Origin of the sequence: Mycobacterium angelicum, assembly GCF_002086155.1 — a bacterium.
Classification (GTDB): domain Bacteria; phylum Actinomycetota; class Actinomycetes; order Mycobacteriales; family Mycobacteriaceae; genus Mycobacterium; species Mycobacterium angelicum.
This window is the reverse complement of the sequence record NZ_MVHE01000044.1, coordinates 1-44,777: the sequence shown is the minus strand read 5'-3', so window position 1 is coordinate 44,777 and position 44,777 is coordinate 1. Positions and strand designations below refer to the sequence as shown.

Sequence of the window (44,777 nt, the reverse complement as noted above, 5' to 3'; positions counted from 1 at the left end):
CGTGCCGGCATTGCCGCCGTCACCGGCCGTGCCGCCGGTGCCCGCGGTGCCCGCGTTGCCGCCATTACCGCCGTCGCCGCCGGCGCCGTTGTTCGTCGTCGAGATTCCGTTGGCGCCGTTGCCGCCATTGCCGCCGGCCCCGGAGTTGCCGCCGGTAAGCCCATGAATTCCGGCGTTGCCGCCATTGCCGCCATTGCCGCCGTTGCTGCCGGTACCGCCGGCGGCGGTAGCGTTGGCGCCGTTTCCACCGGCACCGCCCGCACCGCCGTTGCCGACGGATCCGCCGTTGCCGCCGTTGCCGCCGTTGCCGCCGACCGTGGCGGCGGTGGGGGCGCTGAAGCCGTTGCCGCCACTGCCGCCGGTACCGACGTTGGTGGGCAGCACACCGTTTGCGCCGCCGGTGCCGCCGGTCCCGCCGTTGCCGCCACTGCCCGGACCGCCGCCGTGACCCCCGGTACCGAAGGCGCCGGGATTGCCGCCGTTGCCGCCGGCCCCGCCGTCGATGTGGACGGCGTCACCGGACGCGCCGGCCCCCCCGTCACCCGGGGTGCCGGCGTTACCGCCGGCCCCGCCGGCCCCACCATTGCCGTTGGCGCCGACTAGGCCTAGCCCGCGGGCGTGGCCGGCGTTGCCGCCGACGCCGCCGTTACCGCCGACCCCGCCGTCGCCGCCGTTGCCGCCGTCGCCGCCGGTGCCGTTACCGGTGGCGTAGCTACCGGCGGCGCCGTGTCCACCGTGCCCACCCACACCGCCGGCACCACCGGTACCGCCGACCCCACCGGCGCCGCCGTTACCGGCGATGACACCGCCCGCGCCGCCCGCGCCGCCGTTGCCAGCAAGGCCGCCCGCGCCGCCGTTTCCGCCGGTTCCGGTGAGACCGCTGTCGCCGATGAGGCCGGGGGCGCCAGCGCCGCCGGCACCGCCGGTACCACCGGTCCCGAACCAGCCGGCGTCGCCGCCGGGACCACCATTCCCACCGGGGATGGCGGGGTTCAACGAGGGCGCGCCAGGCGCGCCGGGACCGCCGTCGCCCAACAGCAAGCCGCCATGCCCGCCGGCGCCACCGGCGCCCCCGCTGTTGGCCAGGGCGAACCCGCCCGCCCCGCCGTTGCCGATTAACCCGGCATCCCCACCGGGACCGGCGGCGGAGGCGGCGGTGGCGGCCGCTCCCGGGCCGCCGTTGCCGAATAACCAACCGCCATTTCCGCCGGCACCGCCATTGATTCCGGCCGTCCCGGCGGCACCGTTGCCGATCAGGCCGCGCCCGGTCAGTGCGACGAAAGGTGCATTGATCACCGGATCGACGATGGCACCCAGTGGACTGCCGATCCACGCCTGGCCGATTTGCTGAACCGGCTCGACCAGCAGCGACTGCGAGCCGGCAGCAGCCAGCGACTGGAGGCCCCCTAGCGGTTGCAGCGTTGCGACGTTGGTGGCCTCGGCGCTGCCGAACATCCTGCCCGCGGAGGTCAGGGTCTGGACAAAACTGTCATAGAACGCGGCCGTCTGCGCGCCCACTGCCTGGTACTGCTGGGCGTGCGACCCGAAAAGCGTGGCAATGGCCACCGACACCTCATCGCCGGCGGCGGCCAACAGCGAGCCGGTGGGAATCGCCGCCGCGGCGTTGGCGGCCCCAATAGCCGAACCAATGCCCGCCAAATCCGAAGCCGCGGCCAACAACATCTCCGGCGTAGCCACCACAAACGACACCTGCACACCTCGCTTATCGATTCATGGCAGCCGCACAGACCGCGCCATTTGGCGATCCATTTCGACGCTAGAAGACGCTAGAAGACGCTACCGCTATCCGACGTACAAATCCGGCGTTCGGCCGAACCGAAAAACAATCGATGACTGGGGGTGCGGCGACGGCGGCTGCTAGCCCAGTTATGTTGTGCCGGTGCGGATTTCGCGGCCAGAAGGCCTGATTAGCCGTTCAGCGCCGCCCGGCGATCGCTTTTCCGCCACTGGAGGCTGGCCGCGCCGTAGTATTCCGGAAGGAACCGGGTACTCGGGCCTTACATGTGATCGTGAGCAAGGAGACGGCGATGACACAGCAGACGCAGGTCACCGAGGAGCAAGCGAGGGCCGTAGCCGAGGAATCGCGCGAAAGCGGTTGGGATAAACCGTCATTCGCCAAGGAGCTGTTCCTCGGTCGTTTCCCGTTGGACCTCATACATCCCTTTCCCCGGCCAACCGACGCCGAGGAAGAGCGCACCGCGGCGTTTCTGGCCAAGCTGCGGGAGTTTCTGGGCGGTGTCGACGGCAGCGTCATCGAGCGCGACGCCACCATTCCCGATGAATACGTGAAGGGGTTGGCGGAACTCGGCTGCTTCGGGATGAAGATTCCGTCGGAGTACGGCGGGCTGAACATGTCGCAGGTGGCTTACAACCGCGCTCTGATGATGGTGTCGACAATTCATCCCAGTATCGGTGCATTGTTGTCGGCCCATCAGTCGATCGGCGTTCCGGAACCGCTCAAGCTTGCCGGGACCCCCGAGCAGAAGCGAAAGTTCTTGCCGCGCTGCGCCGCCGGTGCCGTTTCGGCGTTTCTGCTCACCGAACCCGATGTGGGATCCGACCCGGCGCGGCTGGGCTCCACGGCGACACCGGTCGACGACGGTAAGGCCTACGAACTCGAGGGCGTGAAGCTGTGGACGACCAACGGCGTGGTCGCCGAACTGTTGGTCGTGATGGCGCGGGTACCGAAGAGCGAAGGGCACCGCGGCGGCATCAGCGCGTTCGTGGTGGAAGCCGATTCGCCCGGGATCACCGTGGAGCGGCGCAACAAGTTCATGGGTCTGCGCGGCATCGAAAACGGTCTGACGAGGATGCACCGGGTTCGGGTCCCCGCGGAAAATTTGATCGGCCGCGAAGGCGACGGTTTGCGGATCGCGCTCACCACACTCAACGTCGGGCGGTTGGCGCTACCGGCGATGGCTACCGGGGCGGCGAAGTGGTCGCTGAAGATCGCGCGCGAATGGTCGTGCGAGCGGGTGCAGTGGGGCAAACCGATCGGCAAACACGAAGCCGTCGCCCGCCAAATCGCATTCATGGCCGCGACCAACTATGCACTTGATGCGGTGGTCGAGTTGTCCGGACAGATGGCCGACGAGGGCCGCAATGACATCCGGATCGAGGCCGCGCTGGCCAAACTGTGGTCCAGCGAGATGGCCTGCATCATTGCCGACGACCTGCTGCAAATCCGCGGCGGCCGTGGATATGAGACGGCGGAGTCACTCGCCGCGCGCGGTGAGCGCGCGGCGCCGGTTGAGCAGTCGCTGCGGGATCTGCGGATCAACCGCATCTTCGAGGGATCCAGCGAAATCATGCGGCTGCTCATCGCCCGCGAGGCCGTCGACGCTCATCTGACGGCTGCCGGCGACCTCGCCAAGGCGGACGCCGCCTTGCGGGACAAGGCGGCGGCCGCGGTGGGGGCGAGCGGCTTTTACGCAAAGTGGTTGCCGAAACTGGTATTTGGTGAAGGGCAGCGTCCGACGGCTTACAGCGAGTTCGGGTCGCTGGCATCGCACCTGCGGTTCGTCGAACGCTCCAGTCGCAAGCTGGCCCGCAACACTTTCTACGGCATGGCGCGCTGGCAGGCCAAGCTGGAGCAAAAGCAGGGGTTCTTGGGACGGATCGTCGACATCGGTGCCGAACTGTTCGCCATGTCGGCGGCCTGCGTGCGGGCCGAGGCGCAGCGCGCCGCCGATCCCGCCATTGGCAAGCAGGCATACGAGCTGGCCGAATTGTTCTGTCAGCAAGCAACTTTGCGGGTCGAGGCGCTGTTCCACGCATTGTGGACCAACACCGACAGCGATGATGTCCGGGTGACGAACGATGTGCTCGACGGTCGTTACACCTGGCTGGAGAGCGGCATCATCGACCCGTCCGAGGGCACCGGACCGTGGATCGCGCCGTGGGAGCCGGCGCCGTCCACCGAGGAGAATCTGGCCCGCCGGTTTCTGACGGTATTGGACGAAGAGCCGTCGAGCCGGGCGAAGCTGTAGGCCTGTGCACTGAAGTTGCGGCCTGGCTGATTCGGCTGTGCGCGTAGGGCTTTGAGTGTGCGTCTATGGTGCAATCGTTGCGATTTCGCCGCCCAGGGCGCACACCGAATAGCCCGTGATCAGGAGCCGACCGACCCCTTGGTGCCCGTCGTGCCCTCCTGGCCGTTCGCACCGCCCACACCGGAGAGTCCCGACAACCCCGGGTTGCCGGTGACGCTGGCGCCGCCCTGCCCGCCAGTGCCGCCGTGGCCGCCGACGCCGGCGCTACCGCCTTTGCCGCCGTCGCCGCCTTGGCCGGGCAGGACGCCGAAGTCAGCGCGGCCGCCGTCCCCGCCGGTACCGCCGGTTCCGCCGTTGGCGCCGGCGCCCGCGTTGCCACCGGCACCACCTATTCCGCCGGTGCCGTTCGTCGCAGTCCCGCCTGCGCCGCCCGCGCCGCCCGCTCCGCCTGCGCCGCCGATTCCGCCGGTGCCCCCGACGCCGCCATTGCCTGACTTGCCGTTGACGCGGCCATCGCCACCGGTGCCGCCGTGACCGCCGGTGGCTCCGGCGCCACCGGCACCGCCTGCGCCGCCCGCTCCGCCCGCGCCACCGTTTCCGGAGACGGTCCCGCCCGCGCCACCGGCGCCGCCGCTGCCACCGGCGCTACCGTCGCTACCGGTCGTGCCCTCACCGCCCTGGCCGCCGACGCCGCCCGTTAAGCCGGAGCCGCCGTGGCCACCGGATCCACCGCCAGAGCCGCCGGTGCCGCCGGTGCCGCCGGTTATTGCGCCGGCACCCGGGGCGGCGCCGCCGTTTCCGCCGGCGCCGCCGCCGACGCCACCCGTTCCGCCGGTTCCGCCATTGCCGCCTGTACCGGTGATGCCGCCGAGTCCGCCCGTGCCGCCGTTACCCCCGGTACCGCCGCCGCTGCCACCGGTTCCGCCTCTACCGCCATCGCCGCCGGTGCCGCCGAAGTGGCCGTCGCCGCCGCCACCGCCGTTGCCGCCGGCTGCCGCGACGGAACCGTTCGTGGCCCCACCGTCGCCTCCCGAGCCGCCCTTGCCGCCGTCGGAAGTCTGAAGAATTTGACCGCTGCCTCCGCCACCGCCGTCGCCGCCGGGCTGAGCGGTGACGCCCATCGCGCCGGGTCCGCCGTTGCCGCCCTCGCCGTTGGGACCGACGCCGTTGTCGCCCTGCTGGCCGGTCGCTGCGGCCGGGTTGGTTGAGGCGGGTAGTGGCTGCGGGTTTTGCCCAGCCGCGCCGATCAGACCTTTGCCGCCGGCGCCGCCGGCCCCGCCGTTGCCGTTGGTGCCGGCGTTACCGCCCGCGCCGCCGGCCCCGCCCACTCCGTTGTTGAAACCCCGCGAACCGCTGCCGCCGGCCCCGCCGTTTCCGCCGTCACCGTGGGAGGCACCGTTTCCGCCGTCGCCGCCGTTGCCCCCATTGCCGCCGAATGAGCCGCCGGCGCCACCATTGCCACCTTTACCGGCGATGCCGCCGTTGGCGGCCTCGCCGCCGTGCCCGCCGTTGCCGCCGGCGCCGTTGCCGAGCCCGTCTCCACCGTTGCCGCCGTCGCCGGCGGTAGCGGGGGTGCCGATCGTGCCGGTGTTCCCGCCGTCGCCGCCGTCGCCGCCTGACCCGCCGGCTCCGCCGTTGCCGCCGCTGCCGGCTTGGCCCAGCGCGGACGTGGCGTTGCCGCCGTTGCCGCCGGTCCCACCGGCTCCAGTCGCGGTGCCTTTGCCGCCGCTGCCGCCGTTGCCGCCGTTGCCGGCAGCGCCGATGGTCCCGGCGTTCCCGCCGGCTCCGCCATTGCCGCCGCTTCTGTCGCCGGACTGATTGTTGTCGCCGCCGTTGCCACCGTTGCCGCCGCTGCCGGCGGTGCCGCCGGAGGCGTTGCCGCCGTCGCCGCCGGCTCCACCGTTGCCGCCGCCGTTGCCGTTGCCGCCGTTGCCACCGGCGCCGCCCACGCCGCCGCTGCTGCCGTTGCCGCCGTGGCCGCCATCCCCGCCAGCTGCCGGTGACCCGCTCGTGGAGCCGGTGCCGCCGTCGCCGCCCCGGCCGCCGTGGCCGCCGGTGCCGATGCTGCCGGCGTCGCCGCCGTCACCGCCGCGGCCCCCGGGTGCCGTCATTCCCGCGGTGGTGGAGCCGTTGCCGCCGTTGCCGCCGTTGCCGGCATTGCCGACCGTGCCCGCTTGGGTACCGCCGTGTCCCACGGCGCCGGCATTTCCGCCGTGGCCGCCCGCACCACCGGCACCCGCATTGACGCTCAAGGTGCCCTTGCCCCCGTTGCCGCCGTTGCCACCACTGCCGGAGTCGCCGGCGGCCAGGCCGTGGACGCCCGCATTACCGCCGTTGCCGCCATGGCCGCCGTCCGCTCCGGCCGCGCCTCCGGTACTGGCGTTGGCTCCGTTGCCGCCGGCACCGCCGGCGCCGCCGCTTCCGACCGATCCGCCGTTGCCGCCGTTGCCGCCGTTGCCGCCGAATGCGCCGGGGGTGACAGCGCTGAATCCGGCGCCGCCATCGCCGCCGTGACCACCACTGGTCACGACGGCGCCGCTGAGGCCGGTCGCGCCGATGGTGCCGCCGGTTCCGCCGACGCCCGCGTTGCCGCCGAGGCCACCGGCGCCGACGGCTCCGGGGTCGCCCCCATGGCCACCGGCCGCGCCGTCGATGTGTACAGCGGTGCCTGCTGCGCCGACTCCGCCGTCACCGGGTAACCCGGCGTTGCCGCCGGCCCCGCCCGCGCCGCCGCTGCCGTTGATGCCGGCCTCGCCCAGGCCTCTGGCCGCGCCGGCGTTACCGCCGGCTCCACCCGCCCCGCCGGTCCCGCCGTCGGTACCGTTGGTGCCGTTGCCGCCAGTGCCGTTACCGGTGCTGAAGTTGCCCGCCGCGCCGTCGCTGCCGTTGCTGCCATGGCCGCCATGCCCGCCGGCGCCGCCTACGCCGCCGTCGCCGCCGTTGCCCCAGAGCGTGCCGCCCAAACCGCCGGCCCCGCCGTTGCCGCCCACACCGCCCGTCCCGCCTGCCAGGCCCGGTGCGCCGAGCCCGCCGGCCCCGCCCATGCCGCCTTTGCCGTACCACCCGGCGTTGCCGCCAGGCCCGCCGTTACCGCCGGGGATCAGGGGGTTGAGGGACGCCGCACCGGGTGCCCCGGCCCCGCCGTCGCCGAAGTAGAGGCCGCCGTTGCCGCCGGCCCCGCCATTGCCACCGGAGTTGGGAAGCGCCGCACCGCCTACGCCGCCGTCGCCGAACAGGCCGGCGTCACCACCGCGACCGGCGGCCGTGGTGGCCGTGGCGGCCGCGCCGGCGCCGCCATGGCCGTAGAGCCAGCCGCCGTTGCCGCCATTGCCGCCATTGACGCCGGACGTTCCGGCCGCGCCGTTGCCGACCAGTGCGCGGCCGGTCAGGGCGGTGAACGGCATGTTCAGCACCGGGTCGACGACCGAGCCCAGCGGACTGGTGAGCCACGCTTGACCGACGGCATCGATCGGTTCGATGAGCAGCATCTCGGGTGCCTCGGTGAGGGCGGCTCGCAGGCCGGCCAGCGGAGCCGTATCGGCCGCGGCGGCGCCCAACCGCAGGGCGTTTCCGGCCTCGGCGCCGGCGAACATCATCCCGGTGTTGTTCAGGGTCTCGACGAACTGGGCGTGCCAACTCGTCATCTGTCTTCCGAGCGCCTGGTATTCGGCGCCGTGCTGGCCGAAGAGCGAGGCGATGGCCACCGAAACTTCGTCGCCGGCGGCGGCAAACAGGTTCGTTGTCGAGGCCGCGGCTGAATTGGCCGCCTCGATAGTCGACCCGATACCCGCGAGTTGCGAGGCCGCGCGAACGATTGCTTCCGGCGAAGTGCTGACGAACGACAACGTGTGGCCTCTATTCATTTCACGGCAGCCTGGTGCCCGATCGAGCAGACCCGGTCGGCGAAAACTATATGCCTGCGGTCCAATAATTAATCGCTTGTTCGTAAAACTGGATCGGTCCCAGATGGTCGGCTCGCACTGGGGTGCGCGGGCAATATTGTCGGTATGGGTTCCTACGTCGCCGGGACCGGCGAATTCAACCGCGATACCAACTACATCACCACTCGCATCACCGCCGACGGGCGTGATGGTTACCCGGTAGAGCCGGGTCGCTATCGGCTTGTTGTCGCCCGGGCATGCCCATGGGCCAACCGCACCATCATCGTGCGGCGGTTGCTGGGGCTGGAAGATGTTCTCTCCATTGGCTTTTGCGGCCCCACTCACGATGAGCGCAGTTGGACCTTCGATCTGGATCCGGGCGGTCTCGACCCGGTGCTGAAGATCCCTCGCCTGCAGGACGCCTACTTCAACCGGTTCCCCGAGTACCCCAAAGGCATTACCGTTCCGGCGATCGTCGACGTCCCAACCGGAGCCGTGGTCACCAACGACTTCGCCCAGATAACGCTGGACTTCTCCACCGAGTGGACGGCATACCACCGCGACGGCGCGCCGCAGCTGTACCCCGAGGGGTTGCGGGACGAGATCGACGAGGTGAGCACGCGAATCTACACCGAGATCAACAATGGCGTGTACCGGTGTGGGTTTGCCGGTTCACAGGAGGCCTACGAGGCCGGCTACGACCGGCTGTTCACGGCGCTCGACTGGGTCAACGATCGGCTGGCGACGCAGCGATATCTGGTGGGCGACACCATCACCGAAGCCGATGTGCGGCTGTTCACCACGCTGGCACGCTTCGACCCGGTGTATCACGGGCACTTCAAATGCAATCGGTCCAAGCTTTCCGAGTTGCCGGTGTTATGGGCCTACGCGCGAGACCTGTTCCAAACGCCGGGTTTTGGCGACACCATCGATTTCGTGCAGATCAAGCAGCACTACTACATCGTGCACGCTGACATCAACCCCACCCGCATCGTGCCCAAGGGGCCGGACCTGTCCGACTGGTTGACGCCACATGGTCGAGAAGCGTTGGGCGGCAGGCCTTTCGGAGACGGCACACCGCCCGGTCCACCGGTTGCGGGTGAGCGGGTGCCAGCCGGCCACGCGGCGTCGTAGGCCCAATCGAGTGTGCACCGTTGGATTTGAGTGTGTATACAAGGCGGCAACTTCGCGATCTGCCCACCCACGATGCACACTCGACGCCCAGCAGACTCAATACGTCAGGCGCACAGACCATTCCGCGTGTGGTGCTTCGCGTAACTCCCCGGCAGGGTCGACCACCAGCGTCAGCAATTGCACGACAATGCCGGTCAACCGGCCGCGGTGCGGGTCGACGGTGGGGATGGTGACCGCCAGCCGGCTGTTCGGCCGAAACAGCGTGGTGGTCGTGTTGGTCGGGTCTTCATACACCTGCAGCAATCGCCACGGTGCACGCGAAATCGCCTCGGGTACCGACAGTTGGACCGGATAACGTTCGGTTACCGGCAGTGCGCCCTGTGTCTGCGGCGTCTGGCAGTCGTCGAGGTTGAGCACGTTGCAATACATGTACGGCCCGACGCGGGTCAGGTGGCCGTGCGAGTAGGCGCTGATTTCGGGTGGTTGCGGACCCGGCTCGCGTACCAGCAGCCACGCGCCCACTCCCGCGCCGATGGACAGCACGACGACGACCGCGATCAACACGGCGCGTTTCACCGGGGCACCACTCCCGTTGCCGAAGCGCCGACGGGACGGCCCTCCTGTTCGACCATGACGGGCCGGTTGCCACCTAGGCCTGGGATCAGCGAGTCGCCGCGGAAGCTCACGATCGTCTGTGCCAGGCCCGGGATCAGCAGTGCCGTCACCGCGGTGAAGCCGACCCACAACTCCGTGTAGACCAAAACCCCTACCGCGCCGCCGAGCACCCAGGCCAGCTGCAGTGTCGACTCGGAGCGCCCGAACGCCGACGCGCGCGATTCCTCGGGCAGGTCGTCTTGCAATGAGGCGTCCAGTGAGGCTTTCGCTATGGCACTGGACCCCGAGGTGATCAGGGTGGCGATAGCCGCGGCAATCAAGTTGCCGGCCACCGCTGCCGCCACCGCGAACACGGTGACCACCACGGTGCAGCGCACCACCAAAACCGCGGGCCGGCCCAGTTTCAGCCGCGCGCTGGTGAAGTTGCCGGCGAAATTGCCCACTGCGGCCGCCGCACCGATCAGTCCCAGCATGGCCAACTGAACCCAGCCGTCAGCGTCATGGGCCTTGGCCACAAACGCCGGATACAGAAAAAGGAAGCCGACCATCACCTTGATGGTGCAGTTACCCCACAGCGAGGTAATGATGTTACGGCCCAACGGTTGTCGCAGCGTGGCGCCGACCTTCTTGACCCCTTTGACGCCCTCCGGGTTCCTGTCCGGGTGCCCTCGGCGCAGCGGGCCGCTGTCGCGGTGATAGCTCAACGTGGTCGGAACCTCGCCCGCGGTCACCTCAACCCACCGGGGAATCCGCATCGACAGCGACGCGCCGACGATCGTGATCGCGACGACGACGAACAACGCGCCCGGCATCTTGAACAAGTGTGTGCAGGCGAATTCGACACCGGCCGCCACGGCGCCGCCCGCGATGGTGCCACCAAGCAGCCCGAATACCGTGAGCCGGGAGTTGACCCGTACCAAGTCGATCGTCGGCGGCATCACCCGCGGCGTCACGGCGCTGCGCAGCACGCTGAACGACTTGGAAAACACCATCATCGCCAACGCACACGGATAGAGCACCCAGGACGGGAAACTGCCAGTGGCGCCGTCGTAATTGATGATCAGCAACAGTGCCAGTGCCGTGCGCAGCGCGAACGACATCGCCAGCGCTACCCGGCGGCCGTGCTGCAGCTTGTCCAGTGCGGGACCGATCAGCGGTGCGATCACGGCGAACGGCGCGATCGTAATCAATAGGTAGAGAGCCACTTTGGATTTGCTCTCACCACTGGCCGCCGCGAAGAACAGGGTATTCGCCAATGCGACGGCCATTGCGGAGTCCACCGCGAAGTTCGCCATCACCGGCCAGGTCAGCGCGGTCAGGCCGGATTTGTCGGCGCCGTCGGCGGTAGCGGCCCGCTGAACCATCCAGTACATGCGGGAGCCCATTTCGCGGCTGCGCATGGCCGCTGCGCGGGTGACGGTGATCCGTTCGCCGTTGTTGAAACCGCGCGGAGGTGTCGGCGGTGTGCTGTCGCGTTCGGGTTCGGATTGGCGTCCCAGCGGCGGCAGGTAGCGGTTGGCGCTGGGCATCGGCGGCGGACGGCGGCCGCGGCGATAGTCGGAGTCGTCGGCGGGGTAATTGGCCATGCCGGGGTGCTCATTGACACGCCGCCGTTCGGACACGGTTCAATTCTGTCCTATGCCGCGTTTCTGCGGAGCCAACCGGGTGTGGCTCGTCCGCCGTGTCTTCCGGCAGTATGGGATACGCATCGCAGAGAAGGGGAGAGCGTGACCGGACCCACCGAAGAACCCGCAGCAACCATGGTGGCCGAGTGGCCCGAAGGGTTGGCCGCGGTGCTGACGGGCGCCGCCGACCAGGCCAAAGCGGCCGTTGCGGAGTTCAGTGGCGAGGAGACGGTCGGTGACTATCTGGGCGTCAGCTACGAAGATCCGAACGCCGCGACGCATCGGTTCCTGGCGCATTTGCCCGGCTATCAAGGCTGGCAGTGGGCCGTTGTCGTGGCCACTTATGCAGGTTCGGACCACGCCACGATCAGCGAAGTGGTGCTGATCCCCGGGCCGACCGCGCTGCTCGCCCCGGAGTGGGTGCCCTGGGACCAGCGGATAAAGCCGGGGGACCTGAGCCCGGGCGATCTGCTCGCGCCGGCTAAAGACGATCCGCGGCTGGTTCCGGGCTACGCGGGCAGCGGGGATGCGCAGGTCGATGAGACGGCGGCCGAAGTCGGACTGGGCCGGCGCTGGGTAATGAGCGCCTGGGGCCGTTCTCACGCGGCCGAACGTTGGCACGAGGGCGACTACGGTCCCGACTCGGCGATGTCGCGGTCGACCAAGCGAGTCTGCCGCGACTGTGGTTTCTTCCTGCCGCTCGCCGGCTCGCTGGGAGCGATGTTCGGTGTCTGCGGCAATGAGCTTTCCGCCGACGGCCATGTCGTCGACAAGCAGTATGGCTGCGGGGCCCATTCCGACACACCGGCTCCTGCGGGTAGTGGCTCACCCACGTATGAGCCGTACGACGACGGCGTGCTCGACGTCACGGAGAGACCGGCTCCGCCGGAACCGCCCGCGGAGCCTCCTGCCTAAGCCTTTTCGGCGGCTGCCTTGATTTTGGCCAGCGACGTGTTCATGCCCTCGACGAGTTCACGTTCGAAGTTCGTGGTGCCGCCCATGAGTGCGTTCACCGACAGGTTGGAGAACGCGCTGACGCCGTTTTCGGCGTGGCGGCTCTCGATCACCCGGGTGCCCTGGCCGTTGGGTTCCAGCTCGTAGCTCCATACGCTGCCGTTGGTGTTGACCCGAAACGCGAGCTTCTGCTCCGGGATCACCTCGGTGACGGTGCACGTGGTGGGCCAGAACAGTCGGTTGCGACGGTTGAGGTTGAACGTGCGGGTGCCCTGGCGCAGCGGACCGAAGGACTTCATCCAGCGGCACTGCGGGCTCCACTCGGGCATTCGCCGAAAATCAGATATCAGTGTCCAAACTTTTGACACGGGGGCATTGATATCAACTTCCGCTTGCAATAGCGGGGCAACCATTCGTCCTCCCATATGCGAATTTTTTGCATTTATTTAGGGTCGACATAGTTTTCGAGTCCGGCTTGCGCGCCGCGTGCGCCGCGGCGCGCCGCGGCCACTTGCCAGACGAAGATGCACGTGCCGAGGGCCCCCGTCCCGAGCCCGGCGACGGTCACCGGGCGCCAGCTTTCGAGGCTGGGTATGAAGAACGCCGCTGCGGTGGCATTCAGCCAGGCCAACGCCCCGACCGTGATGACCGGCCATACCTCCAGCAGGGCGGCGGGGAGTGCGGGCAACTTGGCGCCTTCGGCGGGTTCGGTGCTCATCGTTGTTTCACCATAACGCGGGCCGTGCAGCGGCGCCGACAACGATCGTCACACCAGTCACTCCAACACCCATTCGGGTCTGCATAGTCAACCCGCAAACCGGATATCGCCCGGGGATATCACTTTTACGTCCGCGGAAATTGCACCCGCTGCAAAAAAGGACGAAAGTCCATCGTTTCCAGGTTCTCATAACGAACACACAGGTTTCGTTGTAACCTCGCGCTGTGCCTGACAGCGACGCGCGATTAGCCAGCGACTTGTCGTTGGCGGTCATGCGGCTGGCCCGGCAACTGCGGTTCCGCAACCCGTCGTCGCCGGTGTCGCTGTCCCAGCTGTCGGCGTTGACCACTCTGGCCAACGAGGGTGCGATGACGCCCGGGGCGCTGGCAATCCGGGAGCGGGTCCGGCCGCCGTCGATGACGCGGGTGATCGCCTCGTTGGCCGACATGGGCTTCGTGGATCGCGTCCCGCACCCCGTCGACGGTCGGCAGGTGCTGGTCTCGGTGTCCGAATCCGGCGCCGAGCTGGTCCGGGCGGCCCGTCGGGCGCGGCAGGAGTGGCTGGCCGAGCGCCTGGCGACGCTGGACAGCGAAAAACGCGACGTCCTGCGCAACGCCGCAGATCTGATCTCGGCCTTGGTCGACGAAAGCCCGTGAGTGTCCAGGATGTCAGCGATCCCGACGACCCGCGGCTGGATAGTTTCCGCGACCTGAACAGCATCGACCGGCGTCCGGACCTGCCGGCCGGCAAGGGACTGGTGATCGCCGAGGGTGTCCTGGTTGTGCAGCGCATGCTGGCCTCCCGCTTCAGCCCGCTGGCTTTGCTGGGCACCGACCGCAGGCTCACCGAGCTCGAGGACGACCTGGACGGTGTCCAGGCGCCGTATTACCGGGTCCCTGCCGAGGTGATGGCGCAGGTGGTCGGCTTCCATCTGAATCGCGGGGTGCTGGCCGCCGCGCGTCGGGTGCCGGAACCAAGCGTGGCCCAGGTGGTCGACGGTGCCCGCACCGTCGCGGTGCTCGAAGGTGTGAACGACCACGAGAACCTCGGGTCGATCTTCCGCAACGCGGCGGGCCTGGGTGTGGACGCGGTGGTGTTCGGCAGCGGCTGCGCGGATCCGCTCTACCGGCGCGCGGTGCGGGTCTCCATGGGTCACGCGTTACTCGTCCCGTATGCGAGGGCCACCGACTGGCCCGCAGATCTGGTGAAGCTCAAGGAAAGTGGCTTCCGGCTATTGGCGTTGAGCCCGCAAGGTGCAGACCCGCTGCCCGCGGCGATGGACGCGGTGCGCGACGACCGGGTGGCGTTGCTGGTGGGTGCCGAGGGTCCGGGGCTGACCGCAGCCGCGCTGCGGATCAGCGATATGCGAGTGCGCATCCCGATGTCGCGTGGCACCGACTCGCTCAACGTCGCGACGGCGGCGGCGCTGGCCTTCTACGAGCGGAATAGGCTTGCCTGGTGAACGACGAGTCCGTCCCTTGGGCAACGGGTTTGGCGGTGGCCGGTTTCGTCGCCGCGGTGACCGGGGCCGCGATTGTTGTCCTGAGTCTGGGCCTGATCCGCGTGCACCCGCTATTGGCCGTCGGGCTCAACATCGTGGCGGTCGGCGGGCTGGCGCCCACGCTGTGGGGCTGGCGTCGGACCCTGGTGCTGCGCTGGTTTGTGCTGGGCGCCGGCGTAGGTGTGGCAGCCGCGTGGCTGGTATTGCTAGCGCTGGCCGCCTGAGCGAACCCCGAGCAGCACGTCCTCCCAAGCCGGAATGGCCGGCTTGCCCCGTCGGTTGCTGACCGGCGGGCCGGCCGGTGCCTGGGGTTCGGGCTTGGCGGGTTCGGGGACGGGATCGAACGCGAGATGTGCCACCGGCGCGAGCGGCCGCAGCGGAGTCTTGAAGTCGGGGTCGATCAGCTCACTGGCCGCGTCGTCGATCGCGGTGGCCGTGCCGCCGTGCGCGCCCGGAGTGAAGCGGAAATGCGCGACGTTGTCACTGCGGCCGGCCTTCCAGGCCAGCTGTACCGTCCAGCGGCTGTCCTCGTTGCGCCACGCGTCCCAGCTGAGCATCTCGGTGCTCAGGCCGCGCTTCACCAGCGCCGCGGTAACGGTCTCCAACAACGTCAGGACCGCGGGGCCGTCGGCCAGCAACGGGTGCGCTGCGGTTGCCAGCTCCGCGGCACGCAACCGCTCCAGCAGCACCGGGTGGGCGAACCGCTTGATTCGCGAGGTGTCGGAACCCGACGCGGCGGCCACCTGCTCGACGGACGCGCCGGCCCGAATACGCGCCTGAATTTCCTTGGGGCTCAACAGGTTAGTGATCTGGATATCGAGATGCGGTTGCTCGGGCGGGTCTGCATCCTGCTTCAGTGCGTCCCGCAGCAGATCGTCGACCGGCAGTTTGAACTTCTCGGCTGAGTGGGCCCCCTCGCAGATGAGGTATTTGCCGTCGGCATCGAGCCCAACCACTCTGAGTTCCCGCATGGTTTCTCCTCGCAGGCTCCGTGCAGGCCAGCACTGGACCTGATACGTGCGCACTCTAGACCGACAAACGCCGTTAACCTCGTTGACACGCGGAGGCGGCCGGCGGGTTCGTCAGAGCCGCACTAAAGCCGTTCGACGACCCAGTCGATGCATTCGATCAGCGCGCTGACGTCGTCGGGCTCGACGGCGGGGAACATCGCGATGCGCAGCTGGTTGCGGCCCAGCTTGCGGTACGGCTCGGTGTCGACGATGCCGTTAGCGCGCAACGTCTTGGCCACCGCCGCGGCATCGACGTCGTCCACGAAGTCGATCGTGCCGACCACTTGCGAGCGCAGCGCCGGATCGGCGACGAACGGCGTGGTGTAGGGCCGCTCCTGCGCCCACGAATACAGCCGCTGCGACGAGTCCGCGGTGCGCTTGACGGCCCAATCCAGGCCGCCGTTGCCCAGCAGCCAGTCGATCTGCTCGGCCAGCAGGATCAGTGTGCCGATCGCCGGGGTGTTGTAGGTCTGGTCCTTCACGCTGTTCTCGATCGCGATCGGCAGCGACAGGAACTCGGGCACCCAGCGGCCGGAGGCGGTGATGGCCTCGACGCGGGCCAGCGCGGCCGGGCTCATGATGGCCAGCCACAGGCCACCGTCGCTGGCGAAGTTCTTCTGCGGCGCGAAGTAGTAGGCGTCGACGTCGGTTATGTCGACCGGCAGGCCGCCGGCTCCGGAGGTGGCGTCGATGAGAACCAGCGCGTCGCCCGAGTCGGCCGGCCGGCGCACCGGCACCGCGACGCCGGTCGAGGTCTCGTTGTGCGCCCACGCGATCGCGTCGACGGACGGATCCGACTGCGGCTCGGGCGCGCTGCCGGCTTCGGCCTTGATGACGATCGGGTCGCCGACGAACGGGTTCTTGGCGACGCCCGAGGCGAACTTCGAGCTGAACTCGCCGTACGTCAGGTGCAGCGAGCGCTTGTCGATCAGCCCGAAAGCCGCGGCATCCCAAAAGGCTGTCGTGCCACCGTTGCCGAGGATGACCTCGTAGCCGTCGGGCACCGAAAACAGCTCGGCCAGTCCCTTGCGAACCCGGCCGACCAGATTCTTGACCGGCGCTTGGCGGTGCGAGGTCCCGAACAAGGCCTTTCCGCCAGGGGTGGTCAGGGCCTGTAGTTGCTCCGGACGGACCTTTGACGGTCCGCAGCCGAAGCGGCCGTCGCCGGGTTTGAGGTGAGCGGGAATCTCGAGCTGGTCAGCCATGGCCATCAGGGTAGTGAGCCACTCTGCGACCTAGCTGGACGGCCCTGTAGAGGTGGCTGACGTGTGATCTGAAACACAGGAAAGTGTTCATTTCCCGGTACCAGCGGTACCGTGTTCTGTAACCGTCCGAGACGAACCTCATTGAGGAGGCTGCTCATGGCTGCTGTCAAGGCTAGGACGCGCATGGTTCGACGTTGGCGCCGCAATATGGAAGTGCGGGACGACGCCGAGTATGTGGAAATGCTCGCCACACTGTCCGAGGGGTCTGTGCGGCGAAACTTCAACCCGTACACCGATATCGATTGGGAGTCACCGGAGTTCGCTGTCACCGACAACGATCCCCGGTGGATTCTCCCGGCGACCGACCCGCTGGGCCGCCACCCCTGGTATCAGGCGCAGTCGGAGGAACGCAAGATCAAGATCGGGATGTGGCGGCAGGCCAACGTGGCCAAGGTCGGACTGCACTTCGAGTCGATTCTGATCCGCGGGCTGATGAACTACACGTTCTGGGTGCCCAACGGATCGCCGGAATACCGCTACTGCCTGCACGAATCGGTTGAAGAGTGCAACCACACGATGATGTTTCAGGAGATGGTCAACCGCGTTGGCGCCGACGTTCCCGGAATGCCCCGGCGGCTGCGCTGGATTTCACCGGTGATTCCACTGGTGGCCGGGCCGCTGCCGGTGGCGTTCTTCATCGGCGTCCTTGCCGGCGAGGAGCCCATCGACCACACCCAGAAGCAGGTGTTGCGCGAAGGCAAGTCACTGCACCCGATCATGGAGCGGGTGATGGCCATTCACGTGGCCGAGGAGGCCCGCCACATCTCGTTCGCCCACGAGTTCCTGCGCAAGCGCCTGCCGAAATTGACTCGCCGGCAACGATTCTGGGTTTCACTCTACTTCCCGCTGACCATGCGGATGCTGTGCAATGCGATCCTGATTCCGCCCAAGGCGTTCTGGCGGGAATTCGACATCCCGCGAGAGGTCAAGAAGGAGCTGTTCTTCCGGTCGCCGGAGTCGCGAAAGTGGTTGCGCGACATGTTCTCCGACGTCCGGATGCTGGCCTATGACACCGGCCTGATGGAAAACCGCTCCGCACGTCTGATGTGGCGAATCTGCAAGATCAACGGCAAGCCGTCGCGCTACCGTAGTGAGCCGCAGCGCCAGCACCTGGCCGCCCCTCCTGCCGCGTAAGTCTTTATGCCACACGTCATTACGCAGTCGTGCTGCAATGACGGGTCCTGCGTTTTCGCGTGCCCGGTCAATTGCATCCACCCGACCCCGGACGAACCGGGGTTCGCGACGTCGGAGATGCTCTACATCGATCCGGTGGCCTGTGTGGATTGCGGTGCCTGCGTCAGTGCCTGTCCGGTGGGCGCCATCGCACCCGACAGCCGACTGGATGCCAAACAGCTGCCGTTTGTTGAGATCAACGCGTCGTACTATCCCGACCGCCCACCCGGGGTGAAGCTGCCTCCCACCTCGAAGCTGGCGCCGGTGATTCCGGCCGCCGAGGTGCGCAAGCGCGGCGAGCCGCTGACGGTGGCCATTGTCGGGTCCGGCCCCGCGGCGATGTATGCCGCCGACGAGTTGCTGGTCCAGCATGGCGTGCGGGTCAACGTCTTTGAGAAGCTGCCCACGCCCTACGGGTTGGTGCGTGCCGGGGTGGCGCCGGATCACCCCAACACCAAGCAGGTGACGCGGCTGTTCGATCGCATTGCCGGCCATCGTCGGTTCCGGTTCTACCTCAACGTCGAGATCGGCAAGCATCTGAGCCACGCCGAATTGCTGGCGCACCATCATGCCGTCGTGTACGCGGTTGGCGCCCCCGACGACCGCCGGCTCGATATCGAGGGCATGGGTCTGCCCGGTACCGGGACCGCCACGGAGCTGGTGGCGTGGATCAACGGCCATCCTGAGTTCGCCGATCTGCCAGTCGATCTCGGTCATGAGCGGGTGGTGGTGATCGGTAACGGCAACGTCGCCCTCGACGTGGCGCGGGTGCTGACCGCGGACCCGAATGCGTTGGGCCGCACCGACGTCGCCACGCACGCGCTGCGCGCATTGCGCGCCTCGGCGGTTCGAGAGGTGGTTGTCGCCGCGCGCCGTGGCCCGGCGCACTCGGCGTTCACCCTGCCCGAACTGGTCGGACTGACCGAGGCGTCGCACGTTGTGCTCGATGCGGCCGACCACCAGCGGGTGCTCGACGACCTGGCGACCACGTCTGATCCACTGACCAGGAACAAACTGGAAATCCTGCGCACCCTGGCCGACGCCGGTGACGCGTCTTCGCCTGACTTGCGCCCGCGCGTCCGGCTGGCGTATCAGCTCACTCCGCACAGCGTTTTCGGCCCCGAGCGGGCCAGCGGGGTCGAGTTCTCGGTCACCGGTACCGAGGAGAGGCGCCGGCTCGACGCCGGCCTGGTGCTGACGTCGATCGGCTACCGCGGCAAACCGATCCGCGGCCTGCCCTTCGACGAGGTTGCGGCGGTGGTTCCCAACGACGGGGGCCGGGTCGTCGACCCGGCCACCGGCCGTCCGGTACCCGCGACCTATGTCGCGGGCTGGATCAAACGCGGACCGACCGGCTTCATCGGCACCAATAAGTCGTGTTCGCTGCAAACGGTCCAGGCGCTGGTCGCCGACTTCAACGCCGGCAGACTGGCCGATCCGGTGGGCAGGCCGCGGGCACTGGCCGAGCTGGTCCACGCTCGGCAACCCGACGCAGTCGACTCCGCGGGCTGGCGCGCCATCGACGCCGCCGAGATCGCGCGCGGCGGCGAAGGGGGCGAAGGGGGCCGCCCCCGCGACAAATTCACCGTTGTTGCGGACATGCTGGCGGCCGCCGCCCAGCAGACGCCGCCGCGGCGGCGGCGTCTGCTGGCACGACTGCGCTGACGTGGGCCGCCGCTAGCTGCCAACGAGATTCGAATCCCAGGTGGCCGGCAGCATCGGCACTCGGGGGCCGCCGCTCAGTTCGGCATCCACCGTCGTCAACCCGGCGGCCTGCACGACGGGCCCCTTTGCCGCGGCGCCGGTAAACCCCCACGCGCTGGCGCTGGAGCCAGCCACCGTCACAGCATTGACGGCCACAGCGGGTACAGCCGGTACGGCCGGTACAGCAGCCGCACCGGCCAAGCCGGCCGAGCCGGCCAAGCCGGCCAAGGCGCCGGCGTTGGACAAACCCGAAACTGCGGACAGAGTCGAAATAAACGCAATATTCAGGTCCATGATCCATTGAATGACGAGATTTCCGATCTCATAGCCCACGATGAAGGGGAGAAGCATAATAGCGGCAGCTTCCACACCGATTGTCAACCAAGCCAGCCCCAAGTATTGCAAAACTTCTGCGGCCAGATCTGATTCGCCCGTCAAATATGCCAATAAGGCGCCGATGAGCATGAATGGTGATAAGAGAATTACCGCCATCAAATACAAATTGAACGCTGGTATGGCGAGAATCTCGGTGCCGGCGAATTTGATCAAGTCCCACAGGATCTGCATCAGCGGAAACGGGTGGTAGCCGATGGCATGGACCGCCGCGGCGGCGATGCTGCCGGCCTGACCGACCCCGGGTTTGACGATCACCGGTGCCGGGGTGGTATGTGGGGCGCAGCCTGACGCGGTGGCGCAGACCGTCTGGTAGCCGCCCATCGTGGTGGCCGCCTGAATCCACATCCGCACATAGTCGGACTCGTTGAGCGCGATCGGAATCGTATTGATGCCAAAGAAATTCGTTGCCAACAGCACGGCATGAGTGGTGTGGTTGGCGGCCAGCTCACCCAGTGTCGGCATTGCCGCCAACGCCGCGGTGTAGGCCGCCGCCGCAGTCTCATGCGCCGCCGCGACCGTCGCGGTATCGGCACTGGCCTGCGTCAGCCACGCCACATACGGCACATAGCCACCCACGCAGCACTGCGCGCTGGGACCCTGCCATGCCCCCGCCTGCATCTCACCCAACACCGCAGTGAGTTCGTCGGCCACTGCCGCATAATCAGCACTCAGCGACGACCATGCCCCGGCAGCCGCGAGCAGCGACGCAGGTCCCGGGCCGGCGCTCAACAATCCCGAATACACCTCCGGCGGGGCGGCCATCCACACGGGCGTGGTCATGCCGAAAGCTTCTTCCAGCTCATTTCACGCAATCTGCACCACCAAGCTTTTACCGAGACAGCGGCATTTATCTAGCCAAAGTGATAAACGAGGGCAAGCTTGGCTGTCCAATAACGATCAATTACCACTCAGTAGACGAAAGCTATCGAGCCGTCGCGGAGGTGGTGGCCGTCGAGACGCCGCAGGCGCCGCGTCACGCGGCGCCTGCGGGCCCGGCTAGCCGCTCGCCTGCGCAGACATAGCCGCCTGGATTTCCTCCATGCTGACCTCCCGCATCGGCTGCCCCAGCGACCAGTTGTGCCCGAACGGGTCAGCGACTGCGCCGTACCGATCGCCCCAGAACTGGTCGCCCAACGGCATCACCACCGTGGCGCCGGCATCCAAGGCCCGCTGGAACTTGGCGTCGACGTCGGTGACGGTCAGATGGATCGTGACCGGGGTTCCGCCCAGCGACTTCGGCGTCATCGACTTGCCGCCGCACATCTCGGGGAAGTCGTCGTTGAGCATCACGGTGGAGCCGTTGATGCGTACCGCGGCGTGGATCAGCCGGCCGTCGGGGCCGGGCACCCGGCCCAGCTCCTCGGCGCCGAACGCCTTGACGTAGAAGTCGATCGCCGCTGCCGCGTCGTCGACGACGAGATGGGGGACGACTGCGGGTTCGACGTTGATAGGCATGACGGTCTCCTTACTATCGGTGTCCCAGTTGGGCTTCTCGGATACTGACTCCGGCCGCGACGCAAACTCATCGCTGCGGAGCCCATTCAATCGCGGGGCACCGACAAGTTTCTGCCGAGCCGGGATCGACGTCTCGGAATCGGTACGGTTGCGCATCGACACGCGCACGGTTGTGTCACGGTACGGATGCCGTTCTGTCCGCGCGTGGGCCGCCTGTACCCGAGGTGGCAGCACAGGCAGCAACGTTGCGGGCTGACACGGTCGGCGGCCGGCCCAGGCAATCCCCGCGAGGCTCGAACACGTTGTAAGACAGCGATTTTGGGCGCACTGCGTGCGCGACCGCCGGGTCGTGGCTACCTGTGCGCGGCTTAGCGGCGCGGTTGCGCTCGGCACCGACAGCAGGGGTCCGCCGGCGGTGCAGACCCTTATTGACAATCGCCGGCAGGGTACTCAGACTTCGCTTCACGTCAGGGACGGCTCGGTTGTAGTTCGCGTCATGAACCAGGTGGACGCTTAGGGAGAACCGATGGATTTTGCCAACCGTATCGGGGTGTTAGCGGTTGTGCTGGGGCTGGGCGCGGCGATGTCGTTGGCCGAAGCGATCGGCTATGCCGAGCCCTCGGATTCCGGCTCTGCGTCGGGCGAACCGCGGGCCGGCGTGTCGTCACCGCCGGCTGGATCGGGCGCAGGTGCCGCCGCGGGACAGCTCAATCCCGGCGACATCCCCAATGACCTGCTCAATGCCGTGATGGACTTTCTGGCCGCGGTGCGCAACGGGGCCACGCCGCTGATCTTCAACCGCACTCCGGTCGCCACGCCGCAACAAATCAGCGTCCCCTCGGGCGGCACCGTCGGCCCCATCCCGTTCACCGCCTACGACCCGGACGGCAACCGGATGACCTTCAAGGTGAATCCGCGCAATACACCGGGCGGGCCCCAGCACGGCGTCGTGGCCGTCGACCAAAGAGCCGCCAGCTTCACCTACACCGCCGACCCGGCTTTCGTTGGCAGCGATACCTTTACCGTCGCCGTCAGCGACGACACCAGCCTGCACGTGCACGGCCTGGCCGGATACCTGGGTCCCTTCCACGGGCACGACGACGTGGCTACCGTGACCGCCTTCGTCGGCCCCACCCCGACCACGACGATAACCGGGGATTTCAGCATGTTGACGTACAACATTGCGGGCCTGCCCTTTCCGCTGTCCAGCGCAATTCTGCCGCGGTTCTTGTACACGAAACAGATTGGCGAGCGGCTCAGTAACTACTACGTGGCCAATGTCCAGGAGGACTTCGCGTACCACGATTTCCTGGTCAAGAAATCCCGAATGCCCAGTCAGACACCGCCGGAGCCGCCGTCCTTGCTGTGGCCGATCGGCGTCCCGTTCTCCGACGGGCTCAACACGCTGGCGCAGTTCAAGGTGAAGCGGCTGGACCGGCAGACGTGGTGGCAATGCAATCGCGACAACTGCCTCACCCTGAAGGGCTTTACCTACAGCCAGTTACAACTTCCAGGCGGCTTGACGATCGACCTCTACAACCTGCACGCCAACACCGGGGGCGGCGTGTTGACCAACGCCAACCTGGCCCAGCTCACTACCTACATCCAGCAGAACTCCGCGGGGCGTGCGGTCATTGTCACGGGCGACTTCAACTCGCTGTACTCCGACAACCAGAACGCCCTTTTGCAATTCGCCTCGAACAACTCACTCACCGACGCCTGGGTCGAGGTGCAGCACGGACCAACCTCGCCGCCCTTTGCGCCCGAGTGCCATATCGGCAACGAATGCGAGCTGCTCGACAAATTCTTCTATCGAAGTGGGCAGGGGGTCACGCTGACCGCCACCGGCTACAGCAACGAGGCGCCGAAATTCCTCAATTCCAAGGGCGAACCGCTGTCAGACCACAGCCCGCCGATGGTCACCTTCAAATACACCGCCGACAACAAGGAGCATTAGGCAGTGGTGCGGACCCGGTCCCAGCCCTCGACGGATTCCGGGTGGCGCGGGCCGGGGCCGACGTAGATGGCCGACGGGCGGACCAGCTTGCCGAGCCGCTTCTGCTCGAGAATGTGGGCGCACCAGCCCGCGGTGCGGCCACAGGTGAACATGGCCGGCATCATCCGGGCCGGCACTCGGGCGAAGTCCAGGATCACCGCCGCCCAGAACTCGACGTTGGTCTCGATCGCGCGGTCCGGGCGGCGCTCGCGCAGCTCGGCCAGCGCGGCCTGCTCGACGGCCACCGCGACCTCGTACCGCGGGGCCTTGAGCCGCTCCGCGGTAGCCCGCAACACCCGTGCCCGCGGGTCCTCCGCGCGGTAGACCCGGTGGCCGAAGCCCATCAACTTCTCGCCGCGGTCCAGGATTCCCTTGACCAGACCACGCGCGTCGCCGGTCTGCTCGACCTCTTCGAGCATCGGCAGCACCCGCGCCGGGGCACCACCGTGCAGCGGCCCGCTCATCGCCCCGATCGCGCCGGACAGCGATGCCGCCACGTCCGCGCCGGTGGAGGCGATCACCCGGGCGGTGAATGTGGAGGCGTTCATGCCGTGCTCGGCGGCCGATACCCAGTAGGCGTCGATGGCCTCGACGTGCCGCGGATCCGGCTCGCCCTGCCAGCGGGTCATGAAACGTGCTGTGACAGTTGGGCATTCGTCGATGATGCGCTGCGGCACCGCCGGCTGATAAATGCCGCGGGCGGACTGCGCGACATAGGACAACGCCATGACGGATGCCCGCGCAAGCTGGTTGCGGGCGGTTTCGTCGTCGGTGTCCAGCAGCGGTTGGTAGCCCCAGATGGGCGCCAGCATCGCCAGGCCGGCCTGGACGTCGACCCGGACGTCACCGGTGTGGATGGGCAGCGGGAACGGCTCGGCGGGCGGCAGCCCGTGGCCGAACTTGCCGTCGACCAGCAGTGCCCACACGTCGCCGAAGGTGACCCGCTGGCCCACCAGATCCTCGATGTCGACGCCGCGGTAGCGCAGCGCGCCGCCGTCTTTGTCCGGTTCGGCGATTTCGGTGGTGAAGGCAACGACGCCTTCGAGGCCGGCGACAAAATTTTCCGGGACGACAGTCATGGGCGAAATTCTCGCACCCCACCCTGGGCCCGACGCTACCGGCCGGTAGCAACTCCCGGTGGCCCCCAGTAACGTGGTCCGGATGGCACGACCAGATCCCCAGCACGAGAAAGACGGCACCTCCGACCTCGATGTGGAGTGGCTGCGCGACGGCTGGCTTGCGTTGTTCCGCAAGTGGTTTGACGACGCCGCACGCGCCGGCGTCGCCGAGCCGACCGCGATGGTGCTGGCTACCGTCCTGGACGGCAGGCCGGTCAGCCGATCGGTGTTGTGCAAGGGCTTCGATGAGACCGGAATCACCTTTTTTACCAACTATGACTCGGCCAAGGGGGCCGAACTGGCGGTTACGCCGTATGCATCGGTGACCTTTCCCTGGTACCAGCTGGGGCGACAGGTGCACATCCGCGGTCCGGTGAGCCGGGTCGAGCGTCAGGCGACCGAGGATTACTGGTCCAAGCGTCCCCGCGGCTCGCAGCTGGGCGCCTGGGCGTCGCGCCAGTCGCAGCCGATCGCGTCGCGTGCGGCGCTGCTCGAACAGCTGGCGCAGGTGACCGCACGCTTCGCCGACACAGAGCAGATACCGGCCCCGCCGAACTGGGGCGGCTACCTGCTGTCACCCGAGGTGGTGGAATTCTGGCAGGGCCGAGAAGACCGGCTACACAACAGGATTCGCGTCGTTGGCGGTTTGGTTGAGCGCTTGCAACCGTGACGGTGCGGCTGTTCGCGGATACCACTCCGTTGCGGATACCCGACTTTCGCAGGCTGTGGATCGCCGGCATTCCGACGGTCATCGGTGCCAATCTGACCGTCTTCGCCGTGCCGGTACAGATCTACGCGCTGACCCAGAACTCTGCGTATGTGGGCCTGGCCGGCTTGTTCGCGCTGCTGCCGCTGCTGGTGTTCGGCCTGCTGGGCGGGGCGTGGGCCGACGCCATGGATCGGCGCCTGCTGTTGATCATCTCGTCGTGCGGGCTGGCGGTGGCGGCGCTGCTGCTGTGGCTGCAGGCGGCGCTGGTGCTGAACGACGTGTGGGTGGTGCTGTGTCTGCTCGCGCTGCAGCAGGTGTTTTTCGCCGTTAACTTCCCGGCCCGGGCGGCCGCCATCCCGAGGATGGTGCCCGCGGACCAACTGGCGGCCGCCAATGCGCTGGGTATGACCGTCAACCAGTTCGGGGCGATCGTGGGCCCGTTGCTGGCCGGCCTGCTGCTGAACTGGTTCGACCTGTCCACGTTGTATTTGATCGACGCGTTGACTTGCCTGGTGCCGATCTGGGCGACGTTGCGGCTGGCGCCCATGCCGGCGGGCGGCCCGGCGCGGTGGGGTCCGGGCGCGGTGCTGGAGGGCTTTCGATACCTGGCCGGCAACACCGTGGTGCTGATGTCGTTCATGGTCGACCTGATCGCGATGATCCTGGGCATGCCGCGGGCACTGTTCCCGCAGATCGCCCATCAAAGCTTCGGCGGCCCCATCCAGGGCGGCTCGGCGATCGCATTGTTGTCCGCGGCGATGTCGGTCGGAGCTGTGGCCGGCGGGGTGTTCTCCGGCTGGTTGCCCAAGGTCGGGCGGCAGGGCCTGGCGGTGGTGGTCGCCATCATGGCGTGGGGGTTGTCGATGGTGGGTTTCGGATTGGTCACCGGGCTGGCCGACGGCCGGACCGGCCCGCTGCTGTGGGCGGCGTTGGCGTTCCTGGCTTTCGGCGGCGCGGCCGACATGGTGTCGGCCGCGTTCCGGCAGACCATCCTGCAGCAGGCCGCTTCCGACGACCTGGTCGGGCGGCTGCAGGGGGTATTCACCGTCGTGGTCGCCGGCGGACCGCGGTTAGCAGATGTGCTGCACGGGGCCGCGGCAGCGGTGATCGGGACGACGGCCACCGCCGCCGGGGGCGGGGCACTTGTCGTGCTCGGAATCGCGTTAGCCCTGCTTGCAGCGCCGGCGTTCGTCCGTTACCGGACGCCGGGCGCCCGCTGGACCCCGCAAGAGCGGCAGACCTGACCCCGGGCAGGCGGCCCCGCGTGTCAGCGACTACCTTCACCTATACGTATCCATAACGCACTTAGTGCGGCAGCCACAGTCAGCAAAGCGCAAAGGGGTTCTCGTGTCCGAAACCGACGACACCGCAACGCTGAAGTACCCGGGGGGCGAGATCGACCTGGAGGTCGTCCACGCCACCGAAGGTTCCGACGGTATTGCGCTCGGTCCGCTGTTGTCGAAGACCGGGCACACCACCTTCGACAACGGCTTCGTCAACACCGCTGCCTGCAAGAGCGCCATCACCTACATCGACGGCGACGCCGGCATCCTGCGCTACCGCGGTTACCCCATTGACCAACTGGCGGAGAAGTCGACCTTCATCGAGGTCAGCTACCTGCTGATTTACGGCGAGCTGCCGACCACGGACCAGCTGGCCGAGTTCACCCACCGGATCCAGCGGCACACCATGCTGCACGAGGACCTCAAGCGGTTCTTCGACGGCTTCCCGCGCAACGCCCACCCGATGCCGGTGCTGTCCAGCGTGGTCAACGCGCTCAGCGCCTACTACCAGGACGCCCTGGACCCGATGGACAACGCGCAGGTGGAGCTGTCGACCATCCGGCTGCTGGCCAAGCTGCCCACCATCGCCGCCTACGCCTACAAGAAGTCGGTCGGCCAGCCGTTCCTCTACCCGGACAACTCGCTGACCCTGGTGGAGAACTTCCTGCGGATGACGTTCGGCTTCCCGGCCGAGCCTTACCAGGCCGACCCTGAGGTGGTCCGGGCGCTGGACATGCTGTTCATCTTGCACGCCGACCACGAGCAGAACTGTTCGACGTCGACGGTGCGGCTGGTCGGCTCATCCCGGGCCAACCTGTTCACCTCGATCTCGGGTGGCATCAACGCGCTGTGGGGGCCGTTGCACGGCGGCGCCAACCAGGCGGTGCTCGAGATGCTGGAGCAGATCCGGGACAGCGGCGACGACGTCGGCGAGTTCGTCCGCAAGGTGAAGAACCGCGAGGCCGGCGTCAAGCTGATGGGCTTCGGCCACCGCGTCTACAAGAACTACGACCCGCGCGCGCGGATCGTCAAGGAGCAGGCCGACAAGATCCTGGCCAAGCTGGGCGGCGACCCGCTGCTGGACATCGCCAAGGAACTCGAAGAGGCGGCGCTGACCGACGATTACTTCGTCGAGCGCAAGCTCTACCCGAATGTGGACTTCTACACCGGGTTGATCTACCGGGCGCTGGGCTTCCCCGTGCGGATGTTCACCGTGCTGTTCGCCCTGGGCCGGCTGCCCGGCTGGATCGCGCACTGGCGCGAGATGCACGACGAGGGCGACAGCAAGATCGGCCGTCCGCGCCAGATCTACACCGGCTACACCGAGCGCGACTACCTCACCATCGACGGCCGCTAACCTCCCCTTTGCCGCGAGCGTGCATGTCTGTACGGCGACACGCCGCTCACGGCGTACAAGTGCGCACGCTCGCGGCACCCTAAAGCGCGGCCAGGACAGCCATGGCGGCGTTGTGGCCGCCGATGCCCGACACCGCCCCGCCGCGGCGGGCGCCCGAGCCGCACAACAGGATCCGCGGGTGGCCGGTGGCTACCCCCCACTGCCGCGCCGGGTTATCCAGCGGGTCGTCGTCGTCGGCGAAGGGCCAGGACAGCTCGCCGTGAAAGATGTTGCCGGCGGTCATGTTCAGCGTGCGCTGCAGGTCGCCGGTGGTGGTCGTCTCGATGCACGGCCGGCCCTGCGCGTCGGTCATCAGCACATCCTGAATGGGTTCGGCCAGAACGGAATTCAGCGACGCCAGTACCGCCTCGGTGAGTTGAGCCGACGAGGTCTCGCCGAAGACCGAATGTGGGGTGTGCAACCCGAACACCGTCATCGTCTGAGCGCCCGCAGCGCGCAGCGCCGGCGACAGGATGCTCGGGTCGGCCAGCGAATGGCAATACGCCTCGCACGGCAGCGGATCCGGTAACCGGCTGCCGGCCGCGCGCCAGTAGGCCCGGTCCAGTTGCGTCCAGGTCTCGTTGACGTGGAACGTTCCGGCAAAGGCCTGTTCAGCCGTGACGGCCTCGTCGCGCAACCTGGGTAGCCGGCGCAGCACCATGTTGACCTTGACCTGCGACCCAGGGGCCGGTGTCGGCGGCACTTCGCCCAGCAGGCCGGCCAGTACCGCGGGAGTGACCCCGGCCAGCACGAACTCGCCTCGGACCACATGCTCGGCCTCCGCGGCACGGTAGCGCACCTCGCCGTCGGGGGAGACGGCGAAAACGTCGGCATCCGTGGTGATTTCGGCGCCAAAGCCGGCCGCCGCGGCCGCCAGTCCCGAGGTCACCGAGCCCATGCCGCCGACGGGAACATCCCAGTCGCCGCCGAGCACGTGGTACAGGAAACAGATGTTCTGCCGTAAAGACTCGTCATCGAGACGGGCGAACGTGCCGATCAGCGCATCGGTGGCGACCACGCCGCGAACCAGGTCATTGCCCACCGCGGCAGTGATGGCCCGCCCGATCGGCTCCTCGACCACGGCCCGCCACACGGCCGCCGCCTCCGTTGGCGCACCGTCGAGGACATGGCGGCGGGCCTGCTCGCGGGTGCGCAGCGGCTCCAGCAGCGTCGGCCACAGCCGTTCGGTCAGCAGCCGGCTGCGTCGGTAGAAGGCATTGAACCCCTGTTCGTCGCCGGCGGCACCGATCGCGGCGAAGGTGGACGGCGGGCCGATCAGTAGGCCGGAGCGACCGGATGTCGCCGGATCGGGGGTGTAGGAGGAGAACCGGCGCCGGGCCAGCCGCACCTGGGCGCCCAGCTCGTCGACGATGCGCGGCGGCAGCAGGCTGACCAGGTAGGAATACCGGGACACCCGTACCTCGACGCCGTCGAACGCCTGCGCCGATATCGCGGCCCCGCCGATATGTGACAGCCGCTCGAGCAACCGCACCCGAAGACCCGCCCGGGCCAGGTAACCGGCCGCGACCAGGCCGTTGTGGCCGCCGCCGACGATGACGACGTGGTAATCGCCAGCCACCTGCGAAGCCTGGCGCTAGCTCAGGTAGCCCTCGACTTCGCCGGGCGGGCGAATGGTGGCCTCGCGCGGATCGCCCCCGGTCTCGCGCAGCGCGCGCCGCTGCCGCAACAGGTCCCAGCACTGATCGAGTTGGGTCTCGATGCGGCGCAGCTCGTCATGCTCCTCGGACTCGGTGATGTCGCCGTGCTGCAGCTGAGCTCGCAGGGCTTTCTCCTGGGCAACCAGATCACGGATGTGTGCCAGGGTGTCGCGGTCCGTCGGTTTCCTCCCATTACCCATCGCTCCAGTGTGCCCGACATTCCCCGGTGTTCGGGTGTCGACTCGGTAGGCTGCATATTTGGTTCAAACGACTAGTTCAAACGACTAGGAGAAGTAATGGTGGGTACCGAGGTGGGTGTAGGCGAAACGCAGTCGCCGCCCACCGACGTGCGGACTCCGAAATATCAGCGGCACCCGCTGGGCCGTTCCTGGCTCATTGCGGTGGCGGTCATTCCGTTGCTGTTGGCGGCAATCGGTTACGGCGCCTACGAGCGCCCCCAGGGCGTCAACGGGCCTACCGGTGCGCTTCCGACCCTGACCAATACCGTTGGCGCGTCGGCCGGTGCGGGACTGTCGCTGTCATTGCTGTCAATTAGCCGCAACGGCAACACCATTACGCTTATCGGCGACTTTCCCGACGATGCGTCCAAGGCCGCGATGATGACGGCGCTGCAAAGCTCCCTGCCGCCGGGCGTGAACATAATCGACCAAGTCCATATCGATCCCATTGTCCGGGCACTCGATTTCTCAAATGCCGCACAGGTTTTCGTTGCCAGCGCGCAGATTCCCGATTTCACGCTCAAGGTGGAAAGGAGAACCGTCACCTTGTCCGGGACCGCGGTATCCGGCGACCAGAGGGATGCCATTGAGCGGGCGGCCGTAAGTGCTTGGCCGGGTGTGGATATCGCCAACCGGATCGAGGCCAAACCCCCGCCCCCCGCGCCCGGGCAGTGTAACGAGTTGCAAGCGGCCATCAATGCGGTCACGGGCGGGCCGATCTTCTTCGGCAGCGACGGGGTCTCGCTCACCCCGGCCGACAATCAGATCCTGACCAAGGTGGCGGCCAAGCTCAAGGCGTGTCCGAACGCGCGGGTCACGGTCAACGGCTATGCCGACAACAGCGGCGGCGAAGCAATGAACATCCCGTTGAGCACTCAACGGGCAACGGCCGTCGCCGAGTACCTCGTCAAGAACGGAGTTGCCGCCGATCACGTCGCCAGCAAGGGTCTGGGTTCGGCGAACCCGATCGCCAGCAACGACACCGCCGAGGGCCGAATCAAGAATCGCCGCGTCGAACTCGTGGTCAGCTAAGGAGATGCCGGCATGGGTTTCGTGATCCAGTGGTTGAGCTGCCTGGTTGCCTTCGTAATCGGCTCGGCTGTTGCCTGGGCTATCGTCGCCGTGTCGATGAAGAGTCGCGACGAGGCTCCGGCGGTCCAACCGCCTGAGATCGAGGCGCCATGATGGCGCAGGTGCACTGGTGGCTGGTCGCGATGGCGTTCGCGCTCGGTCTGGTGCTGACGTTGGCGATGTCGATTCGGCCTACCACCGTGCGGGCGCGGGTGTGGACGCCGATCGGCGGCTTCGCCGCGCCACCGCGTCCGGCGCCGGCAAAGCGGCCCGGGCCGGCGAAAAGGGTGCCACCCCGTAAGGGGCCCGCGAGACCGGCTGGCAAGGGCGTGCCGGCCAAGAGGGTTCCCGCTAGAAAGGCTGCGCCGACCAAGCGCATTCCAGCCGCGAAATCACCTGCGACAGCACGGATTCCGCGGGCTGGCGAGCGACCGACGGAACGGTTTGCACTCACCGGCGACGCGGTCACCGAGCGGATTCCGGTCGCCAAAGATGTTGTCAGGAACCAGATTCCGCGCACGACGTACACCCCGTACGGTCCCGGTTCCGCGCGCGCCGACGCCGACGGCAGCGGACCCGACGGGTGGGTGGTCAAGGGACGCTCGGATACCCGGCTCTACTACACTCCTGAGGACCCCAGCTACGACCCGGTTATCGCGCAGGTGTGGTTCGAGAACGAAGAGGTTGCCGCGAAAGCGTTTTTCACGCCGTGGCGCAAGAGCACCCAGCGCAAATGATTTAAGTCGGCCCCGGCAGGCGCAGCACCAGGCGGGCGCCGCCCAGCGGGCTGTTCTCCAGCGAAGCCGTCCCGCCGTGCAGGTGCGCCTGCTGGGCGACCAGCGCCAGCCCCAGGCCCGAGCCCGAATGCGAGGCCGTCGACCCGCGGGAGAAGCGTTCGAAGACCACCTGGCGTTCGTCCTCGGGAACTCCGGTGCCGTCGTCGTCGATAGCGATTTCCACCCCGGCGCGCGAGCTGACCGCGGACAGCTGGACCCGGGTGGCGCCGCCGTGCTTGACGGCGTTGGCGATCGCGTTGTCGACGGTCAGGCGCAACCCGGCCGGCATCCCGACGATGATGCAGGTCGGGGACGGTACCAGCGAGACGTCGAGTTCGGGGTAGATGCGGGTGGCGTCGTGGGCGGCCCGGTCGAGCAGGTCGGTGATGTCGACGGGCACGTGGTCGTCGGAGGTGGACAGCTCGCCCTGGGCCAGCCGTTCCAGCGCGCTGAGCGTGGCCTCGATGCGCGACTGGGTGCGGATGACGTCGTTGAGCACTTCTTTGCGCTGGTCGTCGGGCAGATCCAGGGTGGACAGCACCTCGAGGTTGGTGCGCATCGCGGTCAGCGGCGTGCGCAGTTCGTGGGAGGACACCGCCGCGAAGTCGCGGGCGGACGCCAGCGCCTCCTTGGTCCGGATCTGCTCGTTCCAGATGCGCTGCAGCATGCCTCGCATCGCCTCGGCGATCTCCACGGCCTCGCTGGCGCCGTGCACTTCGACCTGTGGCGCCTCGTCGCCGGCGTCGATGGACCGGGTCTGTTCGGCCAGCTGTTTGAACGGTCTTACCGCGAAGATGGCCAGCAGCCAGGCGAACACCGCGGCCGCGCCGATGGCGAAGGTACAGATCAGCAGCACTCGGCGATGCAGGTTGTTCGTCTCGGCAATGGTCGCGTCATACGTCGCGCCGACGGCCACTGACGTGGGCTCGGGTCCCGGGATCTCCACCGTGCGCACCCGGTAGCGCACCCCGCGGATGTAGGTGTCGGCGTAGTCCTTCTGCAGCTTGGGCAGGGTGATGTCGGAGTTCGACTTGACCAGGTTGCCGCGCCGGACCGTGATCAGGGCGTCCTGGTCATTGGGGGAGCGCGGGATTTCGTCGAGGCCACGCGGCACGAACGGGATCGCGAACCCGGCGGCCTCGTCCAGCCGGCGGTCCAGCCGCTCCTTGCGGTCATTGGTGATGCCGACCCACACCACGGTGCCGACGATGAGCACCGGAATCGCGGCGCCGATGGCCGTCGCCACCACCACCCGGGTCCGCAGCGAGGGCGTACGGGTCAACAACCGCTGCAGCAGGTTCACCTATTGCATCCTGAGCACAAAACCGACGCCGCGTACGGTGTGCAGCAGCCGGGGGCCACCGTTGGCTTCCAGCTTGCGCCGCAGGTAGCCGATGAAGACGTCGACGACATTGGTGTCGGCGGCGAAGTCGTAGCCCCACACCAGCTCGAGCAGTTGTGCACGCGACAGGACCGCCGTCTTGTGCTCGGCGAGCACCGCGAGCAGGTCGAACTCCCGCTTGGTCAGGTCGACGTCGACGCCGTTGACCCGGGCGCGCCGGCCGGGGATGTCCACTTCCAGGGGGCCCACGGTGATGGTTTCCGACGACGACGTCGCGGTGGCCCCGCGGCGGCGCAGCAGCGCCCGCACCCGCGCTACCAGCTCGGCCAGCACGAACGGTTTGACCAGGTAGTCGTCGGCGCCGGCCTCCAGCCCGGCCACCCGGTCGTCGACCGAGCTGCGCGCGGACAGCACACAGACCGGCACGTCGTTGTCCATCGCCCGCAGTGCGGTGACGACGCTGACGCCGTCCAGCACGGGCATGTTGATGTCCAGCACGATCGCGTCGGGGCGGGTTTCGGTGGCGCTGCGCAGGGCCTCGGCCCCGTCCACGGCGGTCGACACCTCGAATCCGGACAGCCGCAGGCCGCGTTCCAGCGAGGCGAGCACGTCGGAATCGTCGTCGACGACCAAGACTCGAGGCGAGGTCAGACCAGTGTCCATGCGGCCCATTTTGCCTGATTGTGATCTACGGCGGTGGGAGGCGCGGGCAAACCTGGTTTGGCTGAATGGTTACGGTTTCGACGCTGCGCTGCGACTGCCCGGCCTCATCATCGAAAACGATGGCAGGTCAAGACTTTCAACGTCTTGGCCGCTTTTCGCAATGGTATCGGGAGACAAGCTCGTCGTGACTGAATTCGTGTGCGTGCCAGCGATCGCGGCCGCGCCCCGGCGCCGCCGGGCGGTCACCGACCTGCGACGGCTGCTGCGCTACCTGATTCCCTACCGGGGGCGCTGGATCGTCATCGTGGTGGCCGCCGCCGCCAGCCTCGTTGCGACGGTGGGGATCCCGATCATGACCAAGGCCGTCATCGACGGACCGGTACGCCACCACGACCTGCGCGGACTGTGGACGCTGGGCGCGGCGGCCATGGCGCTGGGCCTTTCCGAGGCCGCGATGTTGTTCATCCGCCGCTGGCTCACCGCGCACGCGACCATGGGCGTGGAAGCCGATATTCGCCGCGAACTGCATGCTCGTTTGCAGGTGCTGCCGATGCCGTTCCACCAGCGCTGGCAGTCGGGGCAATTGGTGTCGCGGATCATGAACGACCTGGCCACCATTCGCGACCTGTTGTCGTTCGGCGCGGTTTTCATGATGCTCAACGTTCTTCAGATCACCGTGGTGACGGTGTGCCTGCTGGTGATGTACTGGCCGCTGGGTCTGGTGGTGCTGGGGTCGATCGTGCCCATCGTGGCGACCGTGCTGCATTACCAGGGCGAGTTCACCCGGTTGTCGCGGCACGTCCAGGACCAAACCGGCCATTTGGCAACGCATGTCGAAGAGTCCACGCTGGGCCGCGGTGTGGTGCTGGCGTTCGGTCGCGAAGACCAGGTGTTCGACCAGTTCGACGCGGAAGTAACCACGCTCTACGACGTCGGCCGCGACAAGGTCTCGGTGGCCGCGAAGTTCTGGACGTTGCTCGAGGTCATTCCGAACCTCGCGCTGATTGTGCTGCTGGGTTTCGGCGCCTACGCGGTGGGCCACGGGATGGTCACCATCGGCACCCTGGCCGCCTTCCTCACCATGACGCTGTCGCTGGTCTGGCCCGTCACCGCGATGGGTTTTCTGCTTTCCATGACTCAGGAGGCGATGACCGCCGCCGACCGGATCGCCGAAATCTTCGATGCCCCTTGCGAAGTCGGTTCTGTCGTGGGCGAGGATCCGGCGCTGTCCGGCTGGCTGGAGTTGCGCGACGTCGGGTTCCGGGCCCCCGAGGGTAAGTGGTTGCTGCGGCACATCACGTTCACCGTCGCGCCGGGGGAGACGCTGGCGCTGGTCGGTTCCATGGGTTCGGGTAAAACATTGCTCACTGCGCTGCTGTCCCGGATCTACGACGTGTCCGAGGGGCAGATCCTCATCGACGGCCACGACATCCGCGAGCTGTCATTGCCGGCGCTGCGCAGGGCGGTGAGCACCGCGTTCGACGACCCGACGGTGTTCTCGATGTCGGTGGCCGAGAACCTGCGGCTAGGCCGGCCGGACGCCGGCGACGCGGAGGTCTTTCAGGCTATCGAGGTGGCCGCAGCGGACTTCGTCTACGACCTGCCGTTTGGGCTGGATACCCGCATCGGAGAGCAGGGCATGCGGCTTTCCGGCGGGCAACGGCAACGGTTGTGCCTGGCCCGGGCCCTGGTGGCCGCGCCGCTGATCCTCGTCATCGACGACGCCCTGACCGGGCTGGATGCGCGCACCGAGGCCGAGGTGATCGCCGCGTTGCGCCGGGTTCTGGGCGGGGCCACCGGGATTGTGGTCGCGCGCCGGCCGTCCACCGTGGCGCTCGCCGACCGGGTCGCGTTGCTGGAAGACGGAACCATTACCCACATCGGCACGCACGCGGAACTTTTCGCGCAGGTGCCGGCGTACCGGCAGCTAATGACCGGCGCACCAACCGAATTGGCGGAACAACGATGACAACCCTGGATACCCGTCCCATTCCGGTTCGCGAGCTGCCAAGCGCAGAACCGGATCCGGCGATCGACGACACGCTGGCACACGGCCGCGACGCACGGCTGCTGCTGGGCTCGCTGATGCGTCCGCACGCCCGGGCACTGGGCTTGCTGTTGTTGGTCGCGGTAGTGGAAAACGCTGCGCGGCTTACGGTTCCGCTCCTGGTGCGGCGCGGCATCGACTACGGAATTCCGTCGATCATGCACGGCGAATCGGCGCGGGCGCTGTTCCTCATCGTCGGGATGCTGTGCTTGACGGTGGTCGTGCACGGTCTGAGCCGTTGGCTGTTCCTCAACCGCGCCGGGGTGGTGCGGCTCAAGGTGCTGCTGGAGTTGCGCCGACGGGTGTTCCGGCACTTTCAGCGACTCGACACCGCGTTTCACGAGCGCTACACCACCGGCCGGGTGGTCAGCCGGCTGACCAACGACGTCGAAGCCGTCCAGGACATGCTCGCGGCCGGGTTCGACTGCCTGATCACCGCGGCGCTCACGCCTCTCGGGGTTGGCGTGCTGCTGGTTGTCCTCGACTGGCAGCTGGGGTTGATGTGCTTGGCGGTATTCCCGGTTCTGCTGGCCCTGGGCGCCTGGTTTCGCGCCGAGTCGTCGAAGACCTACCGGGAGGTGCGGGAAAGCACCGCGCTGGTCATCATGCAGTTCATCGAGGCGATGGCGGGCATCAAGTCGTTGCAGGCATACCGGCAGGAGGCGCGCAACCAGGTCGTCTTCGAGGACATCGCCGACCAGTACCGCACCATCAACGAGAAGTCCTTCAAGCTGATGGCCCTGTTCACCCCGGGCGTCAAGGTGATCGGCAACGTCACCGTCGGCATGGTGCTGATCTACGGCGGGATTCTGGTGCTGCGCGGCGAGATGACGATCGGAACTTTCGCGGCGTTCCTGCTGTATCTACGGATGTTCTTCGAACCCATGCACGAAATAACCCACTTTTTCAACGCTTTTCAGGCTGCGGGGTCGGCTTTGGAGAAGCTGGCCGCAGCGCTGGGCCGACGGCCGGCGGTCGCGTACGCCGACGCGCCGGCGCGCAAGTCGGTGCGCGGCGCGCTCGCTTTTCGGGGGGTGCATTTCGGTTACGTGCCGGGCCGCCCGGTGCTGTCCGGGCTGTCGCTGACCGTTCCCGCGGGGCAGACCGTCGCGCTGGTCGGGGCCAGCGGTGTGGGCAAGTCCACCGTCGCCAAACTGCTGGCCCGGTTCTACGACCCGGCGGCGGGTTCGGTCACCCTCGACGGTGCCAACCTTCGTCAGCTGCCACGGTCGGAATTGCGGCGCCATGTGGTGCTGGTCTCCGAAGAGAGCTTCCTGTTCTCCGGTTCTATCGCCGACAACATCCGGTTCGGCCGCCCGGACGCCACCTCGGAGGAGGTCTTGGAGGCGGCCAGGGCGATCGGCGCCGACCGGTTCATCGAGGCGCTGCCCGACGGGTTCGAGACCCGGATCAGCAACGGCGGCGTGCTGCTGTCGGCCGGCCAGCGCCAGCTCGTCGCACTGGCGCGGGCATTGCTGGCCGATTCGGCCGTGCTGATCGTGGACGAGGCGACGTCGGCGCTGGATCTGCCCAGCCAGCGGACGGTGCGACGGGCCCTTGAGTCGGTGTTCGCCGACCGGACCGTGCTGATGATCTCGCACCGGGCCGACGACGTCGACGGCGTCGACCGAGTGGTGGTGCTCGGTGAGGGCGGCGAGATCCTCGCCGATCGATCACCGGTCGACCGGGCCACTCAACCGCCAGGCCAGCTGGCGTCGCGCGGCGGGCGCTTGGGCGGCCAGGTGCAACGCCGAATTGCGCATCGGGCGTAGCGGGCCGTGGTCGAGTGGCTGGGCCCGACGACCCGGCGCTATTTGGCGGGCAGACGGTATCCGCGGCGGCGCAGCGCCTCGCGGGCTCGGCGCACGATGTTTTCTGGCCGGTCCTCGGCGACTACGCGGATGACGATCCAGCCAAGCTCCTCGAGTGTCTTCAGCCGGCGCATATCCCGCACGTACTGGCGCCGATTGGTGCGGTGCTGGTCGCCGTCGTACTCGACTGCGACCTTGACCTCTTCCCAGCCCATGTCGAGGAACGCGACCGTCCGGTAGTTGGCTACCACCGGTATCTGGGTCTGCGGGCTGGGCAGGCCCGCGTCGATAAGCGTTAGCCGCAGCCACGTCTCCTTCGGGGAGGCCGCGCCGTCATCTATGCGGGGCAGCACCTGTCTGAGCTGGCGCACTTGTCGGGCTCGCGGGTGTCTCTTGGTGAGCAGCAGTACCTCCTCGACAGCGAACGGCGTGGCCCGCATGAGTGCGTCCAGGCGTGCCACCGCAGTTGCGGGGGAGTGTTGCCGTCCCAGGTCGAATGCCGTGCGTGCCGGCGTGGTTACGGGTAGGCCCGCGACGCGGGTGACTTCGTTTGCGTCCAGCCGCTGATTGCGGGTGAGCACTCCGTTGGGCGCATGCTGATTGCGCCAGATCAACTCGACCGGCTCGTCGTCGTCGATCCAATTGGAGCCGTGCAGTGCCGCAGCGGCCAGCCCGGCCAGGACACCGCGTCGGCCTGACCACAACCACGCGGCTTCGCTGCGGATTCGCAGCGTGGGCTCGACGTGTCGGGTCAGGTAAATGCCGGGGTAGACGGGGCGGAAGCCGGTCCGCAGCTGGTACTTGGTCAGCTTGCCTGCGCGCAAAGCGTCACTGCCCACAATCAGGTCTCTCACGCACCGTAGGACGTTATGGCCGGGTGGTGGGTTTCGTCTCGTCCAGATATAAGCCTGGCACAGGATTTTCGGCGTTTCGTGTGCCGTGGTTATGTGTCGCGGGGGACCCCGATGCTGCGGTAGCGGCGCAATCGCGCGGCTGTGCGTTCGGCTGCTGGGGTATCCCGGAGCGCGGCCAGTTCGGTGGCTATGGCGCGGGACAGCCGGACCGAGAACTCGACCGGCTCATCCACGGCGTCGGGAAGCTCGGGCACGATCGCGTCGACAATCCCGGCCGTCAGTAGGTCTGCGGAGCGAATGCCTTGGGCCGCAGCGAGTTCGGGCGCATGAGCGGTGTCGCGGAAAACGATGGCGCTGGCTCCCTCCGGCGGCAGCGGCGCCAGCCAGCCGTGCAATGCCGCCAGCACCCGATCGGCGGGCACCATCGCCAGCGCCGGCCCGCCGCTGCCCTGTCCCAGCAGCACCGACACCGTCGGGGTATCCAGCGTGACGAGTTCGGCCAGGCACTGCGCGATCTGCCCGGCCAGCCCGCCCTGCTCGGCCTCGGCCGACAACGCCGGCCCGGCGGTGTCGATCACCAGTACCAATGGCAGGCGCAGTTGGGCGGCCAGCGCCATGCCGCGGCGCGCCTCACGCAGGGAAGCCGGGCCGACGAGCCCGCCCACCAGACGCTGCTGGCCCAGCACCACCGCGGGCTGGCCGGCGAAACGGGCCAGCGCCAGCAACGTCGTCGCCGCGTCACCGAAACCGGTGCCGGACAACAACACCCGATCGGTGGCGCCGTGTCGCAGCAGTTGTCCGACTCCCGGTCGGTCGGGGCGCCTTGATGCCAAAACCGAGTCCCAGGCCGGGACATCGGGGATGTGGTCGGGCGCCTGCGGCGGTGGCAACGGTTCGGGATCGTCGGTGAGGACGGTCAGCGCCCGATCCAGCATCGCGCGCAGCCCGTCCAGTGCGACGACGCCGTCGATGACCCCGTAGCGCTGCAGATTTTCCGCGGTCTGAACGCCAGGCGGAAAGGGTTCGCCGTACAGCTGCTCGTACACCCGCGGCCCGAGAAAGCCGATCAGGGCGCCGGGCTCGGCGACGGTGACGTGGCCCAGCGAGCCCCATGACGCGAACACCCCGCCGGTGGTCGGATGGCGCAAGTAGACCAGGTAGGGCAGATGTGCCCGTTTGTGCAGTTCGACCGCGGCGGCGATCTTGACCATCTGCAGGAACGCGACGGTGCCCTCCTGCATGCGAGTGCCGCCCGAGCTGGGCGAGGCCAGCAGTGGCAGTCGCTCGGCGGTGGCCCGCGCGACGGCGGCGATGATCCGTTCGGCGGCCGCCACCCCGATCGAGCCGCCCAGGAAGCCGAACTCGCAGACCACCACGGCTACCCGGCGTCCGAAGACGCTGCCCTCGCCGGTCAGCACGGATTCGTCGCGGCCGGTGGCGGCGCGGGCGTCGGCCAGTTCCCGCGCATAGGCGTCGGTGATCGGGATGTGCAGCGGCTCGCTGTCCCAGCTGATGAACGAGCCCTCGTCCAGTACCGCGTCGCGCAGTTGGTCGGTCGTGATCCGGCTCACACGCACGAGGCTATATATCCTGGCCCCCATGATCGGTATCACCCAGACCGAAGCGGTTTTGACCATTGAGCTGCAGCGGCCCCAGCGGCGCAACGCGCTGAACTCCCAGCTTGTCGAGGAGCTGCGGGAGGCGGTGCTCAAAGCCGACGACGGCTCGATTCGGGCCATCGTGTTGACCGGCCAGGGCACGGTGTTCTGCGCCGGAGCCGACCTGAGCGGGGACGCGTTCGCCGCGGACTACCCCGACCGGCTCGTCGAACTGCACCGGGTGCTGGACGCGACGCTGATACCGGTGATCGGCGCCATCAACGGGCCCGCGATCGGCGCCGGCCTGCAGCTGGCCATGCAATGCGATCTGCGGGTCGTGGCACCCGATGCGTTCTTTCAATTCCCGACGTCGAAATACGGCCTGGCCCTGGACAATTGGAGTATCCGCCGGTTGTCGTCGCTGGTTGGTCACGGGCGGGCCCGAGCGATGCTGTTGACCGCGGAGAAGCTGGACGCCGAGACGGCGTTGCTCACCGGAATGGCCAACCGGATCGGAACGCTGGCCGATGCCCAGGCCTGGGCGGCTGATATTGCCGGTCTGGCGCCGCTGGCGATTCAGCACGCCAAACGGGTGCTCAACGACGACGGCTCCATCGAAGAACCGGGGCCGGTGCACAAAGAGTTGTTCGACAAGGCGTGGGGCAGCCAGGATGTGATCGAGGCACAGGTCGCTCGGGTGGAGAAGCGGCCGCCGAACTTCCAGGGGGCGTAATCGTCATGACGGCCCGAGTGCTGCGACTGGCGGCCGGTACCGCGTCGCTGGCGGCAGGCAGCTGGTTTTTGCGCGCGCTGCACGGCGCGCCGGCGGCGCTGGGCGCCGACCCGGCGTCCATTCAGGCAGCCTCGGAGGCGTCGCCGAACTATCGCGACGGCTCGTTCGTCAACCTTGACCCGTCCTCGCTGTACATGATGGATCGCGAGCAGTTGCGGCTCATCGGCTGGGAGTTGCTCGCGGCCCGCAAGGCCAGCCGTCCCCCCGCGCCGATCCCGCTGGCAGCTCCCGAGATCTATCGGGGCGAAGCCAGCAAGCTCGCCGTCAGCTGGTTCGGCCATTCGACCGCGCTGCTGGAAATCGACGGGTACCGCGTGCTAACCGATCCGGTGTGGAGCAATCGGTGTTCGCCGTCGGACATCGTCGGACCGCAGCGGCTGCACCCGCCGCCGGTGCAACTGGAAGGCCTGCCCGCCGTCGACGCGGTGGTCATCAGCCACGACCACTACGACCACCTCGACATCGACACGGTCATGGCGCTGGCGCGCAGCCAGCGGGCCCCGTTCTTCGTGCCGCTCGGGGTGGGCGCCCACCTGCGCTCGTGGGGGATTCCGAAGCATCGGATCGTCGAACTGGACTGGAATGAGAGCGCTCAGGTCGACGAGCTCACCGTTATATGCGTGCCGGCGCGGCACTTCTCCGGGCGCTTCTTCACCCGGAACAACACGCTGTGGGCGTCGTGGGCGTTTGTCGGGCCCAGCCGTCGTGCCTACTTCGGCGGCGACACCGGGTACACCAAGAGCTTCGCGCAGATCGGTGCCGATCATGGGCCCTTCGACCTGACGCTGATGCCGATCGGTGCGTACCACACGGCCTGGCCGGACATCCACATGAACCCCGAGGAAGCCGTTCGGGCGCATCTGGATGTCAGCGAATCGGGGTTGTTGGTGCCGATTCACTGGGGCACGTTCCGGCTGGCGCCGCATCCGTGGGCCGAGCCGGTCGAGCGGGTGCTGACGGCCGCTGACGATGTCGATGTTCAGGTGGCGGTGCCGTTGCCCGGTCAGCGCGTTGACCCGGCCGCGCCGTTGCGATTCAACCCGTGGTGGCGGCTGTAGAGCTAGCTATAGCTAGGTATGCCATGTCGTCCTAGCTGTTAGAGCCGAAAGCGCCCGGGTGGCCCGTCAGCCCGCCAGCGCCCGCCGGAATGCCGTAGCCGCTCCCCTAAGCGCCACCGGACGACATCGCGATTTTTGCTAGCCGCCTGCCCCGCCGGTGCCGCCTTGTCCGCCCTCGCCGATCAGCGCGCCGGCATTGATTAGCGTTGCGCCGTCTCCTCCGGTGCCGGGATCTCCGCCGCCGCCACCGGTGGTGTCCGTCGGGGGCGCGCCGGCGTTGCCATGGGTTCCCGGGGCACCGAGGGTGGAGCTGATTTGGCCGCCGTTGCCGCCAGTGCCGCCGGTGCCACCCGTACCACCGACGCCGCCAGAACCGCCGGCGCCGCCAGTGCCACCATTGCCAGCTTGCTCATTTACTGAACTTGCTGTTCAGCGACGTTTCCACCGCCCTCGGTGTCGCTAACCGGCTTATCCCCAGGCTCCGCGCAGGCTGCGGCGGAGGCCATCGCCTGTTGTGTGGCACACACAAACGTCGATAGCTCCAGCTCAGCGCTGGTCAGAACAGGAGCCCTCCGGTCGGACCGTCGCTACCTCGGCTGCCGCTGCGGCCCCCCGCACCAGCGGGTGTGCCTCCGGCGCCGGGGTTTCCGGGGGATCCGCCGCCGCCGCCGTCGCCGCCGAAGTTGCCAGAGACTTGGATGCTGTATTGGCCGCCTGGACCGCCGTTGCCGCCGTCGCCGGCGTCGCCGCCCGGACCGCCGGTTCCGGACGTGGCAGTGCCGCCGTCGCCCCCGTTGCCGCCCTTGCCGCCGTACCAGCCGGGGCCACCGTGGCTGGGGCTGAAGCCGCCGGCCCCACCGGTGCCACCAGTGCCGCCCTTACCGCCGACGCCGCCGTTGCCGCCGCCGGTTGCCGCCCCGCCGTCACCGCCCGGACCCCCATCGCCGCCCTGACCACCCATACCGCCCACACTGGTGGGGCCGGCATCCCCGGTGCTGCCGCCGGTGCCGCCTTGGCCGCCTTGGCCGCCTTGACCGCCGGTGCCGCCATTGCCGGTGCCGGTTGCGGTGCCGCCTTGGCCGCCCTTGCCGCCGTTGCCGCCCGTGCCTGCTTGCTGGCCGAGCCCGGCCGCACCGGCGCTGCCCTGGATACCGCTGCCGCCTTGGCCGCCGGTGCCGCCGTTGCCGGTGCCGGTCGCAGTGCCGCCCTGACCGCCCACGCCGCCGGTGTTGCCAGTGCCGCCTTGGCCACCGGTGCCGCCGTTGCCGCTGCCGGTTCCGATACCGCCTTGGCCGCCGTTGCCGCCGCGCCCGCCGTCGCCGCCGGCGCCACCAGTACCGCCGTTACCGTCGTTGCCGCCGTCGACACCCGTACCAGCTTGGCCGCCGGCGCCACCGGTAGCGCCGATGCTGTTGCCGTTCGAGGTGCCGCCGACGCCGCCAGTACCGCCTTGGCCGCCGGCACCGCCGTTCACCCCGTTGACACCAGCACCGCCGTTGCCGCCGGTGCCGCCGGTGCCCCCTTGGCCGCCGGTGCCGCTGGGGCCAGTGCCTGCGGTGCTGTCGCCGTTGCCGCCATCGCCGCCGGTACCGCCTTGACCGCCGGTCCCGCCCGCGCCAGCGTGACCGCCGCCGGTGGCCGTGCCCGCCGCGCCGCCATTGCCGCCGTTGCCGCCGATAGTTCCGTTGCCGGCGCTGTCGCCGTTGCTGCTGTCGCTGCCATTGCTGCCGGTGCCGCCTTGGCCGCCTTGGCCGCCATTGCCGCCGTTGCCACCGCTGACTGCGGCCCCGCCGCGGCCACCGGCGCCGCCGCTGCCGGCTGCGCCGCCGTCTGGCGCGATCCCGCCCTGGCCGCCGGCGCCGCCGTTGCCGCCATCACCGCCGTGGCCGTTTCCGCTGCCCGTGACGATGCCGCCGTTACCACCTGCACCACCGGCGCCGCCCGAGCCGGCGGAGCCGAAAACTCCGTAGTCGCCGCCGTTGCCGCCAGTGCCTCCGGCGCCGCCAGCGCCGCCATTGCCGCCGTTGGCCGCAGCGCCGCCGTTTCCTCCGTCGCCGCCCGCCCCGGCCTGGCCGCCGACGGTTGACGTGCCGCCGCTGCCGCCTTGTCCTCCCATGCCGCCGTTGCCGCCCGCGCTCGCAGCGCCACCCACCCCGCCGTGGCCTCCGTCGCCGCCGGTGCCGTCGTCGCTGCCGTTTCCGCCAGAGCCGCCCGCGCCGCCCGCACCGGCATTGCCGGAGGTGCTGGCGCCACCGTCACCCCCGGTGCCGCCTTTACCACCATCGGCACCACTACCGCCCTGGCCGCCTTGGCCGCCTTGGCCGCCTTGGCCGCCTTGGCTGCTGCCGGCTGCGGCGCCACCCGCGCCACCGTGGCCGCCGACGCCCCCTGAGCCGCCAGCATTGCCTTGCCCGCCAACGCCGCCCTGACCCCCGCCGCCGGCTTTGCCACCATCGGTTGCATCGCCGCCGGCGCCGCCGGCGCCCCCGTCGCCACCAAAGAGGTTGGTTCCTCCGCTGGCGCCGTTGCCGCCCTGGCCGCCGGCACCGCCGTTTATTCCGCCTACCCCGGCACCTCCGTTGCCGCCAGCGCCGCCGGTGCCGCCAGTGCCTGCGTTGCCGCCGCCAGTGCCATCGTTGTTGGCCGCGCCGCCGTCGCCGCCTTGGCCGCCCGCGCCACCGTGACCCGCGCCTCCGGTCGTACCGCCGGTTCCGCCAGTGCCGACCATGCCGCCGGCGCCGGCATTGCCGCCGTCGCCGCCTGCGCCGCCGGTGCCACCCTTGCCGTTGCCAACGGCGGTGTCCCCGGCCGCACCTACGTCGCCATTGCCGCCACTGCCGCCGTTACCGCCGGCACCGCCACTGCCGTTGGTGCCACCGCTTGCGCTGTTGCCGCCCGCCCCGCCGGCGCCGCCCGCCCCGCCG

37 protein-coding genes and 1 pseudogene are annotated in these 44,777 nt (G+C 68.4%); 19 read left to right on the top strand and 19 right to left on the bottom strand.

The window, feature by feature from the left end; genetic code table 11:
- Positions 1-1,710, bottom strand: a 1,710-nt coding sequence (locus tag BST12_RS20660) for a PE family protein (protein ID WP_139801806.1), incomplete at its 3' end; no start/stop codon positions are given.
- Between the two features lie 338 nt (positions 1,711-2,048).
- Between BST12_RS20660 and BST12_RS20655 the strand changes: the two genes are divergently transcribed.
- Positions 2,049-4,010 carry an acyl-CoA dehydrogenase family protein gene (locus BST12_RS20655; RefSeq protein ID WP_083114995.1) on the top strand — a complete coding sequence of 654 codons (1,962 nt, stop codon included), beginning with the start codon at positions 2,049-2,051 and terminating at the stop codon, positions 4,008-4,010.
- A 119-nt stretch (positions 4,011-4,129) separates the two neighbouring features.
- Here BST12_RS20655 and BST12_RS34315 read toward each other — a convergent pair whose 3' ends face one another.
- Positions 4,130-7,873, bottom strand: a complete 3,744-nt coding sequence (locus BST12_RS34315) for a PE family protein (RefSeq protein WP_264061977.1) — start codon at positions 7,871-7,873, stop codon at positions 4,130-4,132.
- A 144-nt stretch (positions 7,874-8,017) separates the two neighbouring features.
- On the opposite strand from BST12_RS34315, the gene BST12_RS20635 reads away from it, so the two are divergent.
- Entirely contained in the window at positions 8,018-9,025 is a 1,008-nt protein-coding gene (locus BST12_RS20635) for a glutathione S-transferase family protein (protein WP_083114984.1), read from the top strand.
- A 96-nt stretch (positions 9,026-9,121) separates the two neighbouring features.
- On the opposite strand, the gene BST12_RS20630 is transcribed toward BST12_RS20635, so the two are convergent.
- Both BST12_RS20630 and BST12_RS20625 read right to left on the bottom strand, forming a co-directional pair.
- Entirely contained in the window at positions 9,122-9,601 is a 480-nt protein-coding gene (locus tag BST12_RS20630) for a DUF2771 domain-containing protein (protein WP_083114983.1), read from the bottom strand.
- Positions 9,598-11,226, bottom strand: a complete 1,629-nt coding sequence (locus BST12_RS20625; protein WP_083114993.1) for an MFS transporter — start codon at positions 11,224-11,226, stop codon at positions 9,598-9,600. The genes BST12_RS20630 and BST12_RS20625 overlap by 4 nt, the downstream gene beginning before the upstream one ends.
- Positions 11,227-11,367: 141 nt before the next feature.
- Here BST12_RS20625 and BST12_RS20620 point away from each other — a divergent pair, with 141 nt between their 5' ends.
- Positions 11,368-12,180, top strand: coding sequence for a DUF3027 domain-containing protein (locus BST12_RS20620; RefSeq protein WP_139801805.1), 813 nt, complete (start codon positions 11,368-11,370; stop codon positions 12,178-12,180).
- On the opposite strand, the gene BST12_RS20615 is transcribed toward BST12_RS20620, so the two are convergent.
- Together BST12_RS20615 and BST12_RS20610 are read right to left on the bottom strand one after the other, a co-directional pair.
- Positions 12,177-12,632 (bottom strand): SRPBCC family protein, encoded by a 456-nt coding sequence (locus BST12_RS20615; RefSeq protein ID WP_083114982.1) that lies wholly within the window; start codon positions 12,630-12,632, stop codon positions 12,177-12,179. The two genes, BST12_RS20620 and BST12_RS20615, sit on opposite strands and share 4 nt — an antisense overlap.
- A gap of 29 nt (positions 12,633-12,661) precedes the next feature.
- On the bottom strand, positions 12,662-12,937 hold the full coding sequence (locus BST12_RS20610) for a DUF2530 domain-containing protein (protein ID WP_083114981.1): 276 nt from the start codon (positions 12,935-12,937) through the stop codon (positions 12,662-12,664).
- Positions 12,938-13,161: 224 nt separating this feature from the next.
- Here BST12_RS20610 and BST12_RS20605 point away from each other — a divergent pair, with 224 nt between their 5' ends.
- From BST12_RS20605 to BST12_RS20595, 3 genes are read left to right on the top strand one after another with little or no spacing between them, the layout of a single operon-like run.
- Positions 13,162-13,593, top strand: a complete 432-nt coding sequence (locus tag BST12_RS20605; protein WP_083114980.1) for an Rv0880 family HTH-type transcriptional regulator — start codon at positions 13,162-13,164, stop codon at positions 13,591-13,593.
- The gene (locus BST12_RS20600) at positions 13,590-14,399 is read left to right on the top strand and encodes a TrmH family RNA methyltransferase (RefSeq protein ID WP_083114979.1); all 810 of its coding nucleotides are present in this window, start codon (positions 13,590-13,592) and stop codon (positions 14,397-14,399) included. The genes BST12_RS20605 and BST12_RS20600 overlap by 4 nt, the downstream gene beginning before the upstream one ends.
- Positions 14,396-14,662, top strand: a complete 267-nt coding sequence (locus BST12_RS20595; protein WP_083114978.1) for a DUF2537 domain-containing protein — start codon at positions 14,396-14,398, stop codon at positions 14,660-14,662. The genes BST12_RS20600 and BST12_RS20595 overlap by 4 nt, the downstream gene beginning before the upstream one ends.
- Here the strand turns inward: BST12_RS20595 and sepH are convergent.
- The gene (gene sepH, locus BST12_RS20590) at positions 14,645-15,409 is read right to left on the bottom strand and encodes a septation protein SepH (RefSeq protein ID WP_083114977.1); all 765 of its coding nucleotides are present in this window, start codon (positions 15,407-15,409) and stop codon (positions 14,645-14,647) included. The two genes, BST12_RS20595 and sepH, sit on opposite strands and share 18 nt — an antisense overlap.
- 122 nt (positions 15,410-15,531) lie before the next feature.
- Complete coding sequence (serC, locus tag BST12_RS20585) at positions 15,532-16,653, bottom strand: phosphoserine transaminase (RefSeq protein ID WP_139801804.1); 1,122 nt, start codon at positions 16,651-16,653, stop codon at positions 15,532-15,534.
- A gap of 156 nt (positions 16,654-16,809) precedes the next feature.
- On the opposite strand from serC, the gene BST12_RS20580 reads away from it, so the two are divergent.
- The gene (locus BST12_RS20580; protein WP_139801803.1) at positions 16,810-17,847 is read left to right on the top strand and encodes an AurF N-oxygenase family protein; all 1,038 of its coding nucleotides are present in this window, start codon (positions 16,810-16,812) and stop codon (positions 17,845-17,847) included.
- Between the two features lie 6 nt (positions 17,848-17,853).
- Entirely contained in the window at positions 17,854-19,551 is a 1,698-nt protein-coding gene (locus BST12_RS20575; protein WP_083114974.1) for an FAD-dependent oxidoreductase, read from the top strand.
- Between the two features lie 12 nt (positions 19,552-19,563).
- On the opposite strand, the gene BST12_RS20570 is transcribed toward BST12_RS20575, so the two are convergent.
- A complete protein-coding gene (locus tag BST12_RS20570) occupies positions 19,564-20,766 on the bottom strand; it encodes a PPE family protein (protein WP_083114973.1) in 1,203 nt (400 codons plus the stop codon).
- Positions 20,767-20,982: 216 nt separating this feature from the next.
- Positions 20,983-21,441, bottom strand: coding sequence for a VOC family protein (locus BST12_RS20565; protein WP_083114991.1), 459 nt, complete (start codon positions 21,439-21,441; stop codon positions 20,983-20,985).
- A gap of 526 nt (positions 21,442-21,967) precedes the next feature.
- Here BST12_RS20565 and BST12_RS20560 point away from each other — a divergent pair.
- Positions 21,968-23,398, top strand: a complete 1,431-nt coding sequence (locus tag BST12_RS20560; protein ID WP_083114972.1) for an Ig-like domain-containing protein — start codon at positions 21,968-21,970, stop codon at positions 23,396-23,398.
- Here the strand turns inward: BST12_RS20560 and BST12_RS20555 are convergent.
- On the bottom strand, positions 23,395-24,516 hold the full coding sequence (locus BST12_RS20555) for a citrate synthase 2 (protein ID WP_083114971.1): 1,122 nt from the start codon (positions 24,514-24,516) through the stop codon (positions 23,395-23,397). The two genes, BST12_RS20560 and BST12_RS20555, sit on opposite strands and share 4 nt — an antisense overlap.
- Before the next feature lie 82 nt (positions 24,517-24,598).
- Between BST12_RS20555 and pdxH the strand changes: the two genes are divergently transcribed.
- The 3 genes from pdxH (at position 24,599) to BST12_RS20540 (ending at position 27,904) form a co-directional block, all read left to right on the top strand.
- Positions 24,599-25,225, top strand: a complete 627-nt coding sequence (pdxH, locus tag BST12_RS20550) for a pyridoxamine 5'-phosphate oxidase (RefSeq protein WP_083114990.1) — start codon at positions 24,599-24,601, stop codon at positions 25,223-25,225.
- Positions 25,222-26,508 carry an MFS transporter gene (locus BST12_RS20545; RefSeq protein WP_139801802.1) on the top strand — a complete coding sequence of 429 codons (1,287 nt, stop codon included), beginning with the start codon at positions 25,222-25,224 and terminating at the stop codon, positions 26,506-26,508. Before pdxH ends, BST12_RS20545 begins: the two co-directional genes overlap by 4 nt.
- 103 nt (positions 26,509-26,611) lie before the next feature.
- Entirely contained in the window at positions 26,612-27,904 is a 1,293-nt protein-coding gene (locus tag BST12_RS20540) for a citrate synthase (RefSeq protein WP_083114970.1), read from the top strand.
- A 79-nt stretch (positions 27,905-27,983) separates the two neighbouring features.
- Here the strand turns inward: BST12_RS20540 and BST12_RS20535 are convergent, their stop codons facing one another.
- Positions 27,984-29,522, bottom strand: coding sequence for a phytoene desaturase family protein (locus tag BST12_RS20535; protein ID WP_083114969.1), 1,539 nt, complete (start codon positions 29,520-29,522; stop codon positions 27,984-27,986).
- 15 nt (positions 29,523-29,537) lie between these two features.
- Complete coding sequence (locus BST12_RS20530; protein ID WP_083114968.1) at positions 29,538-29,801, bottom strand: DUF2630 family protein; 264 nt, start codon at positions 29,799-29,801, stop codon at positions 29,538-29,540.
- Between the two features lie 99 nt (positions 29,802-29,900).
- Here BST12_RS20530 and arfA point away from each other — a divergent pair, with 99 nt between their 5' ends.
- The 3 genes from arfA to arfC are packed head-to-tail and all read left to right on the top strand — an operon-like array spanning position 29,901 to position 31,648.
- Positions 29,901-30,872, top strand: coding sequence for a channel-forming protein ArfA/OmpATb (gene arfA / locus BST12_RS20525; protein WP_083114988.1), 972 nt, complete (start codon positions 29,901-29,903; stop codon positions 30,870-30,872).
- A 12-nt stretch (positions 30,873-30,884) separates the two neighbouring features.
- Complete coding sequence (gene arfB / locus BST12_RS32130) at positions 30,885-31,025, top strand: channel accessory protein ArfB (RefSeq protein ID WP_170062167.1); 141 nt, start codon at positions 30,885-30,887, stop codon at positions 31,023-31,025.
- Positions 31,022-31,648 (top strand): channel accessory protein ArfC, sunset domain variant, encoded by a 627-nt coding sequence (gene arfC, locus BST12_RS20520; protein WP_443677793.1) that lies wholly within the window; start codon positions 31,022-31,024, stop codon positions 31,646-31,648. Before arfB ends, arfC begins: the two co-directional genes overlap by 4 nt.
- 1 nt (position 31,649) lies before the next feature.
- On the opposite strand, the gene prrB is transcribed toward arfC, so the two are convergent.
- Together prrB and prrA are read right to left on the bottom strand one after the other, a co-directional pair.
- Positions 31,650-32,990, bottom strand: a complete 1,341-nt coding sequence (gene prrB, locus BST12_RS20515) for a two-component system sensor histidine kinase PrrB (RefSeq protein ID WP_083114967.1) — start codon at positions 32,988-32,990, stop codon at positions 31,650-31,652.
- Entirely contained in the window at positions 32,991-33,701 is a 711-nt protein-coding gene (gene prrA, locus BST12_RS20510; protein WP_139801801.1) for a two-component system response regulator PrrA, read from the bottom strand.
- A gap of 175 nt (positions 33,702-33,876) precedes the next feature.
- Here prrA and BST12_RS20505 point away from each other — a divergent pair, with 175 nt between their 5' ends.
- Together BST12_RS20505 and BST12_RS20500 are read left to right on the top strand one after the other, a co-directional pair.
- On the top strand, positions 33,877-35,661 hold the full coding sequence (locus tag BST12_RS20505; protein WP_245850458.1) for an ABC transporter ATP-binding protein: 1,785 nt from the start codon (positions 33,877-33,879) through the stop codon (positions 35,659-35,661).
- The gene (locus BST12_RS20500; protein ID WP_083114966.1) at positions 35,658-37,511 is read left to right on the top strand and encodes an ABC transporter ATP-binding protein; all 1,854 of its coding nucleotides are present in this window, start codon (positions 35,658-35,660) and stop codon (positions 37,509-37,511) included. The genes BST12_RS20505 and BST12_RS20500 overlap by 4 nt, the downstream gene beginning before the upstream one ends.
- 38 nt (positions 37,512-37,549) lie before the next feature.
- Here the strand turns inward: BST12_RS20500 and BST12_RS20495 are convergent, their stop codons facing one another.
- Positions 37,550-38,404, bottom strand: coding sequence for a DUF559 domain-containing protein (locus BST12_RS20495; protein ID WP_083114965.1), 855 nt, complete (start codon positions 38,402-38,404; stop codon positions 37,550-37,552).
- A gap of 89 nt (positions 38,405-38,493) precedes the next feature.
- A complete protein-coding gene (locus tag BST12_RS20490) occupies positions 38,494-39,975 on the bottom strand; it encodes an acetyl-coenzyme A carboxylase carboxyl transferase subunits beta/alpha (protein ID WP_083114964.1) in 1,482 nt (493 codons plus the stop codon).
- 28 nt (positions 39,976-40,003) lie between these two features.
- On the opposite strand from BST12_RS20490, the gene BST12_RS20485 reads away from it, so the two are divergent.
- Together BST12_RS20485 and BST12_RS20480 are read left to right on the top strand one after the other, a co-directional pair.
- Complete coding sequence (locus tag BST12_RS20485) at positions 40,004-40,735, top strand: enoyl-CoA hydratase (protein ID WP_083114963.1); 732 nt, start codon at positions 40,004-40,006, stop codon at positions 40,733-40,735.
- 5 nt (positions 40,736-40,740) lie between these two features.
- Positions 40,741-41,853 carry an MBL fold metallo-hydrolase gene (locus BST12_RS20480; RefSeq protein WP_083114962.1) on the top strand — a complete coding sequence of 371 codons (1,113 nt, stop codon included), beginning with the start codon at positions 40,741-40,743 and terminating at the stop codon, positions 41,851-41,853.
- A 200-nt stretch (positions 41,854-42,053) separates the two neighbouring features.
- Here BST12_RS20480 and BST12_RS34310 read toward each other — a convergent pair whose 3' ends face one another.
- A complete protein-coding gene (locus BST12_RS34310; RefSeq protein WP_170062166.1) occupies positions 42,054-42,266 on the bottom strand; it encodes a hypothetical protein in 213 nt (70 codons plus the stop codon).
- Between the two features lie 143 nt (positions 42,267-42,409).
- Positions 42,410-44,777: pseudogene (locus tag BST12_RS34305) on the bottom strand (PE family protein); the annotation flags it as partial.

Excerpts from the sequence above, each read along its gene's own strand:
- BST12_RS20655 (WP_083114995.1), top strand. The coding sequence starts at position 2,049 with ATGACACAGCAGACGCAGGTCACCGAGGAGCAAGCGAGGGCCGTAGCC.
- BST12_RS34315 (WP_264061977.1), bottom strand. The coding sequence starts at position 7,873 with ATGAATAGAGGCCACACGTTGTCGTTCGTCAGCACTTCGCCGGAAGCA.
- BST12_RS20635 (WP_083114984.1), top strand. The coding sequence starts at position 8,018 with ATGGGTTCCTACGTCGCCGGGACCGGCGAATTCAACCGCGATACCAAC.
- BST12_RS20625 (WP_083114993.1), bottom strand. The coding sequence starts at position 11,226 with ATGGCCAATTACCCCGCCGACGACTCCGACTATCGCCGCGGCCGCCGT.
- BST12_RS20615 (WP_083114982.1), bottom strand. The coding sequence starts at position 12,632 with ATGGTTGCCCCGCTATTGCAAGCGGAAGTTGATATCAATGCCCCCGTG.
- BST12_RS20610 (WP_083114981.1), bottom strand. The coding sequence starts at position 12,937 with ATGAGCACCGAACCCGCCGAAGGCGCCAAGTTGCCCGCACTCCCCGCC.
- sepH (WP_083114977.1), bottom strand. The coding sequence starts at position 15,409 with ATGCGGGAACTCAGAGTGGTTGGGCTCGATGCCGACGGCAAATACCTC.
- serC (WP_139801804.1), bottom strand. The coding sequence starts at position 16,653 with ATGGCTGACCAGCTCGAGATTCCCGCTCACCTCAAACCCGGCGACGGC.
- BST12_RS20580 (WP_139801803.1), top strand. The coding sequence starts at position 16,810 with ATGGCTGCTGTCAAGGCTAGGACGCGCATGGTTCGACGTTGGCGCCGC.
- BST12_RS20575 (WP_083114974.1), top strand. The coding sequence starts at position 17,854 with ATGCCACACGTCATTACGCAGTCGTGCTGCAATGACGGGTCCTGCGTT.
- BST12_RS20570 (WP_083114973.1), bottom strand. The coding sequence starts at position 20,766 with ATGACCACGCCCGTGTGGATGGCCGCCCCGCCGGAGGTGTATTCGGGA.
- BST12_RS20565 (WP_083114991.1), bottom strand. The coding sequence starts at position 21,441 with ATGCCTATCAACGTCGAACCCGCAGTCGTCCCCCATCTCGTCGTCGAC.
- BST12_RS20560 (WP_083114972.1), top strand. The coding sequence starts at position 21,968 with ATGGATTTTGCCAACCGTATCGGGGTGTTAGCGGTTGTGCTGGGGCTG.
- BST12_RS20555 (WP_083114971.1), bottom strand. The coding sequence starts at position 24,516 with ATGACTGTCGTCCCGGAAAATTTTGTCGCCGGCCTCGAAGGCGTCGTT.
- pdxH (WP_083114990.1), top strand. The coding sequence starts at position 24,599 with ATGGCACGACCAGATCCCCAGCACGAGAAAGACGGCACCTCCGACCTC.
- BST12_RS20530 (WP_083114968.1), bottom strand. The coding sequence starts at position 29,801 with ATGGGTAATGGGAGGAAACCGACGGACCGCGACACCCTGGCACACATC.
- arfB (WP_170062167.1), top strand. The coding sequence starts at position 30,885 with ATGGGTTTCGTGATCCAGTGGTTGAGCTGCCTGGTTGCCTTCGTAATC.
- arfC (WP_443677793.1), top strand. The coding sequence starts at position 31,022 with ATGATGGCGCAGGTGCACTGGTGGCTGGTCGCGATGGCGTTCGCGCTC.
- prrA (WP_139801801.1), bottom strand. The coding sequence starts at position 33,701 with ATGGGCCGCATGGACACTGGTCTGACCTCGCCTCGAGTCTTGGTCGTC.
- BST12_RS20500 (WP_083114966.1), top strand. The coding sequence starts at position 35,658 with ATGACAACCCTGGATACCCGTCCCATTCCGGTTCGCGAGCTGCCAAGC.
- BST12_RS20485 (WP_083114963.1), top strand. The coding sequence starts at position 40,004 with ATGATCGGTATCACCCAGACCGAAGCGGTTTTGACCATTGAGCTGCAG.
- BST12_RS20480 (WP_083114962.1), top strand. The coding sequence starts at position 40,741 with ATGACGGCCCGAGTGCTGCGACTGGCGGCCGGTACCGCGTCGCTGGCG.
- BST12_RS34310 (WP_170062166.1), bottom strand. The coding sequence starts at position 42,266 with ATGAGCAAGCTGGCAATGGTGGCACTGGCGGCGCCGGCGGTTCTGGCG.